General features: G+C 59.8%; 58 protein-coding genes and 2 pseudogenes (1 of these 60 cut by a window edge). 32 read left to right on the top strand and 28 right to left on the bottom strand.

Annotation, left to right across the window (positions count from 1 at the left end; translation table 11 throughout):
* From ATY79_RS15195 to ATY79_RS15185, 3 genes are all read right to left on the bottom strand, one after another.
* Positions 1–254, bottom strand: partial view of an AzlD domain-containing protein gene (locus ATY79_RS15195; protein ID WP_088693508.1) — the 5' portion only. The gene continues 49 nt to the left of window position 1, outside the view; 254 of the gene's 303 nt are visible here — the first part of the coding sequence; its start codon is at positions 252–254; its stop codon lies beyond the left edge, outside the window.
* Positions 251–955 (bottom strand): AzlC family ABC transporter permease, encoded by a 705-nt coding sequence (locus tag ATY79_RS15190; protein ID WP_088704247.1) that lies wholly within the window; start codon positions 953–955, stop codon positions 251–253. The genes ATY79_RS15195 and ATY79_RS15190 overlap by 4 nt, the downstream gene beginning before the upstream one ends.
* 70 nt (positions 956–1025) lie before the next feature.
* Positions 1026–1847 carry an AraC family transcriptional regulator gene (locus ATY79_RS15185; RefSeq protein ID WP_088693544.1) on the bottom strand — a complete coding sequence of 274 codons (822 nt, stop codon included), beginning with the start codon at positions 1845–1847 and terminating at the stop codon, positions 1026–1028.
* A gap of 179 nt (positions 1848–2026) precedes the next feature.
* Between ATY79_RS15185 and alr the strand changes: the two genes are divergently transcribed.
* On the top strand, positions 2027–3193 hold the full coding sequence (gene alr / locus ATY79_RS15180; RefSeq protein ID WP_088693510.1) for an alanine racemase: 1167 nt from the start codon (positions 2027–2029) through the stop codon (positions 3191–3193).
* Between the two features lie 4 nt (positions 3194–3197).
* Here the strand turns inward: alr and ATY79_RS15175 are convergent, their stop codons facing one another.
* On the bottom strand, positions 3198–3833 hold the full coding sequence (locus tag ATY79_RS15175; RefSeq protein WP_088693511.1) for a LysE family translocator: 636 nt from the start codon (positions 3831–3833) through the stop codon (positions 3198–3200).
* A 150-nt stretch (positions 3834–3983) separates the two neighbouring features.
* Here ATY79_RS15175 and radA point away from each other — a divergent pair, with 150 nt between their 5' ends.
* The 4 genes from radA to ATY79_RS15155 all read left to right on the top strand — a co-directional run bounded on the left by radA (position 3984) and on the right by ATY79_RS15155 (position 8591).
* Positions 3984–5387 carry a DNA repair protein RadA gene (gene radA, locus ATY79_RS15170; RefSeq protein WP_088693512.1) on the top strand — a complete coding sequence of 468 codons (1404 nt, stop codon included), beginning with the start codon at positions 3984–3986 and terminating at the stop codon, positions 5385–5387.
* A 93-nt stretch (positions 5388–5480) separates the two neighbouring features.
* A complete protein-coding gene (locus ATY79_RS15165; RefSeq protein WP_088693513.1) occupies positions 5481–6110 on the top strand; it encodes a CvpA family protein in 630 nt (209 codons plus the stop codon).
* 171 nt (positions 6111–6281) lie between these two features.
* A complete protein-coding gene (purF, locus tag ATY79_RS15160) occupies positions 6282–7772 on the top strand; it encodes an amidophosphoribosyltransferase (RefSeq protein WP_088693514.1) in 1491 nt (496 codons plus the stop codon).
* Between the two features lie 78 nt (positions 7773–7850).
* The gene (locus ATY79_RS15155) at positions 7851–8591 is read left to right on the top strand and encodes an SDR family NAD(P)-dependent oxidoreductase (RefSeq protein WP_088693515.1); all 741 of its coding nucleotides are present in this window, start codon (positions 7851–7853) and stop codon (positions 8589–8591) included.
* Positions 8592–8598: 7 nt separating this feature from the next.
* Here ATY79_RS15155 and ATY79_RS15150 read toward each other — a convergent pair whose 3' ends face one another.
* Entirely contained in the window at positions 8599–9348 is a 750-nt protein-coding gene (locus ATY79_RS15150; protein ID WP_245306851.1) for a GH25 family lysozyme, read from the bottom strand.
* A gap of 356 nt (positions 9349–9704) precedes the next feature.
* Between ATY79_RS15150 and cysS the strand changes: the two genes are divergently transcribed.
* Genes cysS through cimA form a run of 6 tightly spaced genes read left to right on the top strand, consistent with a single transcriptional unit; the run spans position 9705 to position 15129 of the window.
* Positions 9705–11096 (top strand): cysteine--tRNA ligase, encoded by a 1392-nt coding sequence (cysS, locus tag ATY79_RS15140; RefSeq protein ID WP_088704246.1) that lies wholly within the window; start codon positions 9705–9707, stop codon positions 11094–11096.
* Positions 11093–11569 (top strand): GFA family protein, encoded by a 477-nt coding sequence (locus ATY79_RS15135; protein WP_088704245.1) that lies wholly within the window; start codon positions 11093–11095, stop codon positions 11567–11569. Before cysS ends, ATY79_RS15135 begins: the two co-directional genes overlap by 4 nt.
* Positions 11566–12054, top strand: a complete 489-nt coding sequence (locus ATY79_RS15130; protein ID WP_088704244.1) for a GFA family protein — start codon at positions 11566–11568, stop codon at positions 12052–12054. The genes ATY79_RS15135 and ATY79_RS15130 overlap by 4 nt, the downstream gene beginning before the upstream one ends.
* The gene (locus ATY79_RS15125) at positions 12051–12527 is read left to right on the top strand and encodes a GFA family protein (RefSeq protein WP_088693519.1); all 477 of its coding nucleotides are present in this window, start codon (positions 12051–12053) and stop codon (positions 12525–12527) included. Before ATY79_RS15130 ends, ATY79_RS15125 begins: the two co-directional genes overlap by 4 nt.
* Positions 12524–13483 (top strand): prolyl aminopeptidase, encoded by a 960-nt coding sequence (gene pip / locus ATY79_RS15120; protein ID WP_088693520.1) that lies wholly within the window; start codon positions 12524–12526, stop codon positions 13481–13483. Before ATY79_RS15125 ends, pip begins: the two co-directional genes overlap by 4 nt.
* A gap of 29 nt (positions 13484–13512) precedes the next feature.
* Positions 13513–15129, top strand: coding sequence for a citramalate synthase (gene cimA / locus ATY79_RS15115; RefSeq protein WP_088693521.1), 1617 nt, complete (start codon positions 13513–13515; stop codon positions 15127–15129).
* Positions 15130–15132: 3 nt separating this feature from the next.
* Here the strand turns inward: cimA and ATY79_RS15110 are convergent, their stop codons facing one another.
* Positions 15133–15996, bottom strand: coding sequence for a methyltransferase domain-containing protein (locus ATY79_RS15110; RefSeq protein ID WP_088704250.1), 864 nt, complete (start codon positions 15994–15996; stop codon positions 15133–15135).
* 108 nt (positions 15997–16104) lie between these two features.
* On the opposite strand from ATY79_RS15110, the gene rarD reads away from it, so the two are divergent.
* Entirely contained in the window at positions 16105–17019 is a 915-nt protein-coding gene (gene rarD / locus ATY79_RS15105; RefSeq protein WP_088693523.1) for an EamA family transporter RarD, read from the top strand.
* Between the two features lie 9 nt (positions 17020–17028).
* On the opposite strand, the gene ATY79_RS15100 is transcribed toward rarD, so the two are convergent.
* Entirely contained in the window at positions 17029–17655 is a 627-nt protein-coding gene (locus tag ATY79_RS15100; RefSeq protein WP_088693524.1) for a TIGR00730 family Rossman fold protein, read from the bottom strand.
* Between the two features lie 155 nt (positions 17656–17810).
* Between ATY79_RS15100 and ATY79_RS15095 the strand changes: the two genes are divergently transcribed.
* The 5 genes from ATY79_RS15095 to ATY79_RS30880 all read left to right on the top strand — a co-directional run bounded on the left by ATY79_RS15095 (position 17811) and on the right by ATY79_RS30880 (position 23976).
* Positions 17811–19790: a LysM peptidoglycan-binding domain-containing protein gene (locus ATY79_RS15095; RefSeq protein WP_088704243.1), complete on the top strand. Its 1980-nt coding sequence runs from the start codon at positions 17811–17813 to the stop codon at positions 19788–19790.
* 203 nt (positions 19791–19993) lie between these two features.
* On the top strand, positions 19994–21871 hold the full coding sequence (locus ATY79_RS15090; RefSeq protein WP_088704242.1) for an ABC transporter ATP-binding protein/permease: 1878 nt from the start codon (positions 19994–19996) through the stop codon (positions 21869–21871).
* A gap of 240 nt (positions 21872–22111) precedes the next feature.
* On the top strand, positions 22112–22810 hold the full coding sequence (locus ATY79_RS15085; protein ID WP_088693527.1) for a phosphatidylserine decarboxylase: 699 nt from the start codon (positions 22112–22114) through the stop codon (positions 22808–22810).
* Between the two features lie 17 nt (positions 22811–22827).
* Positions 22828–23676 (top strand): CDP-diacylglycerol--serine O-phosphatidyltransferase, encoded by an 849-nt coding sequence (pssA, locus tag ATY79_RS15080; protein WP_088693528.1) that lies wholly within the window; start codon positions 22828–22830, stop codon positions 23674–23676.
* Between the two features lie 159 nt (positions 23677–23835).
* Positions 23836–23976, top strand: coding sequence for a hypothetical protein (locus ATY79_RS30880; protein ID WP_189637182.1), 141 nt, complete (start codon positions 23836–23838; stop codon positions 23974–23976).
* Here the strand turns inward: ATY79_RS30880 and ATY79_RS15075 are convergent.
* The 3 genes from ATY79_RS15075 to ATY79_RS15065 are packed head-to-tail and all read right to left on the bottom strand — an operon-like array spanning position 23973 to position 25773.
* Positions 23973–24596, bottom strand: coding sequence for a LysE/ArgO family amino acid transporter (locus tag ATY79_RS15075; protein WP_088693529.1), 624 nt, complete (start codon positions 24594–24596; stop codon positions 23973–23975). The genes ATY79_RS30880 and ATY79_RS15075 overlap by 4 nt on opposite strands.
* Positions 24597–24633: 37 nt before the next feature.
* Entirely contained in the window at positions 24634–25395 is a 762-nt protein-coding gene (locus ATY79_RS15070; protein WP_088693530.1) for an SOS response-associated peptidase, read from the bottom strand.
* Between the two features lie 57 nt (positions 25396–25452).
* The gene (locus ATY79_RS15065; protein ID WP_088693531.1) at positions 25453–25773 is read right to left on the bottom strand and encodes a YnfA family protein; all 321 of its coding nucleotides are present in this window, start codon (positions 25771–25773) and stop codon (positions 25453–25455) included.
* 85 nt (positions 25774–25858) lie between these two features.
* Between ATY79_RS15065 and ATY79_RS15060 the strand changes: the two genes are divergently transcribed.
* From ATY79_RS15060 to ATY79_RS15025, 8 genes are all read left to right on the top strand, one after another.
* Entirely contained in the window at positions 25859–26278 is a 420-nt protein-coding gene (locus tag ATY79_RS15060) for an NUDIX domain-containing protein (RefSeq protein ID WP_088693532.1), read from the top strand.
* 60 nt (positions 26279–26338) lie between these two features.
* A complete protein-coding gene (locus tag ATY79_RS15055; protein ID WP_088693546.1) occupies positions 26339–26767 on the top strand; it encodes a TIGR02301 family protein in 429 nt (142 codons plus the stop codon).
* 100 nt (positions 26768–26867) lie between these two features.
* Entirely contained in the window at positions 26868–27125 is a 258-nt protein-coding gene (locus ATY79_RS15050) for a hypothetical protein (protein ID WP_018857413.1), read from the top strand.
* Between the two features lie 17 nt (positions 27126–27142).
* Positions 27143–27889 (top strand): hypothetical protein, encoded by a 747-nt coding sequence (locus tag ATY79_RS15045; protein ID WP_088704241.1) that lies wholly within the window; start codon positions 27143–27145, stop codon positions 27887–27889.
* Positions 27890–27951: 62 nt separating this feature from the next.
* Complete coding sequence (locus ATY79_RS15040; RefSeq protein ID WP_088704240.1) at positions 27952–28785, top strand: folate-binding protein YgfZ; 834 nt, start codon at positions 27952–27954, stop codon at positions 28783–28785.
* Complete coding sequence (locus ATY79_RS15035; RefSeq protein ID WP_088693535.1) at positions 28782–29387, top strand: HD family hydrolase; 606 nt, start codon at positions 28782–28784, stop codon at positions 29385–29387. The genes ATY79_RS15040 and ATY79_RS15035 overlap by 4 nt, the downstream gene beginning before the upstream one ends.
* On the top strand, positions 29384–29920 hold the full coding sequence (locus ATY79_RS15030; protein ID WP_088693536.1) for a tyrosine phosphatase family protein: 537 nt from the start codon (positions 29384–29386) through the stop codon (positions 29918–29920). Before ATY79_RS15035 ends, ATY79_RS15030 begins: the two co-directional genes overlap by 4 nt.
* Before the next feature lie 36 nt (positions 29921–29956).
* A complete protein-coding gene (locus ATY79_RS15025) occupies positions 29957–30529 on the top strand; it encodes a hypothetical protein (protein ID WP_088704239.1) in 573 nt (190 codons plus the stop codon).
* Positions 30530–30554: 25 nt separating this feature from the next.
* Here ATY79_RS15025 and ATY79_RS15020 read toward each other — a convergent pair whose 3' ends face one another.
* Together ATY79_RS15020 and ATY79_RS15015 are read right to left on the bottom strand one after the other, a co-directional pair.
* Positions 30555–31070: a superoxide dismutase family protein gene (locus ATY79_RS15020; protein WP_088693538.1), complete on the bottom strand. Its 516-nt coding sequence runs from the start codon at positions 31068–31070 to the stop codon at positions 30555–30557.
* Positions 31071–31189: 119 nt separating this feature from the next.
* Positions 31190–31504 carry a hypothetical protein gene (locus ATY79_RS15015; RefSeq protein ID WP_088693539.1) on the bottom strand — a complete coding sequence of 105 codons (315 nt, stop codon included), beginning with the start codon at positions 31502–31504 and terminating at the stop codon, positions 31190–31192.
* 456 nt (positions 31505–31960) lie between these two features.
* Here ATY79_RS15015 and ATY79_RS15010 point away from each other — a divergent pair, with 456 nt between their 5' ends.
* Positions 31961–33841 (top strand): EAL domain-containing protein, encoded by a 1881-nt coding sequence (locus ATY79_RS15010; protein ID WP_088693540.1) that lies wholly within the window; start codon positions 31961–31963, stop codon positions 33839–33841.
* Between the two features lie 12 nt (positions 33842–33853).
* On the opposite strand, the pseudogene ATY79_RS15005 reads toward ATY79_RS15010, so the two are convergent.
* Positions 33854–34796: pseudogene (locus ATY79_RS15005) on the bottom strand (IS630 family transposase).
* 153 nt (positions 34797–34949) lie between these two features.
* On the opposite strand from ATY79_RS15005, the gene ATY79_RS15000 reads away from it, so the two are divergent.
* Together ATY79_RS15000 and ATY79_RS14995 are read left to right on the top strand one after the other, a co-directional pair.
* Complete coding sequence (locus tag ATY79_RS15000; RefSeq protein WP_088694145.1) at positions 34950–35594, top strand: HD domain-containing protein; 645 nt, start codon at positions 34950–34952, stop codon at positions 35592–35594.
* Between the two features lie 9 nt (positions 35595–35603).
* Positions 35604–36458 (top strand): MOSC domain-containing protein, encoded by an 855-nt coding sequence (locus ATY79_RS14995; RefSeq protein ID WP_088694144.1) that lies wholly within the window; start codon positions 35604–35606, stop codon positions 36456–36458.
* On the opposite strand, the gene ATY79_RS14990 is transcribed toward ATY79_RS14995, so the two are convergent.
* The 12 genes from ATY79_RS14990 to rpoZ all read right to left on the bottom strand — a co-directional run bounded on the left by ATY79_RS14990 (position 36455) and on the right by rpoZ (position 46604).
* A complete protein-coding gene (locus ATY79_RS14990; RefSeq protein WP_088694143.1) occupies positions 36455–37453 on the bottom strand; it encodes an aldo/keto reductase in 999 nt (332 codons plus the stop codon). The two genes, ATY79_RS14995 and ATY79_RS14990, sit on opposite strands and share 4 nt — an antisense overlap.
* 109 nt (positions 37454–37562) lie before the next feature.
* Complete coding sequence (gene recO, locus ATY79_RS14985; protein ID WP_088694142.1) at positions 37563–38321, bottom strand: DNA repair protein RecO; 759 nt, start codon at positions 38319–38321, stop codon at positions 37563–37565.
* 68 nt (positions 38322–38389) lie between these two features.
* Positions 38390–38752 carry a response regulator gene (locus tag ATY79_RS14980; protein WP_088694141.1) on the bottom strand — a complete coding sequence of 121 codons (363 nt, stop codon included), beginning with the start codon at positions 38750–38752 and terminating at the stop codon, positions 38390–38392.
* A gap of 231 nt (positions 38753–38983) precedes the next feature.
* A complete protein-coding gene (locus tag ATY79_RS14975) occupies positions 38984–39736 on the bottom strand; it encodes a Crp/Fnr family transcriptional regulator (protein ID WP_088694140.1) in 753 nt (250 codons plus the stop codon).
* A gap of 136 nt (positions 39737–39872) precedes the next feature.
* Positions 39873–40811 carry a GTPase Era gene (era, locus tag ATY79_RS14970; RefSeq protein ID WP_088694139.1) on the bottom strand — a complete coding sequence of 313 codons (939 nt, stop codon included), beginning with the start codon at positions 40809–40811 and terminating at the stop codon, positions 39873–39875.
* Positions 40812–40819: 8 nt separating this feature from the next.
* Positions 40820–41539: a ribonuclease III gene (rnc, locus tag ATY79_RS14965; RefSeq protein WP_088694138.1), complete on the bottom strand. Its 720-nt coding sequence runs from the start codon at positions 41537–41539 to the stop codon at positions 40820–40822.
* Entirely contained in the window at positions 41536–42279 is a 744-nt protein-coding gene (lepB, locus tag ATY79_RS14960; protein ID WP_088694137.1) for a signal peptidase I, read from the bottom strand. Before lepB ends, rnc begins: the two co-directional genes overlap by 4 nt.
* Before the next feature lie 102 nt (positions 42280–42381).
* Positions 42382–42798, bottom strand: coding sequence for a holo-ACP synthase (gene acpS / locus ATY79_RS14955; RefSeq protein WP_088694136.1), 417 nt, complete (start codon positions 42796–42798; stop codon positions 42382–42384).
* On the bottom strand, positions 42795–43379 hold the full coding sequence (locus ATY79_RS14950; RefSeq protein WP_088694146.1) for a DUF2062 domain-containing protein: 585 nt from the start codon (positions 43377–43379) through the stop codon (positions 42795–42797). The genes acpS and ATY79_RS14950 overlap by 4 nt, the downstream gene beginning before the upstream one ends.
* Positions 43380–43521: 142 nt before the next feature.
* On the bottom strand, positions 43522–43671 hold the full coding sequence (locus ATY79_RS14945) for a DUF3563 family protein (protein ID WP_081930954.1): 150 nt from the start codon (positions 43669–43671) through the stop codon (positions 43522–43524).
* A 184-nt stretch (positions 43672–43855) separates the two neighbouring features.
* Complete coding sequence (locus ATY79_RS14940; RefSeq protein WP_088694135.1) at positions 43856–46099, bottom strand: bifunctional (p)ppGpp synthetase/guanosine-3',5'-bis(diphosphate) 3'-pyrophosphohydrolase; 2244 nt, start codon at positions 46097–46099, stop codon at positions 43856–43858.
* Positions 46100–46199: 100 nt separating this feature from the next.
* Entirely contained in the window at positions 46200–46604 is a 405-nt protein-coding gene (gene rpoZ / locus ATY79_RS14935) for a DNA-directed RNA polymerase subunit omega (protein ID WP_088694134.1), read from the bottom strand.
* Between the two features lie 285 nt (positions 46605–46889).
* Between rpoZ and ATY79_RS14930 the strand changes: the two genes are divergently transcribed.
* Positions 46890–47471: an NYN domain-containing protein gene (locus ATY79_RS14930; RefSeq protein WP_088694133.1), complete on the top strand. Its 582-nt coding sequence runs from the start codon at positions 46890–46892 to the stop codon at positions 47469–47471.
* 60 nt (positions 47472–47531) lie between these two features.
* Here ATY79_RS14930 and smpB read toward each other — a convergent pair whose 3' ends face one another.
* Both smpB and dapA read right to left on the bottom strand, forming a co-directional pair.
* The gene (smpB, locus tag ATY79_RS14925; protein ID WP_088694132.1) at positions 47532–48011 is read right to left on the bottom strand and encodes an SsrA-binding protein SmpB; all 480 of its coding nucleotides are present in this window, start codon (positions 48009–48011) and stop codon (positions 47532–47534) included.
* Between the two features lie 104 nt (positions 48012–48115).
* Entirely contained in the window at positions 48116–49000 is an 885-nt protein-coding gene (dapA, locus tag ATY79_RS14920) for a 4-hydroxy-tetrahydrodipicolinate synthase (protein ID WP_088704238.1), read from the bottom strand.
* A gap of 213 nt (positions 49001–49213) precedes the next feature.
* Between dapA and ATY79_RS14915 the strand changes: the two genes are divergently transcribed.
* Together ATY79_RS14915 and ATY79_RS14910 are read left to right on the top strand one after the other, a co-directional pair.
* The gene (locus tag ATY79_RS14915; protein ID WP_088704237.1) at positions 49214–51286 is read left to right on the top strand and encodes a lytic transglycosylase domain-containing protein; all 2073 of its coding nucleotides are present in this window, start codon (positions 49214–49216) and stop codon (positions 51284–51286) included.
* A gap of 59 nt (positions 51287–51345) precedes the next feature.
* Positions 51346–52236 (top strand): alpha/beta fold hydrolase, encoded by an 891-nt coding sequence (locus tag ATY79_RS14910; RefSeq protein WP_088704236.1) that lies wholly within the window; start codon positions 51346–51348, stop codon positions 52234–52236.
* A gap of 101 nt (positions 52237–52337) precedes the next feature.
* Here the strand turns inward: ATY79_RS14910 and ATY79_RS14905 are convergent, their stop codons facing one another.
* Positions 52338–53393 carry a porin gene (locus ATY79_RS14905; RefSeq protein WP_088704235.1) on the bottom strand — a complete coding sequence of 352 codons (1056 nt, stop codon included), beginning with the start codon at positions 53391–53393 and terminating at the stop codon, positions 52338–52340.
* A 601-nt stretch (positions 53394–53994) separates the two neighbouring features.
* Between ATY79_RS14905 and ATY79_RS14900 the strand changes: the two are divergent.
* A pseudogene (locus ATY79_RS14900) lies at positions 53995–54967 on the top strand (integrase core domain-containing protein).
* Positions 54968–55099: the final 132 nt, after the last annotated feature.

The raw sequence follows: 55099 nt of genomic DNA, 5'->3' as shown, positions 1-55099 counted from the left end.
ACACTTGCGAGCATCGGCAGGCGGCGCGCTGCGAGCGCCGTCACGAGGCAAGCAGCCGTTTCGGCCCAGCCCGTCGCAAAGGCCGTGGGCGCGATCACCGCCATCAGGACTGCCGGCGGTATAGCCTCGATGGCCGTTCGGGTCTGTTCGGTCATGGCGACGTGGCGAATGAGGAGCAGGCCGCTCATGCGGGTCAGCACCGTTGCCACCGCCATGGCGAGGATCGCCAGAAGCGTATTTATCTCCAGGGTCATGCCGCAACCGCCTTTGTCTTGACCGTCCACAGCGCCGCAGCAAGTCCGGCGAGCGCACCGGCTGCGATGTACCAGACACCTGGCACGAACTGGTGAACCAGGACGGCCGCTAAAGCGCTCGCAGCCAATACCGAACCCGTCTCGCGGCCCTTCCAGAACCCCATCGCCAACACGACAAAGACCGCGGGAAAGGCGAAGTCGAGCCCGATGGCGGCGGGGTCGCCTAGGAACGCACCGAGAGAGGCGCCGATCAGCGTGGAGGCGACCCAAGCCAGATAGAACGGCATGGCGATGCCTGCGAACCTTGAAGGCGTCAAGCGCGCAACGCCTGCTCGGAATTCCGCGATCGCCCATATCTCATCGGCGAGGAACAGCATGGCCGCATATCTTCGCCAGCCCGAGAAGGCCTGCATCTTCGTCCCGAGGGATGCGCTCATCAGGACGTGGCGGATATTGACGAGCAGTGCGGCAAAGCCGACGCCTGCCCAGCTAGCCGGGTACGTCCATATGTCCATCGCGACGAACTGCGAACCACCAGCGAATACGAGCGCGCTCATCAAAGTCGCCTCCAGCGCCGACAGGCCTTTCGTGACCGAAACCGCGCCGAAGACGAGACCGATCGGAACAACGGCGACGACGAGCGGCAGAATTGCCTTCGCGCCGTCAAGAAAGTCCCCGATGGGTCGTCTTTGAGTGAGCATTGGAACCTCCAGAACTGCCAGAGCCCGGAGCTGTAAGCCGCCACACCGCGACCGTCTTGAACGAAAGTGATCAGCCCGCGCGATATTGCCCCGGGGTAACACCGGTGCGCACCTTGAAATGTCGGGTGAAATGCGCCTGGTCGGCGAATCCGCACTGGATCGCCACATCGGCGGGCGCCTGTCCCGCCTGCAACAATTTGCGCGCCTCGCGCACCCGCTTGTCGGTCAGGAACGCATGCGGGGTGATGTGATATTCGCGACGGAACGCCCGGATGAGATGCGCGCGGCTCAATCCTGCGACATCGGCCAATTCGTCAAGCCCGATGTCACTGTCGAAATTGTCGGTCAGGTAGTCGCGAGCGCGACCAACCGCGGTGCGCTCCTTCGTATCCACCGGCACGACGATCGTGCTGCCGTAACGCTGGAAGATTGCCGCAAGCACGCGAAACATCCCTTCCTCCGATTCCAGGGCTCCGGCGCCGCTCTCCAGCACGCTATGGGCCGCATGGAAGGCCGCGGCCATCTCGGGATCGTTGAGAAGCTCCTTCGGGAAGGACGGCGTGGCGTTGAAGGCCTTGCCGGTCACGTCTTCGAGGATATCGACGAAGAGCGTGGTATCGGGATAGATCATTCGATAGCGATACCCTTCGCCGCCCGGGACGCCGTCATGCACGACGCCTGGGTCGATGAGATACAGGTCGCCTGCGCCCGTCTCCTCCCGGACTCCCTTCATCGTCGCGATCTGCGTGCCGCTTTCGATCGCGCCGATCGAGAAAGTGTCATGGGCATGAGGCGCATATTCATGCGTCAGAAAGCTTGCGCTCAGGCATTCCATGTTGCGGAATCTGCGGTCGCGCCAGAAGCGCGCCCGTTCGAGACCGGCCAGCGGCATCGCGTCGGCCGCCTCTTTCTGCGATACATTCTCCATCGAACCAGCCTACTTCAGGCGCGCCTCTGCGTCTTGAACAAAAGTGATCGCAAGATCGATATCTCCTTGGCTTGCGTTTACTTTGCCTTATTGATCTCTAGACTGCCACGCGACGAGTACCCTCCCTACCTTTGTGAAGCACGATGACTGATTTTGTTGATAGTTTCGAAGATGAAGATCCATTCGACTCCGCCGGCCTGCGGCTGACCGTCGACCTGACGGCACTGACGGAAAACTGGAAAGACATGGCGCGACGCTCCGGCAAGGCCCGGGCCGCCGCGGTCGTGAAGGCGGACGCGTACGGCACCGGCATCGAAGACGCCGGCGAAGCGCTGTTTATGGCGGGCGCGCGCGATTTCTTCGTCGCCACCGTCGATGAAGGCGTGACGCTACGGCCCTATGCCCCCGATGCGCGCATCTTCGTCCTCTCCGGCATCTGGCCGGGCACGGAGCGGCGCTTCTTCGAAAACGATCTCGTGCCGGTGATCTCGTCGGAAGAACAACTCGCTTTCTGGATGGCGGTGCTCGCCGAATACGGCGACTATCCCTGCGCGCTCCACGTCGACACGGGCTTCAACCGGCTGGGCCTTTCCGTGGACGAGGCGATCGCGCTTGCCGACGACGTCTCGCGTCCGGCAAGTTTTGCACCGGTGCTCGTCATGAGTCATCTCGCCTGCAGCGATGACGATTCCTCGGAAATGAACCGGCAACAGCTTGAATCATTCCGGCAGATTAGCGCCGCCTATGAAGGTATCGATTCAAGCCTTGCGGCTTCCGCCGGCATCTTCCTCGGCAGCGATTACCACTTTGACCTGACGCGCCCCGGCATCGCGATCTACGGCGGCGAAGCCGTCAACGGCATGGCGAACCCCATGCGGCCGGTGGTGACCGCCGAGGCCCGGGTCCTTCAGGTTCGCACGGCCAAGGCGGACGAGTCCGTGGGCTACGGCCGCGCCATGCGATTGACCCGCGACAGCAAGCTCGCCATCGTGTCGGCCGGCTATGCCGATGGATATCTGCGAAGTCAGTCGAGCGGTGGTGTCCCCTTGCGCCAGGTCGTACCGCAGGGAGGTTACGGCTTCGTGGCTGGCCGGAAGATTCCCGTTGCCGGCCGCGTCACCATGGACCTGACGATTTTCGATATCACCGACCTTCCGGAAAACGCAGTGCGCGCAGGCGATTACGTGGAACTGTTCGGAAAGAACGTACTCGTCGACGATGTCGCTAGGTCGGCGGGTACGATCGGCTACGAAATCCTGACCAGCATCGGCCTTCGGCACGAACGGCGTTACCTGTACGAGGAAGACTAAGGACCTAGCGCGTCGTTAGCGCCAGCCGCACGCCGAGTGCCACCAGCAGCGCCCCAAGGCCGCGATCGAGCCAGAGGCCGATGCTCTTTCTGCGTTTGATGAGATCGGCGAGGCGCCCTCCCGCCAGGATGAGCGGCGGCTCGATGAAGGCTGCAACGACAATGATGAGTACGCCGTGGACCGCCAGCTGTAGCCAGGTCGGTCCAGCGCCCTCGACCACGAATTGCGGCAGGAAGGCGAGGAAGAAGATCGCGACCTTCGGGTTCAAAAGCGAAACGAGGATGCCCTGCCTGTAGACACGGCTCCAGGGCAGGACGTCTTTCGCCGCATTGACCAGACCGCCCTCGCCCTTCGAGCGCAATGCCTGAATGCCGAGCCAGACGAGGTAGATCGCGCCGACCCACTTGACCACCGAAAAGGCCAGCGCGGAGGCGGCGAGGATCGCGGAAAGGCCGAATGCCGCCATGGCCACATGCAGGCAGGCGCCGGTCCAGATGCCGAAGAGCGCGGCAAAGCCGGTCTTCGTCCCGCTCTTGACGGTGTGGCCGAGAATGAAAGCCATGTCAGGGCCTGGCGACAGGTTCAGCAGAACCGCTGCGGTCAAGAACGCAATCCAGTGCGCGAGCGAATAGTCCAGCATCTCGTGGCCTCCAAGATAGTGGAGAACAAGTGCCACCGCAGCCCCTGATAGGGAAATCATTAGTTTTGATCGGTGCCGCGAATGATTATTTGAGCAGTCCAACTGATTCGATGCGACGCGCTAGCTACCATCCAACCGAAAGCATGATTGATGGCGAAGGCCAGGACACAATTCATCTGCCAGAGCTGCGGCGCGGTTCATAATCGCTGGGCGGGCAAGTGCGATAACTGCGGCGAGTGGAACACCATCGTCGAGGAAGACCCAATGGGCGGCATCGGAGGTGGACCGGCAAAGACGCCGAAAAAGGGCCGCCCGGTCACGCTGACGACGCTGTCAGGAGAAATCGAGGAAGCGCCGCGCATCCACACAGGCATCTCCGAACTGGATCGGGCGCTTGGTGGCGGCTTCGTGCGCGGCTCGGCTGTGCTGATCGGCGGCGATCCCGGCATCGGCAAATCGACGCTGCTGATGCAGGGGGCGGCGGCCCTTTCGCGCCGCGGCCATCGGATCATCTATGTCTCGGGTGAAGAGGCAGTCGCGCAGGTACGGCTGCGGGCGCAGCGTCTGCAGGCCGCCGATACCGATGTGCTGCTCGCCGCGGAAACCAACGTGGAGGACATTCTGGCAACTGTGGCGGAAGGCAAGCGGCCGGATCTTGTGATCATCGACTCCATCCAGACGCTCTGGAGTGAACTTGCCGAATCCGCTCCCGGAACCGTGACCCAGGTGCGCACCGGCGTTCAGTCGATGATCCGCTTCGCCAAGCAGACTGGTGCTGCGATGGTTCTCGTCGGTCACGTCACCAAGGACGGCCAGATCGCAGGCCCGCGTGTCGTCGAGCACATGGTCGATGCCGTCCTCTATTTCGAAGGCGATCGCGGCCATCACTACCGTATCCTGCGCACGGTCAAGAACCGTTTCGGGCCGACCGACGAGATTGGCGTCTTTGAAATGTCGGACAAGGGGCTCCGAGAGGTCGCCAATCCCTCCGAACTGTTCCTTGGTGAACGCAACGAGAAATCGCCGGGCGCTGCCGTCTTTGCCGGAATGGAGGGCACGCGCCCGATCCTGGTCGAAGTGCAGGCGCTCGTCGCGCCGACATCGCTCGGCACCCCTCGCCGCGCCGTCGTCGGCTGGGATTCGGCGCGGCTGTCGATGATCCTTGCCGTACTCGAGGCCCATTGCGGCGTGCGGCTTGGCCAGCACGACGTCTATCTGAACATCGCGGGCGGCTATCGCATCTCGGAGCCGGCCGCCGATCTCGCAGTCGCCTCGGCACTGGTTTCGTCGCTTGCCGGTATTGCCCTGCCGGCCAATTGTGTCTATTTCGGCGAAGTCAGCCTGTCGGGCGCCGTCCGGCCGGTTTCACATACGTCCCAGCGCCTCAAAGAAGCCGAGAAGCTGGGCTTTTCTGCCGCGCTGCTTCCCTCGGCGTCAGCCGACCTGCCGAAGGGTTCCGGCGGTCGCTGGAGCGAGATCGAGAGCCTTCCGGACCTGGTTGCACGTATTGCCGGGTCGAAAGGTGCTCTGCGACGTGTGGAAGAAGAGGTTTGATCCTTTCATCGCCAGCATCGGTGATGTTATAGGATGCACGCAATGAGGCGCGACCAAGCCGTAGATAAACGGCGGTCCTGGAGTTGAATTTATATGCCCATTACGATTTTCGACGGTATTGTCATCGGCGTCGTTCTTTTCTCCGCCGTACTTGCAATGGTACGCGGCTTCTCCCGCGAAGTTCTTTCGATCGCAAGCTGGGGCGGCTCCGCAGCCGCCGCATACTATTTTTATCCCTACCTCGTGCCTTACGCGAAGAAGTACACGGATGACGACCGTATCGCGATCGTCGGCTCGGCCGCGGTGGTGTTCCTGATCGCGCTGATCGTGATCTCCTTCATCACCATGAAGATCGCAGACTTCATCATCGACAGCCGGATCGGCGCTCTGGACCGCACTTTGGGCTTTCTCTTCGGCGCGGCTAGGGGCATACTTCTTCTCGTCGTCGCCGTCGCTTTCTGGAACTGGCTCGTGGACGTGGATCACCGCCCGGCCTGGGTGAACAACGCCAAGTCGAAGCCGTTCCTGGACTCGATGGTGGTCAAGTTGCAGTCCGTACTGCCGGCAGAATTCGCGCAGATGGTGCGCGCGAGCGTGATGGACAAAATTCAGCCGCAGGGCGGCAATACTGAGAGCGGCAGCGCGCCGGCATCCGACCAGGCGGCGCCAGCCGAAGATGCAGCGCCCGCCCCTGCAACCGGTGCACAGCAGCCGTCTAATTGACGCAGTGTTCAACAGCTTGACCCGCCACCTGGCAATTGCCATTTGAGCGGAACGTGAATAAAGGTCCGGCCGGGCATCCGCTCTGCCGGGCCTCAGCCGTTTAAAACGCATGATTACGGCATCATGCTATGGAAAGCCGATCCATTCTTGTGAGAGCAAAGGCCCGCATCGATGAACCAGTCTCATTCCTTGACGCTCAATGATGAATTCGATGGAGACACCCTCCACGAAGAATGCGGCGTCTTCGGCATTCTTGGCCATGATGATGCGTCTACCTTGACGGCGCTCGGCCTGCATGCCCTCCAGCATCGCGGGCAGGAAGCAGCCGGTATCGTCTCCTTCGACGGACTGCGCTTCCACTCCGAACGACATATGGGCCTGGTCGGCGATCACTATACCGACCCGACCACCCTCGCCCGCCTTCCCGGCAACATCTCGATCGGCCACAATCGCTATTCAACGACCGGCGAAGTAGCGCTCCGCAACGTGCAGCCGCTCTTCGCGGAACTTGAAGTCGGTGGCATCGCCATCGCCCACAACGGCAACTTCACGAACGGCCTGACGCTTCGTCGCCAGCTCATCGCCGGTGGCGCTATCTGTCAGTCCACCTCCGATACGGAAGTCGTTCTCCACCTCATTGCGCGCTCGCGCTACACCTCTACCGCCGACCGCTTCATCGACGCCATCCGCCAGATGGAGGGCGGTTATTCGATGCTCGCCATAACGCGCACGAAGCTCATCGCGGCGCGTGATCCCACCGGCATTCGTCCCCTCGTCATGGGTGAACTCGACGGCAAGCCGATCTTCTGCTCGGAGACCTGCGCGCTCGACATCATCGGCGCGAAGTTCGTTCGCGACGTCGAGAACGGCGAAGTCATTATCTGCGAAATCCAGCCTGATGGTTCGATCTCGATCGACGCTCGCAAGGCTGGCAACGGCCAGCCGGAGCGTCTCTGCCTGTTTGAGTATGTCTACTTCGCCCGTCCGGATTCCGTCGTCGGCGGCCGCAGCGTCTATGTCGCCCGCAAAAACATGGGCATCAACCTAGCCAAGGAATCTCCTGTCGAGGCTGATGTCGTCGTTCCCGTTCCGGATGGCGGCACGCCTGCTGCGCTTGGCTATGCACAGGAGAGCGGCATCCCGTTCGAATACGGCATTATCCGTAACCACTATGTCGGCCGTACCTTCATCGAACCGACGCAGCAGATCCGCGCCTTTGGCGTGAAGCTTAAGCATTCCGCCAACCGGGCGATGATCGAAGGCAAGCGCGTCGTGCTCGTCGACGATTCGATCGTGCGCGGCACTACCTCCCTGAAGATCGTGCAGATGATCCGCGACGCCGGCGCTAAGGAAGTGCATATCCGCGTCGCCAGCCCGATGATCTACTATCCCGATTTCTACGGCATCGACACGCCGGACCGCGAGAAACTGTTGGCGAACCAGTACGACAGCCTCGAAGCCATGTGCAAATATATCGGCGCCGACTCCCTGCAGTTCCTGTCGATCAACGGCCTTTATCGCGCCGTCGGCGGGGAGGACCGTAACGACGCCCGCCCGCAGTTCACCGACCACTACTTCACCGGCGATTATCCGACCCGCCTTCTCGACAAGGACGGCGAAACGATGGGCCGCAAGGTTTCCTTGTTGGCGACCAACGGCTGACAGCCATTCGCTTTGACATTTGACCAAGGGGCGCTTATTGCGCCCCTTACTTTTTCCGCTACGGGGGAACCGGGGACCATGACTATCAACCTTGAAGGCAAGATCGCGCTCGTCACCGGCGCATCCCGCGGCATCGGGTATTTCACGGCGCTGGAACTGGCCAAGGCCGGGGCACATGTGATTGCCTGCGCCCGTACCGTCGGCGGCCTCGAGGATCTCGATGATGCTATCAAGGCAGCCGGCGGCTCAGCCACCCTCGTACCGTTCGACCTCGCCGACATGAACGCGCTCGACGCGCTCGGCGCCTCGATCTTCGAGCGCTGGGGCAAGCTCGACATTCTCGTGGCCAATGCCGGCATACTCGGCGTGATTTCGCCGATCGGGCATATCGAGGCAAAGACCTTCGAGAAGGTGATGACCATCAATGTTACCGCGACGTGGCGGCTGATCCGCTCCGTCGATCCGCTGCTGTCGCGCTCCGAGGCCGGCCGCGCCGTCATTCTTTCGTCCGGTGCTGCGCACAAGTGTCGCCCATTCTGGGGCCCCTACTCCGCCTCCAAGGCTGCCGTCGAGGCGCTGGCCCGCACCTGGGCCGGCGAAACGCAACGCACGCCGCTTCGCATCACCAGTGTCGATCCGGGTGCGACGCGCACGGCCATGCGCGCCCAGGCCGTTCCGGGCGAAGATCCCGAGACGCTGCCGCATCCCTCCGAAGTCGCCAAGGCAATCCTGCCGCTGGTCGGTCCCGACGTAACCGAGACCGGCAAGCTCTTCCTCGTCCGCGAAAACAAACTGGTCGATTACCGGCTGCCGGAGTAAGCGCGCTTTACTTCGCCGCCACGGCCGGGAACAGATGCGCGAAACCTGTTTCCGATGGGCAAAGCGCGTTGAGGTCGACAGGACCTTGAATGCCGTCCAGCGTGCCGTTGTCGGCGAACTGCCAGATTGACCAATCGCCGCAATCGGTCCGGCGAGGCTCTTTGAACACGCTTCGAAGCCACAGGTAGTGTTCGGGGAATCGGGATTCGTTGCCCCTGAGATATTGATCAAAGAACTCCTGGGTGACGTAGAATATCGGTTTCTCCGGAAAGGTGCTTTTCAGTTCAGCAAAGAACGCGTTCACCTCCGCTGCCATCTCCTCCAGCGTCGGGACCTTGTTGCAATTTCCGACAAACTCCAGATCGACGGCGATTGGCAGAGTTCCCTGTTCTCTAGGTACGGTTGCCAAAACATTCCGTGCCTGATCCTTGCCTGGGCGGCAGAAGGTGAAGAAATGGTATGCGCCACGTACCAAGCCCGCATCTTTCGCGAATTGCCAGTTCACGGCGAACTGGGAATCTTGGTGGTCCCCGCCTTCGGTCGCCTTCATGATCGCAAAACGGACGTTCGACTGCGCCGCGACCCTGTTCCAATCGATGTCGCCTTGGTGATGACTGACGTCGATACCCTGGATTGGATATTTACTAAGGGATGGATTGTTGAAGCGAACCATGCCGAAATCGTATGCGAAGTATGTAGCAGATACGACAAGGAAAATTGCTGCCGCACCGATTATTCCGTATGTCAACCTGTGCACTATTTCCCCCGTTCTTCAGCGGCGTCGCAATTTTCTAAATGAGATTTGCGCTCCGAAAATGGCGCAGGAATCTCGATTCATCCTCGGAGACGGGCCAGAGGTTCGGCGCTGCAATCGATTCACTGGATCGATTGCTCCGGCTCGCGCCGGGTCGCTTCTCACCCCCTTGACCAAACCCGGTTCCCGCGCCATAAAACCCGCCATGAAAACGGTTATCTGCATTATCTGCCGGAAGATTATTCGCTAGCGCGCTCGCTGGCCTGGCCGTTTTCGTCTCCTGAAAAGTCCAAGATGAGAAACGCCCCGGCCCGCCGGTGGCAGATTTTTTTCGGATCATTGCATTTGGGAGAGTAGATATGGCCGGCGCGCCAGACACTAAGAAGCCGGAACTGAAGCTTTACAACACGCTGACACGCGAAAAGATGGCCTTTGCGCCGATCGATCCGCAGAACGTCCGCATGTATGTCTGCGGCCCGACCGTCTATGATTTCGCTCACATCGGCAATGCGCGCCCGGTCATCGTCTTCGACGTGCTCTTCCGATTGTTGAACCATGTCTATGGGGCTGAGCACGTCACCTATGCGCGCAACATCACCGATGTTGACGACAAGATCAACGCGCGTGCTTTGCGCGACTATCCCGGCCTGCCGCTCAATGATGCCATCCGCGCCGTGACGCAGAAGACCGAGACCCAGTTCCTCGATGACGCCAAGGCGCTCGGCTGCCTTGAGCCGTCGGTCCAGCCGCGCGCCACCGACAATATTGCCAAAATGATCGAGATCATCGAAAAGCTGATCGCCAACGGCCATGCCTACCAGGCATCAGGTGAAGTGCTGTTCGACACGAAGTCGATGGTGGATTACGGCCAGCTCTCGAAGCGCAATCTCGACGAACAGCAGGCCGGTGCCCGTATCGCCGTCGACGCGCACAAGAAGAATCCCGGCGACTTCGTCCTGTGGAAGCTCTCGAGCGACAGCGAGCCCGGCTGGGAGAGCCCCTGGGGCCGCGGCCGCCCGGGCTGGCATATCGAATGCTCGGCCATGAGCGAGCGCTACCTCGGTGAGGTCTTCGACATCCACGGCGGCGGCCTCGACCTGATCTTCCCGCACCACGAGAACGAGATCGCGCAGTCGCGTTGCGCCCATGGCACCAAGGTCATGGCCAACGTCTGGATGCACAACGGCTTCCTGCAGGTCGAAGGCCGCAAGATGTCGAAGTCCGAAGGCAACTTCGTCACCATCTACGAACTGCTGCACACCGAAAAGTTCGGTGGCCGGCAATGGCCGGGCGACGTGCTGCGCCTTGCGATGTTGATGACCCATTATCGCGAGCCGATCGATTTTTCGGTCAAGCGTCTGGAGGAGGCCGAGCGCCTGCTCGCAAAGTGGCCGGCAGCGGATGCTGCGGGTGTGCAGCCCGACGCGGCAGTCGTCAATGCCCTGGCCGACGACCTCAACACGGTAGCGGCAATCCAGGCACTGCATGCGCTTGCCCAGTCCGGCGATCACGCGACGTTCGCCGCGAGTGCCGCCCTGCTCGGTGTCCTGCCCGAGAAGACTGAGATCGACGAAGCGGTCGCCATCGAAATCGACCGGCGGGTCAAGGTGCGGCTGGAACTGCTCAAGGCGAAGAACTTCGCCGAGGCCGACAAGATCCGTGAGACGCTGCTTGCCGAGGGCATCCAGCTCAAGGACGGCAAGGATCCGGCCACGGGCGAACGAGTGACCAAGTGGGAGCTGAAGAGATGAACACCTACACAGGCGGATGCCAGTGCGGCGCGGTCCGCTTCCGGGTTCGCGGAACGTTGAAGGATTCTTCCATCTGTCATTGCCGCATGTGCCAGAAGGCATTCGGCGCCTACTACGCACCTCTGGTTTCCGTGCGCGGCGCCGAATTCGAATGGACGCGCGGCGAGCGCAAGCGCTTCCGTTCGTCCAACCTGGTCGAGCGTGGCTTCTGTGCCGATTGCGGCACGCCGCTGACCTACGAGGCGCCGGATGGAATGGCGGTCGCAGCCGGCGCCTTCGATGATCCATCTGCCCTGCCGCCGGTCATCCAATATGGCACCGAACGCAAGATCGGTTTCGTCGATCACCTGCATGAGTTGCCGGTTCGCCAGACCGAAGAGGACGCCGAAGCAGCACCGTTCGTGCTCGACATCGTCTCCTACCAGCACCCGGATCACGACACGAGCACATGGCCTGAGGAGAAAAATCCGTGACAACGGCTGTGGCTCTGTGCGGAGGTTGCCAGTGCGGCGCGGTTCGTTACCGTGCCGTAGGCGAACTCGGCTATCCGCACCTTTGCCACTGCCGCATGTGCCAGAAAGCAGCCGGGAACTATTTCATGCCGCTGGCGGCCGCAAAGCGAAGGGATTTTGCCGTGACGCGCGGTGAGCCCAAATGGTTTCACTCGTCCGATATCGTGCGCCGCGGCTTTTGCGCCGACTGCGGGACACCGCTTTTCTATGATGTTCCGGATGCGGACTTCATCAACATCGTGCTCGGTTCATTGGACGATCCCGATAGCGTCAAGCCGGTGATGCAATCGAACACCGGACGCAAGATGAGCTGGTTTCACGAGCTCGACACCCTGCCTGTCGAGCCGGAACCAGAAACGCCCGAGCGTGAAAACGCGATTGCCGCGAGCAATCATCAGCACCCTGATCACGACACAACCCATTGGCCAAGCGGAGCCTTAGCATGAGCGAACCCATTCGAACCGGCGGCTGCCAGTGCGGCGCAGTCAGATTCCGCATCAGCGGCAAGCTAGGCCGCCCTTCGATCTGCCACTGCCGCATGTGCCAGAAGCAATTCGGCGGCTTCTTCTCCGCGCTTGTGACCGCACCTGACGAAGGCATGGAGTGGACGCGTGGCGAGCCCAGCTATTTCCAGTCTTCCATCAACATCGAGCGCGGCTTCTGCAAGAATTGCGGCACACCGATGACCTACCGCCACCCGGGCGGCCTCGAGCTCGCGATTGGCACGTTCGACGACCGCAGTGATCTGGCGCCGCAGATCCAGGTCAACCACGACGCACGCATTCCCTGGGTCGAGACGATCTTCGACCAACCCGTTCACAAGGACCCGGACTTCTATGCACGGCAGGAGGCAATCATCTCCTTCCAGCACCCCGATCACGATACTGCAATCTGGCCAGCCGAAGGCGTCAAAATATGACTGAAGTGCTCCGTACCCTCTATCCCAAAATCGAACCCTATGCTTCCGGCCACCTCGACGTCGGCGATGGCCACAGGATTTATTGGGAGCGTTCGGGCACACCGGGAGCAAAGCCGGCGGTGTTCCTGCACGGCGGACCTGGTGGCGGTTTCTCGCCGAGCCACCGCCGCCTCTTCGATCCCGCGCTCTACGACGTGCTGCTGTTCGACCAGCGCGGCTGTGGCAAGTCCACGCCGCACGCCAATCTCAACGCCAACACGACCTGGCATCTGGTCGCGGACATCGAGCGGCTGCGCGAGATGGCAGGCGTGGAAAAGTGGCAGGTCTTCGGTGGCTCGTGGGGCTCGACGTTGGCGCTTGCCTATGCCGAGACGCATCCGCAGCGCGTTTCCGAGCTGGTCGTGCGTGGCATCTATACGCTCACCAAGGCCGAGCTCGACTGGTATTATCAGTTCGGCGTGTCAGCAATGTTCCCCGACAAGTGGGAGCGCTTCATTGCGCCGATCCCGCCGGAAGAACGCCATGAAATGATGCTGGCCTACAATCGCCGGCTCACCGGGGCGGACCGGGCTGTCGCCCTTGAGGCCGCCCAAGCCTGGAGCATATGGGAGGGCGAAACCATCACGCTGCTGCCGGAGAAGTCGACCAGCGGCAAGTTCGAGGACGCCGACTTCGCCTATGCCTTTGCCCGGATCGAGAACCACTTCTTCGTCCATGCCGGCTGGATGGACGAAGGCCAACTGCTGCGGGATGCTTACAAGTTGAAGGACATTCCCGGTGTCATCGTGCACGGCCGCTACGATATGCCATGCCCGGCGAAATATGCCTGGCTGCTGCACAAGGCATGGCCGACGGCGGAGTTTCATCTGATCGAGGGCGCCGGACACGCCTATTCGGAGCCAGGCATTCTCGACAAGCTGATCCGCGCCACGGACAAATTCGCCGGAAAGCAATAACGAGCCACAAGGCCGACAGGACGACCATCATGACACGCGAAAAGATCTACCTCTTCGACACGACGCTCCGCGACGGGCAGCAGACCCCCGGCATCGACTTCTCCGTCGAGGACAAGATTGCGATCGCAAGCATGCTCGACGAGTTCGGTCTTGATTACGTCGAAGGCGGCTATCCCGGCGCAAATCCGACGGACACCGCCTTCTTCAGCGAGAAGCGCACGACGCAGGCCCGTTTCGTTGCCTTCGGGATGACGAAGCGCGCCGGCATTTCAGCCTCGAACGATCCCGGCTTGGCAAGCCTGCTGCAGGCTAAGAGCGACGCGATCTGTTTTGTCGCCAAGAGCTGGGACTACCACGTGAAGGTCGCGCTCGGCTGTACCAACGAGGAAAATCTCGAGAGCATTGCCGAAAGCGTCAAGGCCGCCGTCGCCGCCGGCAAGGAGGCGATGGTCGATTGCGAGCATTTCTTCGACGGCTACAAGGCAAATCCAGCCTATGCCATCGCCTGTGCAAAGACAGCCTACGATGCCGGCGCCCGCTGGGTCGTGCTCTGCGACACCAATGGCGGCACGCAGCCGCCGGAAATCCGCGCCATCGTCGAGGCCCTAATTGCTGCGGGCGTTCCGGGGAACTGTCTTGGGATCCATGCCCACAACGATACCGGCCAAGCAGTCGCCAACTCGCTGGCAGCCGTCGAGGCAGGGGTTCGTCAGATCCAGGGCACGCTGAACGGCATCGGTGAGCGCTGCGGGAATGCCAATCTCGTGACGTTGATCCCGACTCTGGCGCTGAAGGAGACCTATGCACAACGCTTCGAGACGACCATCGACAACGAGCGGCTGACCAACCTGACACGCCTGTCGCATGCGTTCGACGAGCTTCTGAACCGCTCACCCGATCACCAGATGCCTTACGTTGGCGCCTCGGCCTTCGCGACCAAGGCGGGCATCCATGCCTCCGCACTACTCAAAGATCCCCGCACCTACGAGCACGTGACGCCTGATAGCGTCGGCAATTTCCGCAAGGTCATGGTCTCAGATCAGGGTGGAAAGGCGAACTTCATCAACGCGCTGAAGCGGCGCGGCATAAAAGTCGGCAAGGATGACCCCAAGCTCGACCGCCTGATCGCACTGGTCAAGGAGCGAGAGGCTTCCGGCTACGCCTATGAGGGCGCCGATGCGAGCTTCGAACTGTTGGCGCGCCGCACCCTCGGAACCATCCCGGAATTCTTCTCGATCGAGGGCTTCCGCATCATGGTCGAGCGCCGTTTCGATTCCCATGGCCGCGTGAAGATCGTCTCGGAAGCCGTCGTGAAAATCGTCATCGACGGGCAGACGATCATGTCGGTCGCGGAAGGCGACGGTCCGGTCAATGCTCTCGACCTCGCACTGCGCAAGGATTTCGGCAAATACCAGCACGAGATAGACGATCTGGTTCTGGCCGACTTCAAGGTGCGTATCCTCAACGGCGGCACCGAGGCCATCACCCGCGTCCTCATCGAATCCACGGATAGCGACGGCGTTCGCTGGTGGACGGTCGGCGTATCTGAGAACATCATCGACGCCTCATTCCAGGCGCTGATGGACTCGGTGATCTACAAGCTGATGAAGAATCGGCAGCTAGCCGGCAAGATCGCTGCCGAATAGGTTTCACCCACCGAGGACGAGGCCCCAATCCGCCTCCGAATACCATTCCTTGCCCTGCCGCGCGGTCTTCCAGCGCAGGGCGCGGACCTGCTCCATGCTGCCCTTGTAGAAGGCGGCCTCCAGCCGCCTGTAGCTATCGAACCCACCCTTTACGGCATCCGCCCAGACAAACGCGACAGGTCCCAGATATTCGGCCGCGTAACCATGGTCTTCGCGGCGGAACAGGAAGAAGCCAGCGTAGGAAGCAAGCCCGGTCGGCCCCGCCGCGTCGACGTCAGGGACACCCAGCGGCAGAATCAGCCGACCGCCGACGCTCAACCGCTCCACCCAGGCTTCAGCTGGAAAGTGAATGGCAAAATTCACATAGACGGCATCTGTCGGCTCACGCGGCCACTCGATCCCATTGCCGTGGACGACATGAACGTTCGGGTAGTCGCGGAGATTCTCTTCTGCCCGTCTCGCCAGTTCGCCGTCGAATTCAACGGCGGTAACGTGGCCGCTGCTGCCAACAAGCAGGGAGATGATCGCCGTGTAGTAGCCGCTGCCGGCGCCCACATGACAGACGGTGCCCCCCCGGCGGAGCGCCAGCTTGTGGATCCCCCGGGCGTGGAGGCTCGGGCTGCCATTGTTGATATGCCGTTCGTGCTGAAGCGCAAACAGTACGTCCTGATAGACGACGGAGGGATCTCCCGAGGCATCGACATAGCCGCCCCACCCCGCCATCTTCCACGGCGGCGGCCCGAGGAACCGCTCGCGCGGCACCGTCGCGAAGGCCCGCAGCAGAGCGTCGTCGCCCTGCACGCCCTCCTTAGCCAGCACGCGGAAGGCAAACTCTCTGCGGCAATTCGCAAGAGCCTCTTCGTCCATGGTCTTCACCGTCGCGATCGGCCAGCATCCGTTCACCGAAATGAATTGGCCTATTCACGTCCGTTAGGTTAAGCGGGTCGATAACAAGACCAAATATGGAAACACTCGATGTCCGCCAATGCAAGCGTTCCTGTTATCAAGAACGAAGACAGTCCGCGTGGTTTCGCCTTTGCGCTGACGGCCTATCTCCTTTGGGGTTTCCTGCCGATCTACATGAAGGCCGTCGCTCATATTTCGCCGGCAGAAGTCATTGCCCACCGTATCGTCTGGTCCCTGCCGCTGGCAGGGCTTGTGCTGATCGTCCTCGGTCGCACGCAGGATATCCGCACGGCCTTGCGCTCACCACGCATGATGGCGATGGCGGCTCTCACCGCATCGCTGATCACCGTCAACTGGGGCACCTATGTCTGGGCGATTGGCAGCGGTCATTCGCTTGACGCGGCACTCGGCTATTTCATCAATCCGCTGTTCAGCATCTTCCTCGGCGCCGTGGTCTTGAAGGAACGGCTGCACCGCATTCAGATCGCGGCGATTGCGCTGGCCGGCCTTGCCGTCGTGGTGCTGGCGTTCGACGGCGGCGGCGTTCCTTGGGTATCGCTGACGCTGACGATTTCCTGGGGTCTCTATGCGCTGTTCCGCAAGACGTTGCCACTCGGCCCAAACCAGGGCTTCTTTCTCGAAGTGCTGATCCTTAGCATCCCGGCGTTCTTCTACATTCTCTATCTCGAACTCGGCAGCGGCGAAGGGCACTTCTATCGCACCGGCTGGGCCGATACGGGCCTGCTGCTCGGTTGCGGTGTCGTCACCGCCGTCCCGCTGATGATCTATGCCAATGGTGCCAAGCTGCTACGGCTTTCGACCATCGGCATCATGCAGTACATCGCGCCGACGATGATCTTCCTGATAGCGATCTTCGTGTTCCACGAACCTCTTGGCACAGCACGCATGATCGCCTTCCCGCTGATCTGGGCAGGCCTGTTCCTCTACAGCTGGGCGATGCTCAAAGGGAGCCGGGAGGGCTAAGTCCGGCTTTTACATCTTCGAGATCACGGCATCTTCACCGTCACGGTCGGCCGATGCAATTTCGGCCGCCTGCGCCATGATACCAGGGATGATTTCGGAGATGTCGTCGATGACGAGCGGCTGGACGCGATGGGCCGTGTGGACGAAGCCCTCGTCCGTCATATGCCGCATGAGCTCCATCATCGGATCCCAGAAACCATTGACGTTGGCAAACACCATCGGCTTTTCGTGACGGCCGAGTTGCGCCCAGGTCATGATCTCGACGATCTCCTCCAGCGTACCGATGCCACCAGGAAGAGCTACGAACGCATCGGAGCGCTCGAACATCGCGTGTTTGCGCGTATGCATGTCAGGCGTTACAATTAATTCATTGAGCTGGCCGAGGGAATGGCGCGTAGCCTCCATGTCGATCAGGAACTCGGGGATGATGCCGGTTACCTGACCACCGTTCGAAAGCACGCCGCTCGCCACAGCCCCCATGATGCCCTTGGTGCCTCCACCATAGATGAGGCGCAGGCCGTACTCGGCGATTTCCTTACCCAGCGCGCGGCCGGCTGCCATATGGCGGGGATCGCTGCCCGGTCGCGAACCGCAGTAAACACAAATGGAGCGGATGGAATGAGATTGATCTGTCATAGGGGCAAACAACTATTCTCTCTGCCCTCAGTCAAGAAAAATGACGGAAAACCTGCGTCTTACATTTGCTCGGCTACTTTGACTGCTTGTGCAAAGCGGCGGGAATCGCTAGCAATTTTAGGAAGTCCGGCAAGATTGCCGCCTGGGGAGACGTGATGATGAGAAACCGTGCCGGCTTGCTGGCTCTTGCAGTGCTTGTAGTCGCAATTCTTTTGATGGTCTTTTTCGTCATGCCCCGCATCGGCGGAGACGCTGCCAAAGTTGGTGACGCGATAAACCAAGCCAGCTCCGAAGTGAAGAAGACTGTCACCGAATCCGCAAAGACTTCACGCCCGTCGGCCCCAGATGACGCCGAAACAACCCAGAAAGTTGGTCGCCTTGCTTCAGAGGCAGGCCAAGCCATATCGGAACTTAAGGCGCTCTTTGCAGACGGCAAGGGCCCGACCCAGGAGGTTTTCGAAGCGGCCAAGTTGAAGGCCACGACCTCGCTTCAGGCGCTCGCGGACTTTGCGATCCCGGATGGCACGAACCCGGTTACAGCGGCCGCCGCCACGAAGGCCAAGGATGGCGCAGCGAATGCACTGACGACCATCAAGGCCCTGCCCGAAAACATTGCAGATGCTGCAGCGGCAATTGCGAAGGCTGAAGCGGCGCTGACCGGCTCCCCTGATTCGACATCGCCGGCCGGCCAAGCGTCAGCGGCCGCCTCCCCCGCGGAAGGCGCCAACAACCTCCCAACCTTCGACGTGCTGCGCGTAGAGCCGGATGGCTCGACGGTTATCGCCGGTTCGGCCGAACCGAACAGCAAGCTTGAAATCATGGATGGGGACAAAGTCGTGACCACGACGGACGTCGGTCCGACCGGTGATTTTGTCGCGGTGCTCGACAATCCGCTTGTCCCTGGCGATCACCAGCTCGTCCTGCGAGCCACCGGCAAGGATGGCAAAGCCACGACATCGGAAGAAGTCGCAACCGTATCCGTCCCCAAGAATGGCAAGGGTTCCGAGTTGCTGGCGATGGTCTCCAAGCCCGGTACGGCAAGCCGGATCATCACCGCACCCAAGCCGAATGCCGAAGTTGCCTCCACTGCGCCTTCGGGCCAACCTGCAACCAATACCAACCAAGCGCCGAGCTCGACGGATGTGGCGAGCGCGCCCGCAGCCGCTGGAGCGCAGCCTGGTACTGCCGCCGACGTCGCGGTCAGCGCCGTTGAGATCGAAGGCGACAAGATCTTTGTCGCGGGCACGGCGAAGCCCTTGGCGAATGTCGTCGCCTATGCAGATGACACGTTGATCGGGAAAGCGAAAGCTGGTCCCGATGGTCATTTCGTTGTCGACGGCGTGATGCCGCTTGCAGTTGGCGACCACAAGATCCGCGTCGACGTTCTCGACGACGCCGACAAGGTCGCCGTTCGTGCCTCGGTGAACTTCAACCGTCCGGCAGGAAATCAGGTGACGGTTGCCGCACAGGGCGCGACCCCGCAGACCGGAAGCCCGGCGGCGATGGTGCCACTTGATGAGGGTGCGCTCGGAAAGCTGAAAAATGATGCCGCGAAGGCCTTTGCTCTGCTCAGCGGGCTCTTTGCCGACGGCAAGGTGCCGGGAGCAGAACAGCTCGCCGCAGCCCGCTCCGCCAACGAATTTGCCCTCAGGGCCATCGTGGACTTCCGCACCGCGGTCGACGCCACAGCCGACGTCAAGCATCAGGCTTCGACGGTAGCAGAAGCCGCAGCGGGTGCACTGAAGACGCTGCAGGCGTTGCCTACGGATGCGAAGTCCGTCGGCGAGGCGCTGGGCAAACTCGGCGGCGAGATAGCCCAGCTGACGGGTCCTGCGCCGAGTGCACCGGCGACAAACGAAATCGCAGGAACTCAAAGCGGGCCGACGACGATCGAGCAGGCACCGCTTGCCCCGAGCAACGAGACGGTCATCATTCGCCGCGGCGATACGCTCTGGCAGATTTCGCGACGCATTTACGGCGCCGGCGTCCGCTACACCACGATCTATGTCGCCAACGAGGACAAGATCACGAACCCGGACCGCATCTTGCCAGGCCAGATTTTCGGTCTTCCCAAGGATGCCCTGCCGAACGCTGAAGAGCTTCACCGCAAGCGGCTTTCGGGTGGGCACCTCTAAGGCGATCATGCCCTAATCGAGCGGCTGGACAGAGATCATGTCCGGCCGCTCTTTTCCTGCAGCGTCCATTTGTTGTATTGCTCCCGCCAACCCCTATATGGCGGTGACGACGATCATGTTCGGCGAGGCCGTTTCGGCATTTCCGCCGCTCCCAAATCTGTCGGCAACGCAGCGCCATCAGCGCCTTTCGGCGGGAGATTCGCATGGCAAACAACAAGACAGTCTCTGATTCCAGCCTCCTGCAGACACTGTTCAATCTCTGGCCCTACATGTGGCCGGCCGGTCGAACGGATCTCAAGATGCGAGTGGTCTGGGCTTCGGTGTATCTGCTTGTCTCCAAGTTCGTGCTGCTGCTCGTCCCCTATTTCTTCAAGTGGTCGACCGACGCGCTGAACGGGAAGATGGACCTGGCCGGCAAAGTGCCGGACCTGCTTGCAGGCGCGATCGCCTTGGTGATCGCCTACAACCTCACCCGTCTCATCCAACTCGGCTTGAACCAGTTGCGCGACGCACTGTTCGCCAGCGTCGGGCAGCACGCAGTTCGGCAGCTGGCCTACAAGACCTTCGTGCATATGCATGAACTGTCGCTGCGTTTTCATCTGGAGAGAAAGACCGGAGGTCTATCCCGTATCATCGAGCGCGGTACCAAAGGCATCGAGACCATAGTGCGGTTTACGATCCTCAACTCGGTTCCGACGCTGATCGAGTTTCTGCTGACCGCCATCATCTTCTGGTGGGGTTACGGCTTTTCCTATCTTGCCGTCACCGCCTTCACCGTCTGGGCCTATATCTGGTTCACGATCCGCGCCAGCGACTGGCGCATCGCCATCCGCCGCGCGATGAACGACAGCGATACCGACGCCAATACCAAGGCGATTGACTCGCTCCTCAACTTCGAAACGGTCAAATATTTCGGCAACGAGGAGATGGAGGCCCGGCGCTTTGACAGGTCGATGGAACGCTACGAAAAAGCGGCCACGGATGTCTGGACCTCGCTCGGCTGGCTCAACTTCGGCCAGGGCGTGATTTTCGGACTGGGCACGACGGTGATGCTCATCCTGTCGGCGCTTGCTGTCCAACGCGGCGAGCAGACGGTTGGCGACTTCGTCTTCGTCAACGCTATGCTTCTGCAGCTTTCCGTCCCGTTGAACTTCATCGGCTTCGTCTATCGCGAAATCCGCCAGGGGCTGACGGATATCGAACAGATGTTCGATCTCCTTGAGGTCAAGGCGGAAGTGAGGGATGCCCCCGATGCAACGCCTCTCGATATCAAGCAAGGCGCCATCTCCTTCAAGGACGTGCATTTTTCCTATGACCCTGCCCGTCCGATTCTGAAGGGCATTTCCTTCGAAGTGCCTGCCGGCAAGACCGTCGCAGTGGTTGGCCCTTCAGGTGCCGGTAAATCGACCTTGTCGCGTCTCCTCTACCGCTTCTACGACATTCAGAGCGGCTCGGTCTCGGTCGACGGCCAGGATATCCGGACAGTGACTCAGAAGAGCTTGCGGTCGGCCATCGGCATGGTTCCGCAAGACACCGTCCTTTTCAACGATACGGTTGCCTACAACATCCGTTACGGGCGTCCATCGGCCACCGATGCAGAGGTCAAAACTGCGGCCGAGATCGCCCACATCGCGCATTTCATCGATCTGCTGCCCGAGGGCTTTGATACCAAGGTTGGCGAGCGTGGCCTGAAGCTCTCCGGTGGCGAGAAGCAGCGCGTTGCGATCGCCCGGACGGTCCTGAAGGCGCCGCCGATTCTGATCCTCGACGAAGCAACCTCGGCCCTCGACACCACCACCGAGCGCGACATCCAGACCGCACTCGATGTCGTATCCAAGAATCGCACGACGCTTGTTATTGCCCACCGCCTGTCCACCGTCATTGGCGCAGACGAGATCATTGTTCTGAAAAGCGGCGAGATCGCTGAACGCGGGACACATACCGCGCTTCTCCAGAAGAATGGTCTATATGCCTCGATGTGGAACCGCCAGCGCGAAGCCACGCAGGCTGAGGAGCACCTTAAGCAGGTCCGCGAGAGCGACGACATGGGCGTCGTGAACAGGCTTGCGCCGGCGAGCTAACCTCAATGCAGGGCACGTGGGCTGCTTTGCTGTTCAGAAGCCCGTCATAGATGTGAGGTCAGGGAGGCGCAGCATTGCCCCGGCGGCGGTTTCCCTGTAACCAGCGGTGAGAAAAGAACGCCGAAGCGCGGCGCGATCTTTCAGATTCGCCTGTCGCGCTTTAGTTCTTTGTTTTCACGCATGTCTTTGGCCGAAACCGGTTCCCGCTTTCGGGAGACATGCTTTAGGAGAGCGGTATAAATGAGCTTGTTCAATACGGTGCGCAACACGATCGTTCCGGTGCACAAGGAAGGTTACCCCTTCATCGCCGCCTTCTTCGTCGCATCACTGATCCTGGGCTGGATCTTCAAGCCGTTGTTCTGGATCGGGCTGATCCTGACGCTGTGGTGCGCCTACTTCTTCCGTGACCCCGAGAGAATGACGCCCCAGGATGACGATCTCGTCATCTCACCCGCCGATGGCAAGGTGTCCTCCGTTCAGTTGGTCGTGCCACCTGCCGAACTGAACCTCGGCAGCGAGCCGATGCTGCGCATCTCGGTGTTCATGAATGTCTTCAACTGCCACGTGAACCGCTCCCCGGTGCGCGGACGCATTGTCAGCGTCAACTACCGGTCGGGCAGCTTCGTGAACGCCGAACTCGACAAAGCAAGCGAGGACAACGAGCGCAACGGCCTGGTGATCGAAACCAAGCATGGCCAGATTGGCGTCGTTCAGATCGCCGGCCTCGTTGCACGGCGCATCCTGTGCTGGGCCAATACGGGCGAACCTCTGGACGCCGGCGAGCGCTTCGGCCTCATTCGCTTCGGGTCACGTCTTGACGTATTTCTCCCGGCAGGCGCGGCGCCCCGCGTGACGCTCGGCCAGACGGCGATCGCCGGTGAAACCGTGCTGGCCGAGTTCGGCTCAGCCAAGGGCCCGATCGTCAGCCGCCGAAGCTAATAGCACTGGAGAGCGACATGGAAACGCCCTTCCCGCCCTTCGAACCCAACGGCCCTCCTGATGATTCGGGGCGTGGACCGCGGCTTCGCGAGATTCCGCTTCGCCTCATCATTCCTAATCTCATCACGATTTTGGCGATCTGCGCGGGTCTCACCGGCATTCGCCTGGCTTTCGAGAACCGGTACGAACTTGCAGTCGGCATGGTTCTTCTCGCCGCATTCCTTGACGGGATCGACGGCCGCGTTGCGCGGCTGATGAAGGCGACGTCGAAGTTCGGCGCACAAATGGATTCGCTGGCGGATATCGTGAACTTCGGCGTCGCGCCCGCTCTTGTCGTCTACGTCTTTGCGCTGGATCAGGCCCGCTCGATCGGCTGGATCGCCGCCCTGATCTATTCCATTGCGGCGGGCCTTCGCCTGGCGCGCTTCAATGTCATGGCCGAGCGCGAGAACAAGGCAACGTGGCAGTCGGAATATTTCGTCGGCGTGCCCGCACCGGCCGGCGCGATGCTGGTTCTGCTGCCCGTCTATCTCGGCTTCCTCGGCCTGACGACGGATCGCACCTTCGCCTATTTCTCCTCTGCCTACACGGTTCTGATTGCATTTCTGCTCATCAGCCGCCTGCCCGTCTGGTCCGGCAAATCCGAGGGCAGCAGGCTGCGGCGTGATCTGGTCCTGCCGGTGATGCTCGGCGTTGTCCTCTATGTCGCGCTGCTGTCGAGTTTCACCTGGGAAGTCATGGTCGTGACCGCCGTGATATACCTCCTCACGCTGCCCTTTGGCGCCCGTAAATGGAAGCGCAAATACGGCACCCTGACGATCGAGGAACCCGGTGTCGGCGAAGACGATATCGGCCGCCACATCTGATATTTCTCGACCTTCCTTGCCGAAGAATGCCTGACTCAAGCCTCGCGAATTATGCATCGGATACATAATTCCTGATATGCGGTGCCTCGATTTTGTCGCTATTGCAGGCAAAAGAGCAATAAATATAAGAGTCTAGGGACAGCACGTGAGGAGAGTATTGTGACCCCGAAGAAGACAGGCGTCGAACAGCCGGCAAAGTCCGACCTCAGCGCTAACTACCGCCCGCTCGGCCTGAAGGCCGTCCTTGCGGCGGCACTGATGCTCAAGAGCAAGCCCCCGCTGATCAAGAAGCCGGCCTAAGCCCCTCCGAAAAAGCGGACGATCAGGCTGATTGCCAGCAGTGCCATCACAATGCCGATGATGACGTCGAGAACCCGCCAAGCGGCGTGTTTTTCAAAGACCGGCTGCAGCAGCCGAGCGCCGTACCCCAAACCAAAAAACCAAACGAACGACGCGGTAGCCGCACCGAGGCCGTAGGCCACACGGTCCGCGCCGCTATAAGCGGCGGACAGGCTGCCGAGCAGAACGACCGTGTCCAGATAGACATGCGGGTTCAGGAAGGTGAAGGCCAGACAGGTTGCCACAGCGGCTTTCAGGCCCACTGCCTGTGGAGAGCCGGCCTGCATCGCGCCTGGATGAAGGGCGCGGCGAAATGCCATCACCGCATATGAGCCAAGGAAGATAGCGCCCCCCAGCGTCACGACCGAAATGAGCGTCGGCGACTGGGCGACGAGCGTTCCGAGCCCAGCAACGCCGGCAGCAATAAGCACGGCATCCGATAACGCACATATCAGGCACAGGATGAAGACGTGCGACCGCAGCAGACCCTGACGTAGAATGAACGCGTTCTGTGCGCCAATTGCGATAATGAGCGAGGCGCCAAGGAAGAAGCCCGCAAGCGCGGCCGAGATGGAGATCATGGGATTTTCCAGAGAATGAAGCGGTGGGATTATCGAATTAGAAGAAGCTCAGCTGGCCGTCGTCCGGCTTTTTCTTAGGCAACGATGGGGGCTTCTCGACAGTCACCCTGTCCTGCAGATCGGCCCCCATATTGGTCACTTTGTTGACCTTGTCGGAAACGGGGATCGCCTCGAAAAAATCCTCTTCGATCGGCTTCATCAGGTCGGTCACGTCGCGTGGTTCCTGTGTTTTGCAATCCAGCCAGCGCGAAAAGTCTTCCGGTTTGATGACGACGGGCATGCGGTCATGGATCGGAGCGATGGCGGCGTTTGCCGCAGTCGTCAGAATCGCGCCGGTGTCGACTTCCGAACCATCGGCGGAGGACCACGTTTCCATCAGGCCTGCGAAGGCGACAACGCCGCCGCCGCGCGGCTTGATCCAATAGGCCTGGGACTTCTCGCCGCTCTCCTTGCTCGGACGATGCCATTCATAGAAGCCCGAGGCGGGCACAAGAACGCGCCGATGGCGCATCGCGGCGCGAAACGACGCCTTGCCGATCGCAGTTTCTGCGCGGGCATTGATCAACAGCGGGAATTGCTTGGGATCCTTCACCCATCCCGGCGTGAAGCCCCAGCGCACGAGCACGGCTCTGCGCTCCGGAAGGTTGCTGCCCTTTTCCCGCGTTTCGTCCGAAACGACAACCAGAATAGGCTGGGTCGGGGCAATGTTGTAGCGCGCGGGAAAGTCCTCGAGATCCATAATTCCGAGGATTTCCTTGAGTTCTTCAGGGGATATCGTCAACGCATAACGTCCACACATGAGGTTGTCTTTGCACTCCGACAGGCAGCGGTCAAGCTAGGGCCTTTCGGTTCCAGCTCAGCCACGCGGCGCGAAGAGAATCATCGCCGTGCCGCAAAGGCAGACGAACGCACCGCCGATGTCCCAGCGGTCGGGCACACGGCTCTCGACGATCCACAGCCACATCAGGGAAGCCACGATATAGATACCGCCATAGGCGGCGAAGGTGCGGCCTGCCGCCTCACTTGGTACAAAGGTCAGGAGCCATGCAAATAGCGCCAAGGACACTATGCCGGGCGCCAACCACCATACGGGCTTTGCCATTCTCAGCCAGGCCCAGAAGGCAAAGCAACCGGCAATCTCGAAAACAGCGGCAGCGGCATAGATGATATAAGTCACGAGAGCTCCTTCGAATCGCCGAGCTCAATATCCGGCGGAACTAAGGCGGCGCCAAGCACAACCAATAGAGATCAATGCGGCATCCATGAGTTCCATTCCGAAGGCGGCCTCCTCCGCCATCCTCCAGCGTGGCAACCGGTTCCTCCTCGTGCTCCGGCGCAATCCGCCGTCAGCCGATATGTATGCCTTCCCGGGAGGACGGGCCGAGCCTGACGAAACGCCCGAGGAAACCGCGCTGCGTGAATTTGAGGAGGAAACAGGCATAAAAGCTCGTAGCCCTCAACTCTTCGCAACGTATGACCTCAAGACACATGCCGCCGACGGCAGCGTCGTCAGCCACTTCTTCCTTTCCGTGTTTCGCGTCGAGGCAGACGACACGGCCGCCGCCCATGCAGCCGACGATGCTGCCGACCTCGGCTGGTTCACCGTAGAAGAGATCCGCCGGCTGCCCGTCCCTCAAAGCGTGCTTGAATGTGCCGAACGCTTGGCGTCCAGCAACGAATAAGCAGGTGGAAATTCCAGCAAGCGCCTTGCTCCCGTCACCGTCAGGGTATCAACTATGTGCATGATTCCCGTTCGATGCGTGTTCCTGTCTCTTGCATTGTGCGCAAGCGCCGCCCTACCTGCCCCCGCATGGGCACAGGGCCCAACGCCGACACTGCCGGAGGAGAATGCGCCAAAAACGGTCACCGTACCCTATGACGACAAGCTCTCCCGGCTTGCCGAAGTGTTGGGGTCGGTTCACTATCTAAGGACACTGTGCAAGGCGGAAAACAGCGGCGAATGGCGAGGACGCATGCAGCAATTGCTTGATTCAGAGGCCAAAGACGAGCCGCAGCGGAAGGAACAACTGACCGCGGCCTTCAATCGTGGCTATCGCGCCTTTGCGTCTGTTTATACGGATTGCACGCAGGCAGCCATCGTGGCAGAAGAGCGATACCGTGCCGAAGGTGCAACACTTGCCACAGAAATTACGTCACGGTTCGGAAATTAACGGTTAATTAACCTCTTTTCGCACCCGGCCGTGTCGTTTTGGGAAAAGGCTGATAAGGTTGTTAACTAGGCAGTAAGGCATGCAGTTTGAGGAAATGACAATGGAACCAAGCCTCAATGACATCGACGACATGATCGTTCATGAGAAGACTCAGGCGGCCTTGGAGTACCATAACGAAGCCTGGGCTGACGGCATGGCAGACGGAATCGAACCTGAGATCATCGCCGATACAGCAATCATCCACGCGCTACGTGAGACCATTCGCCTTCATGGCGAAAACAGTGCCGAGGCGCTGCTGGATTCCTTGCGCGAGCGTATGCTTGCCGGCGAGTTTTCTCCGAACCGCACCTTGCAATAACGATCACAGAGAGTTTCATGCATACCGCTAGGGACAATGCTTCGCGGCCCGCCATCGCGCCGCTTTTGCTTGCAATCGGCCTTAGCGCCAGCAGCTTTTTGACCGGGACCTCGGCCCTGGCGCTTTCCGAGTTGCAGAAGACCCCAGGACAGGCTGAGAAGAGCGCTCCAGCGCAAGGCAGCGACAAGCCGGCGCCGTCCCCAACCGCGCCCGGCGTTCCGATGCCAGACCCGTTGGTCAATTCGCAGGCCGGCCAGGGCAACGACAAGACGCCCGGCGCCCTGGACAACTCGAAGCCTGTCGAGGTCATCTACGATATCAGCAAGGTTCCCGAACCGGTTCGGAAGATGCGCGAGCAGATTGTCGAAGCTGCCGCTTCCGGCGACCTCGAGCGCCTGCGCCCCCTACTCGGCACGGGCTCCGGCCAGACCCAGGTGACGGTCGGAGAGCCGACGGACGACCCGATCAGTGCGCTGAAAGACCTTTCGGGCGATCCCGAAGGCGATGAGATCCTGGCGATTATGCTCGACGTTATTTCCACGGGCTTTGTCCACGTTGGCCAAGGCACGGCTGACGAGATGTATGTCTGGCCTTATTTCGCCGAGAAGGATCTGAAGGCACTAACGCCCCCCGAACGAGTGGAATTGCTGCGCATCGTCACAGCGGGCGACCTAGCCGACATGCAGGAATTCGGTGGCTATAATTTCTATCGGTTGGGGATCACCCCTGACGGCAAGTGGAAGTATTTCACCGCCGGCGACTGAGGCTTGCGATCCCATTAGCGAAGACATACTTCTGAGCGATAACGAACGCGACAGGTGCCGCCATGCCAGCCGTATTTCTGAAGAACCGCTCGCTCATAAGGGTCAGCGGCTCGGAGGCACAATCATTTCTACAGAACCTGATCACGACGGATCTTGCCGCGCTCGCGGCGGATGAAGCACGACCGGGTGCGCTGTTGACCCCGCAGGGCAAAATCCTGTTCGACTTCATGATCTGGCGGGACGCAGACGGGTTCGTCATCGAAACGGACGACGATCAGCGGGATGCGCTGCTCAAGCGACTGACGATGTATAAGCTCCGGGCAGCCGTCGACCTGTCGCCTGCGGGCGAAGGCGTGACGGTTTCCTGGGAGAGCACGAATACCGGACCAGCCGACAGCCGTTTTGCCAAGGCAGGCGTTACGCTTGTCCGCCAAGCAGGGCAGCACGGCACTGATGATCCCGACACTTACGATGCGTTGCGCATAACAAACGGCGTTGCCGTGTCCGGGCGGGACTATGCGCTCCAGGACGCCTTCCCGCACGATGTCCTGATGGATTTCAACGGCGGGCTCTCCTTCAAGAAGGGCTGCTATGTCGGTCAGGAGGTCGTCTCGCGCATGCAGCATCGCGGAACCGCGCGCCGCCGCGTCGTCACTGTGACGACCCCGACGGCGCTGCCGCCCTCCGGGACGGAGATCACTGCCGCGGGCAAGCCGGTCGGCGCGCTCGGCTCGGTCGCCGGAAGAAGGGGCCTTGCGATCGTTCGCATCGACCGTGCCGGCGAGGCCATCGCGACAGGTGCGCCTCTGTTGGCGGGCGAGACGCCCGTCACCCTCGAACTGCCGGCTTGGACAGGGTTGACGTTCCCGTCGGCGACGGATGAGGCCAGCGCGTGACCACAAAGGCGCCGCGCGCGTGGCAACGCATGCTTTCTGGCCGCCGTCTCGACCTGCTCGATCCGTCTCCGCTTGACGTCGAGGTCAGCGATATCGCGTACGGGTTGGCGCGGGTCGCCCGCTGGAATGGGCAGACCTTTGGTGATCACGCTTTTTCGGTCGCCCAGCACTGCCTCCTTGTCGAGGATATTTTCCGCCGCCTGAATGAAGCAACTGCCGATCAATGTCTCATGGCACTGCTGCACGATGCGCCGGAATATGTCATCGGCGACATGATTTCGCCGTTCAAGTCGGTCGTCGGCGGTGGATACAAAGCCGTCGAAAAGCGGCTGGAAGCAGCCGTCCACCTTCGCTTTGGCCTGCCGCCTCACCCGACGCGAGAACTCAAGGACAAGATCAAGAAGGCCGACACCATCGCCGCCTACTTCGAGGCAACACAGCTTGCCGGCTTCACCTCGGCGGAGGCGCAGAAATTCTTCGGTCAGCCACGCGGGATCACCAAAGACATGCTGCTGATGACGCCCTTGCCGGCTGTCGAGGCGCAGCGCCTTTTTTGCGAGCGCTTCGAGGCAATCGAGGCGATGCGGAGCGGCAGGGCATGACTATCATCATTGTCGCGCCTCTTGCCCGGATCGCCGAGATGGCGGTCAGGCATGGTGCGCGTGAGATGATCAGCCTGATGGCGAATGAGCACGCCTTCCACCGGCCTGGGGTGATCCAGGCACATCGGCATCTTCTCCTCAATATGAACGACATCGCCTTCAAGGGAACCGGCAATCTCATCGCGCCTGATGAAACCCATGTTCGAGCGATCATCGATTTCGCGCGCGATTGGGATCAACGTGCACCTCTTCTCATCCACTGCTGGATGGGCGTATCCCGCTCGCCCGCGGCCGCTTTGATCGCCGCTCTCGCGCTGTTCCCCGAACAAGACGACAGCGCGCTGGTTCGCCGGCTGCGCGCCGCCTCACCTTATGCGACACCCAATGCCCGGCTCGTTCAAATCGGTGACGACATGCTCGGTCGCGGCGGGCGATTGGTGGCCTCGGTTCGCGCCATTGGCAGGGGTGTCGATGCGGACGGAAATGCGCCGTTTACGCTGAACCCGGAAGAGCCGACCGCCGGAACGTTTTGAGTCGGTGCCGGTTAACCTCCTAGAGGAGGTTGATCGATGTCGCTACAGAACTATCGCGATACGTTTGTAAGCTGTCTGGCAACGCTCAAGGGCCTAACCAGCGCATCGGACGCGTATATGCGGTTTCGATGGCAGGCGATTTATCTGACGCGTGATCGATTTTCCTATTTCTTTCGCGGCGACCTGAATGTCGGGAAAGCCAGCTTCTTCGGCCAGCAGATGGACATGACCACCGGCGCCACAACTCCAGTTCCTGCAAGCTCGATCGCGCTCTACGGAGCGACATTTGGGCTCAACGAGACGATCGCCGTCTATAGTGGACCGCACAAGTCGGTGATCGACGTTGCTGATGCTTTCAGGGAGGGCATGGAGGAATATCAGGCCGAGTTCTTCTATGTCAGGATGAGCCTGATGCATATGGGAAACGAAGGCCGCATGGGCTTTGCCACCGATCCTCGCCTGCGCGAGAACACAAACATCATATTCGTTGGACTGGAAGACCACACAACAGCCGACCTCCTCGAAACGAGCAGAGTCGGGCAATGGATCGCGACGGATAAGCCAATGGCGTCAATCGAATGGTACGCCGAACGATACTACTATCACTGACTGAACGACATCAGACAGAAACAGCTTATTTAATGATACCGCATGCGAGACGTTCGCCTGCGTCGCCTGCGGGCTGGCTGCGATAATCATCGGAATTGGAATGAACGATCAGTGCTCTGCCACGGATGCCGTCGGTCTTGCCGTCCAGAGTGACCATGCTGTCAAACACCTGTGCCCGCAGAACGCCATCCTGGTCAACATACTGATTGGGCATGTCGCCGGCGTGAGGTCCCTTTGCGGACAGCAGCCCGTGCTCGGCTTTCGTCGGGTTGAAGTGCTTTCCAGCGGACTCATGGTGCCCGGCGGCGTCACATTTACCGGTCTCGTGAATATGAAATGCAACCCATTTGTTTGCTGGCAATCCAGTCACCTCGACTTCGATCAGGACGCCACCACTAGCTGCAGCCGTCAGAGTAGCCCGACCGCTTGCCTTTCCATCGGCACCCACGAAATCCGCGGTCGCCGTCTGCTTGTCCTGAGCCAGCGCGGCTAAAGAGACCGCAATGAACGTCAGAGCGGCAATCGAGAGAATTGCTTTCATTGGAGCTTCCTTCCTTTGCATCGCTGCTTCCAACGTCCGAGGCGTGAAGCTGTTCCTGAATTGGCAACAAAGAAAAGCCGGCCGCGAGGGGCCGGCTTTCACAATTCACACAGGATACATCAGGCGACGACGTCGAGATCGTATTGGCCGTACGTGCTCTTATACAGATCGTAAGAAGTGTTCTGCTGGGACTGCTGGTAGAAATTGACGCTTCCGCTCTCACGCGTCGCCATCATGAACTGAAGCACGCTGCCCGAGAGTTTTCGTGCAAATTCCTGCGTGCCATCTTCTTCGCTCAGTTGCTTCAAAATGCCCGGCTTATCATCAGCCGCCCGCTCGCCACGGCTCAGCACGCCGTCGCCATTTGTGTCCAGCCGCGACAACGTCGCGAGATACGCATAGGATGTATCACTAATCGACGAAACTTGGCTCATACAAACCTCCATTCACCGTCTTTTCGGTGATGTTTGTACGCAATACGAAACGGGGAAAATCAAAGACTAATCCGTCGTTAAACTGATTTGCGCACTGCGTCAATAAGCTGTTAATACCCCATTAACCATGATTGACAAAGTGTGATCAAGGCGCATCGGCGACATGCAGCGCAGACTCAGATTGCCTGCATTTGCGGGCATTGCGGGCGAAAAAGCTCAAACACAGTGCCAGCGATACATTTGTTTGCGTTGCAATAGAATTTTAATGCGACCAGCGGATTATCTTGCCACGTTGGCACATCGCCGACCGAGTTTTAAGAGTGCATAGACGATATTTTTTGATTGTTTCAGAAGGTCTTTTCATGTCTGACGCGCCGCGTCGAAACTGCAAATTAGGAGCAGGTTCCCTCGCCTCCGCTCATGCTCCCCCCTCTGCCGACGTGGAGATTGCCGCAAATGGACGCTGAGGCCCTTTTTCGGCAACAGTGCACGACAGCAGTCAATGAGGACGGGTCTGCCAACGCGCAACGTCTAATGGCTCTTGTCGTCGAGACGTATCGGCTGCAGGCTGGAAAGAAACGCGCCGCTGAAGATCGCTCTCAACGCCTCGCCAAGGAAAACGGTGAACTGAAGGGGAGCCTCATCGCCACAAAGGAAGATCTCGCGGAGCAGAAGCGCCTTTTCGGGATCGTCCTCGACAACCTGCCGCAAGGCCTGAGTGTCTTCGACACAGAGCAGCGGTTGATCATCTGCAACATCCGCTTCAGGCAACTCTTCGGAATCAGCCCGGAGGAGGCCTCTCCCGGCGCTTCGATGGGATTTTTGATCGCAAGGATCCGCGGCACCGAGCGCGTTGAGAAGAAGATGTCCCGTTTGCGGGGCGCCACCGCGGAGGGAGGACACATCCGTCACCGCGAATGGGTGATGGAAGACGGCCGCACCATCCAGAGCGTTATCACCGTGCTGCCCGATGGGAGCAATATTTCCATCCACGCCGACGTCACCGAAGATCGAAAGGCGGCTGAGCGCATCGCTTATCTGGCCCATCACGATCAGCTGACAGGCCTGCCAAACCGCATCAACCTGAGGGAACGCATCGATGCAGCGCTGGCAAGCCGCAAACCCGACGAACCGATTGCTCTTGTGCATCTCAATCTTGACCGCTTCAAATCGATCAACAACACGCTCGGTGTTTCGACCGGCGACAATATCCTGAGGCAGGTAGCCGAACGTATCCGCATGTCGGCAGGCCGCGGCAATGTGCTGGCACGCCTCGGCTCCGACGAATTCGCCATTCTCCAGTCCGGCCGGCAGCAGCCGTGGAATGTGATGGCGCTTGTCGATCAGATCCGGCGTGAACTGTCAGAACCTTTCTTTCGCGGAGACAAGGCCGTCGAACTCAGCGTGTCGATGGGTATCGCGATCAGCCCACAGGACGGAACCGAGACGGACACCCTGCTGAAACATGCCGGGGTCGCTCTCTCGCACGTCAAGAGCAACGGCGGCAAAGGAGAGCGCTTCTTCACCGCCGAGATGGAAGCACAAATCGATGCGCGGCATGCGCTGGAATCGGATCTGCGCACGGCCGTTGAGCGGGATGAGTTCGAACTTCACTATCAACCGCTTTATGATCTGGGCCAGCGCCGCGTCTGCGGTTTCGAGGCACTCGTCCGATGGAACCACCCAACACGGGGTCGCGTACCGCCGATGGAATTTATCCCTTTGGCCGAAGAGGTGGGCTTGGTGGTCGACATCGGACGCTGGGTGCTGCACCGCGCCTGCCACGATGCAATCCACTGGCCTGACAACATCAAGGTCGCGGTTAACGTATCAGCCATCCAGTTCACCGATAGCGACCTGCCGGCCGACGTGGCCGCAGCTCTCGCTGCAGCACGACTTCCCGCCAACCGCTTGGAGGTGGAGATCACCGAAAGCGTGCTGATGGAAAATCTGGATGAGGCGCTGCCTGTCCTGCACGCGCTAAAGCAAAGCGGAGTTCGCATCGCCATGGACGATTTCGGCACCGGCTATTCGTCGTTGAGCTACCTCCGGCGTTTCCCGTTTGACAAGATCAAGATCGACAAGTCGTTCGTCAACGGTATCGCCGAAGACGAGGAAGCCTTTGCGATCATGCGCGCCATCATCCTTCTCGGTGACGCGCTCGGCATGCGCGTCACCGTAGAGGGTGTGGAGACCGCCGAGCAATTGGCCCTGCTCCAACGCGAAGCCTGCGACGAGATCCAGGGCTATCACATCAGTCCGCCGCGGCCCGCCGCCGACGTGGAGAACCTGCTGGACCTGTCGCTACAAGAGCAATCCAGCCCCCGCGCGACCTAGAGCGCGTCCGCTTTAATCCGGGTCATATCCTGCAGCGGCGAAGTAGTTTGCACATTCCTGCGGTTTGATGAGGGGAACGATTTTACCGACGGTATCCCACAAGGCATCGACGGAGCGCTCAGCCTTGGCCCGCAGAAGCGCTTTCAGTTTGGAAAAGGCATCTCGATTGGGTTAAAATCGGGGCTGTAGGGCGGGAGATAGAGCAGCCTGCAATCAGCAACTTCGATGGCGTGCCGAACACCTTCGGCTTTGTGTGCAGGCAAATTGTCCATGATAACGGTGTCGCCGGGCCTGAGTGTCGGCACGAGAACCTGCTCGATATAGGCCAAAAATGCCACGCCGTTCATCGGGCCGTCGAGTACCATCGGTGCGGTCATTCCGGAAAGCCTGAGCGCCCCTGTAAAGGTCATGGTTTTCCAGTGGCCATGGGGAACCGCCGACCGGCAGCGTTCGCCGCATTGGGATCGCCCGCGTAATCGAGACATCTTCGTGGAGAGACCAGTCTCATCGATAAAAATAAGCTTGGCGGGATCGAGATCGAGCTGACCATCAAACCAGGCCTGCCGCCGTTTCAAAAGGTCGTCTCGCTCCTGCTCCAATGCATGTGCGGTCTTTTTTTAAAGGTCCAGCCCCGCTTGCGAAGCCACACGTCAAGAGCACTGCGGCCGATCACGACAGACCGCTCCTCACTCAAGCGCAGGACCATTTCGTTGAGCGTGATGTCTTTCTCGTCATCGATCAGGCCGATGATAAAGGCCTCATGCGCATCTAGTCTGGAGCCTGAGCGTCGACCCTGTTTGCCCGCGGTCAGTTGACCCTGTCGCGCGTTGGCGATCCAGGCAATGGCCGTCGAAATCCCGATCCCAAACCGCGCAGCCGCCGAACGCGCAGACATCCCGTCCGAAGACGCCGCCAGAACTCGAATGCGAAGATCATCACTGAACGCTCGTGACATTCATACCTCCTGATTCGAAGGCAGGGAATCACGGCAAACAAAGCATGTCAGCAAAATTCCGATTCCGCGTTCAATGGACGTGCTCTAGTGTGCTCGTTGCGACTCGTGGTTCCCGCGTTTATGGAAGAGGCATCTTTCCAACGGGGTGATCCGATGTTCCAGGCGAGAGCTTTCGCTCCTTATGAAAACCTAGCCATTCAGCTCGGGCCGCATTCGTCGGAGAGCGACGACGGCTCGCATGACATCGCGCATATCTTGCGTGTCTTCAAGAACGCGATGCGAATCCAGGCACTTGAGGGTGGTGATGCAAGGATCCTGGCTGCTGCCGTCCTGCTGCACGACTGCGTTGCCGTGGAGAAGAACTCCCCCATGCGGTCGCAAGCGTCAGCGCTGGCGGCAGAGAAGGCATCGGCCATACTCGCCGAGCTTGGCTGGGATCATGAGGATATCGCAGCGGTCGCACATGCCATTATCGCGCATAGCTTCTCCGCAAACATCACGCCGGAGAGCCTGGAAGCCAAGATATTGCAGGATGCCGACCGGTTGGATGCAATAGGCATGGTCGGCGCGGGCCGGTGCTTCTATATCGGCGGTCGAATGTCTTCAGCGCTCTATGATCCGTTCGATCCGGCCGGCAGCGACCGCGAGCTTGACGACAAGCGATATGTGATCGACCACTTCCAGACCAAGCTTTTCAAACTTGCTGATGGCTTTCAGACAAAAGCCGGGCGCGCGCTTGCGGCGACACGCGACCAACGACTACGCGAATTCCTCGCGGCGTTCATGGACGAAATCTAGGAGCACTTAATGCGCATTACCGACCTTTTCATCTATCCGCTCAAGAGCGCTCGGGGTATCGCGCTGCAATCGTCGGAGATCGACGCATTTGGGTTGCTCGGCGACCGGCGGGCGATGATCACAGATCGCGACGGACACTTCATCACGCAGCGCGAATTGCCCGACCTCGCTCGTATCGCCGTGCAAGTCGGATCGTCGGCCTTCCATTTCACCATGGGCGATTGGCAAATGACGGCACACATTCCAGCGGCTACAACCCGGATGGACGTCTCGATCTGGAAATCCCTCGTCAATGCCGCGGTCGCTGACGATACGACCAACGATGCGCTCTCAACTTGGCTAGGGCGCGACTTAAAGCTGGTTTTGTTCGATCAGCAGGCAGAGCGCTCCGCCAGCACGGAATGGGCCGGCGAAGGCGCGCCCGTTACATTTACCGACGGTTATCAAATACTGGTCACGACGACGGGCTCGTTACAAGCATTGAACGCCGATCTCGAGGCGCACGGCGAAGGTCGCGTTGGCATGGAGCGGTTCAGGCCGAACATCGTCGTCGACACCGAGGAAAGCTGGGCGGAGGACCGCTGGGCCGCCATCGAGATCGGCGGAATTCGTTTCGATCTCGTCAAGCCCTGCTCACGCTGCATCATGACGACGCAGGACCAATCAAGCGGATCCCGGGACGTTCCCAATCCGATGCCGGCCATGGGGCGCATTCGGATGTCTGCGGACCGGCGGGTACCCGGTCCGCTCTTCGGCTGGAATGTCACCCCTCGCGGGACCGGTCGGATTGCTGTCGGGGATCCGGTCAAGGTCATCGAGGAGAGGCCCGAAGGCTGGGCTTTCAAGATCCGAAACGACGCCTAGGCGGGGAGCGTAAGCGCCTCATCGATCTCACCCATCACCGTCGGCGATAGCGGGCCCTTGGCCATCGCGCCGGCGTTTTCTTCAACCTGGGCAACGGTGCGGAAACCCGGGATCGGCAGGGTTCGAGGAGCGCGCGCCCAGAGCCATGCCAGGGCACCTTGCGTGAGAGTTCGACCGTCAGACTTCAGCAGCTCGCGAACCGCCTCCAATCGCGCCGCAAATTCGGGTGCGATCCGGCCGTCCTTGAAATAGACCATCCAGTCGAGGCTCGCACCGCGAACATCCTTGTCACCGACTTTGGTGTCGGCACGGAACTTTCCGCTGAGCAATCCCATCGCGAGCGGCCCACGGTTGATCGAGATCAGTCCATGCCGTTCGATCACCGAGATCATGTCCGGCACAGGCTCGAAGACATTCATCGTGTGCTGGACGGAAACGAAACCGGCGCGGTCGGCATGTCGCGCCGCACGATCGGGATAATCCGTGCTCCACCCGAAGGCGTCGACCTTGCCCTCGCTGCGCAAATTCTCCAGGATTTCGAAGACCTCGTCCGACTGCGCGAGCGGAAAGTCGTTCAAATGGAATTGGAGCAGATCTAGGCGATCCCGCTTCAGCCTACGTAGCGACGTCTCAGCCGAGCGGCGAATAAAGGCCGGATCAGCGAAGGCGCCGGTTGCCTGTTTTGTCTCGGGATCGGTGGCAAAGCCGAACTTGGTCGCGACGACAATTTCGCTCCGGTTGCCGATCGCGCGGCCGAGCACTTCCTCTGAATGTCCGGCCCCATAATTCGAGGCCGTATCAAAGAAACAGATACCGAGTTCGATTGCACGATGAATAGCTGCGATGGACTCGTCGTCATCGACCTCGCCCCACCCGAGCGGTGTATCGCCGGCATAGAAGGGGCCACCGATTGCCCAGCAGCCCATGCCCAACCGGGGTATTTCATAATCATTCCAAAGCTTTATCGTCGTCATCACATCAGGCTTCGTCAGCATCGTCTACTCCTCCGATCGCTGGGGCTGCATGCGATCGAAATAGGCAGACGAGCGAGGCGCGTAAAGCGCCTGCGCTGCATGATATTTTTCACCAATGATAAACGGTCGGTCAGACCGACAGCTCGTCCTGCGCGGCCGCTGCCTTCAGTGCTTTCAGCGCCGCCTGAACAAAGCCCTCGCGCGCGGCCGCTGCTTCCACTCCACGCGGCTCATAGACATGGCGATGAAGGAAGAATGCTGTCAGTCGGAACGCGGCATTGAGGCTTTCGATATCCGCTGCGCGGTTTGCCTCACTGTTCAGAAATGGTGGTAGGAGCAGCATCTTGTCCGCCCAGGGAGCACCTGCAGTCCGGCTGACGGCCCTCCCCGACTTTGGTGACACATAAGCAAGATCGGAACGAACGCCCGTCGCCACACACTCGGTCAAATCGAGGCCAAAACCGAGGTCGTTCAGAACCGCGAGCTCGAAGCGGACAAAAAGCTCGCCCGCATCCGCCGGGTTGTGGAGATTGTCTAGAATGACCTCAAGCGCCTCGAAGAGATGCGGATGCGGATCGCGTTCTGGCAGCAACCGCAGCAACGCACCCATGGCCTGTACGCCATAGACGGCAGTCGCGGTTTCCATCAGGCGAGCGGCGCGTAGCGTCAGTGGCTCGATACGAAATTCGCCAAGATGCTCGTCGAGACGCGCTCGCCATGTGACCTCGACCTCATTGCCGGGCTGAAGGACAGGCTGCATGGTTCGGGACCGGCCGGAGCGGACCATGCCGAGATGGCGGCCACGCTCCTGCGTCATCACCTCGGCGATGACGCTGGTCTCGCCATGGCGCTTGACGCCCAAGATGATTGCCCGGTCGTGCCACTGCATCGGAAGCGAACTCTTTACTCTACGATTCGATCCTACCGCAACGCCGACGCTCTGTCATGAAAAGGCGTTCAGGCGCGCGCCGGGAATAGCTTCTCTAGGAAGTCGCGCATTGCCGATTCGCCAAACGGTTTGACGAGCAGTGGCACATTCTGAAGGTCTTCGGGAAAGTCCCTGGTGTCGGAATAGCCGCTGACAAACCCGAATGGCATGCGGATGCTCGCCAAATGACGGGCGAAATCGAAGCTCATGACTTCGCCGAGATTGACGTCCAGCAGGGCGAAATCGAAGATTTCGCTCTTGGTCGCCTCCATCGCCTGCTCGAGGCTACTGGCGATGCCGATCGTTTCCACGCCCACCTGGCGAAGAATATCCTCGGCCTCCATCGCGATGATCAAACTGTCCTCAAGGACCAGAACACGGTTTGCCTTCATACCCAACACGCCCCTCGCTGAGTGTCAACCAAGACGCTCGGCTCCTGTATTTCCCGGATTTCCACCTCTGACGCCCCATGCCTCATTGGCCGACGGCTTTTTAGCGCTCAGCTTGCATAGCCGCTTTTTCGTTTCGGGTCGATAAAAAGCACAGCAGGAAAAAGATAGCAGGATGACCTTAGGGCCACGTCGCCTCGGATGCATTTAAATAAGACATGGCGCTCGCGCGTCTCATATGAACGGACGGACCTTCTCTCCGAGGCCCTCCCAGCCGGCAGCGGCCTTGAGGCCGTCGCCATCAAGCACCTCGCAGGTCCGCTCTTGCCAGCGGAGGAGATTGCGGTTCGCAAGCTTTTTCAATGTTTTGTTGGTGTGCACGATCGAAAGCCCCAATGTGTCTGCAACGTGTTGCTGCGTGATCGGGATAGATGCATGGCTAGTGAAGAGTTTGAGTTGCCGACCACGTTCGAACAGAAAGGCGATGAGATACGCGGCACGCTCGAGCGCGGTCCGGCGGCCAATGCTCAACAGGTGTTCGTCAAGGATGCGCTCCTCCTGGGCAGCAATCCAGGTTATGTCGAAGGCTAAGGACGAATGCTTGTTGTAAAGGGTCATGAGCTTATTGCGCTCGAAGACGCAAAGCGACACAGGCGACAACGCTTCGACGGAATGCTGCATTTCCCCCATGATCGTTCCCTGCAGACCGATCAGATCGCCCGGCATCACGTAGTTCAGAATTTGCCGGCGGCCGTCCTCCAATGTCTTGTAGCGAAAGCCCCAGCCGGAGAGGACGGTGAACAAGTGCGCACTGTGTGCGCCCTCGACGAGGATCGTGGCGCCTGCGTCCGCGGCCAGTTCGCCACTTTTGAACTTCGCAACGAACTCAAGTTCATCGCCGCTGAACTCTCTGAACGCGGCGATGGCACGCAACGGACAGCGCTCGCATGGCGTTTTGAACGAGTGAGTGGGTCGCGGGGTCGCCATACAAGCCCTTGTGCTCAAAGAAAGCGCGCCGCCGGAATTGGCCCGCGCTTCCCGTAAGAACTCCCGAACCCCGTGCGTTGTTCCCGCGCGGTGGCTATTTTTTGCTATAGAAACAATGCTGTAGCCGCCTTCGGCTTTACTTTGGGAAATCCAGCCCCATTTCGCGGAAGCGCTCGGGGTCATCGCCCCAGTTTTCGCGAACCTTCACGAACAGGAAAAGATGGACGGGCTGTTCAAGGATTTCGACAAGCTCCCGTCGGGACGCCGAGGAAATCGCCTTGATCGTTTCGCCACCCTTGCCGAGCGCGATCTTCTTCTGGCTGTCGCGCTCGACGTAGATCACCTGCTCGATCCGGACCGAGCCGTCCTTGCGTTCTTCCCACTTCTCCGTCTCGACATGCGACGAATAGGGAAGCTCTTGATGCAGGCGCAGAAACAGCTTCTCGCGGGTAATCTCCGCCGCAAGCTGGCGCATCGGAAGATCAGAAATCTGGTCTTCGGGATAGTACCAGGGTCCCTCGGGCAGCGTCTTTGCCAGAAAATCCATGACGTCCCCACAGCCGGAACCATTCTCGGCCGAGATCATGAAGGTATGCGTGAAGGCAATCTTCTCGTTGGCAGCCGCAGCGAGTGCCAGGAGGTCTTCGCGCTTGACCCGGTCGATCTTATTCAAGACGAGAATCTTTGGCTGATGCACCTCCTTGAGACCCTCAAGAATAGCTTCCGCATCCCCCCGAAGGCCGCGTTCACTGTCGATCAGCAACATGATCAGGTCCGCATCCTTTGCGCCGCCCCAGGCGGATGTGACCATTGCGCGGTCGAGCCGCCGACGCGGCTTGAAGATCCCAGGTGTATCCATGAACACAACCTGCGCATTGTTATGGATCGCAATGCCGCGCACGATGGCGCGCGTTGTCTGCACCTTGTGGCTGACAATCGAGACCTTGGCGCCGACCAGGCGATTGACCAGCGTCGACTTTCCCGCGTTGGTCGGCCCGATCAGCGCGACGAAGCCCGATCGAGTCGCACCCGCAGTTTCAGCGGCGTCATCCGCCATATCGTGTTCTTCCGTCATTTATCCCGTCAGTTTCCGGCAGACGATTTCTGCCAAATGCCTTCGCGTTCCAGCATCCGAGTGGCTGCGACCTGCTCTGCAGCCCGCTTTGAGCGTTCAATGCCCGTTTCAGGCTTAACACCGGCGACCTCAACCGTTACCGTGAAGCGCGGATCATGATCCGGTCCAGTGCGTTCTTCAACCCGATAGATCGGCGTGATGCCGAATTTGGCGTGCGACCATTCCTGCAACTCGGTCTTCGCGTCCCGCCGCGCCCCGTCGGCGCGTGCTGCCCGCTTCTCCCAGAATTTCAGAATGAAACGTCGAGCAACCTCAAGGCCTCCATCGAGGTAGATCGCAGCGATAAGGCTTTCGACCACGTCGGCTCGCACGTTCATCATGCGCTTGCCAGTCAGCTTCTTGACGTCGGCACCCGTGCGAATGAAGAGATGCAAACCGAGTTCATCGGCGACTTCCGCGCAAGTATCGGCACTAACAAGCTGGTTGAGCCGCACCGAAAGTTCACCCTCGGTCGCCGCGCCGAACGTGCGGAAGAGCAGTTCGGCGACGCAGAGGCCAAGTACCCTGTCGCCAAGAAATTCCAGCCGCTCGTAGTTGCCGCCTTTTTGCGTGCGAGCACTCGCATGCGTCAAGGCCCGGTCCAGCCGCTCTTTCTCGGCGAACGCATGACCGATCAGGGCTTCAAGCCGTGTCCGATCCGCCGCCGAGAGCGTCTGCGCCTTGCTCATTCAACGCCCTTGAAAAGACGATCCCAACGCATGTTCGTCGGCCACTTCCAGACCTCGCGGAACGAGGTGTCGTTGCCGAGCGAGAAGAAGATAACGCTGGCGCGACCGACCAGGTTCTCAGCCGGCACGAATCCGACATCGAAGCGGCTGTCGAGCGAATTGTCGCGATTATCGCCCATCATGAAGTAGTGACCTTCGGGAACGATGAATTCGCGGGTGTTGTCGCCACGCGAAACCGGGGACTGATCCAGCGTATCGTAGCTGACACCGTTATCCAGCGTCTCGCGGAACACTGGTACGTCCTGGCCCGGGTCCTGCGCGTAGTCGGAATTGAACGTGCCATCCGGCACCTTCGGAACCGGCTTGCCGTTCACATAAAGAACGCCTTCCTTGACCTGAATGTGATCGCCGGGAAGCCCGACCAGACGCTTGATGTAGTCAACGTCCGGGTTCGGCGGGAACCGGAAAACAACAATGTCGCCGCGCTTCGGCTCGCTCGCAAAGATGCGACCGCTGAAAAGGTTCGGCGAGAAAGGCAGCGAATATTTGGAATAGCCGTAGGCGAACTTGTTGACGAATATGTAGTCGCCAACAAGAAGTGTCGGCATCATGGAGCCGGACGGAATGGTGAACGGCTGAAAAAACACCGTTCGGATAACCATCGCCAAGATCAGCGCCTGGGCGATGACCTTGATGTTTTCCCAGAGGGCGTTCGGCTTGGTTTCGACTTTTTCGGACACGCAGTCTTATTCCTTCAATGCACCCCAAGGGCGCAACTCTTGTTTGCTTCTCTCTAGCGGCTTCGGCCGATTGCGGCAATGGCGCCAACATTAAAAGCGACTCTACGTCGCTGATCGGGCATTTTCCGGCAGCGCTTCAATAATGACGAAAGCCTGCGCCAAGGGATAATCATCCGTTATCGTCAAATGAATGGCAGCCTTGTGGCCAGCTGGCAGCAGCCACTGCAGCATCTCGGCCGCCCCGCCTGTCAGCTTCATCGTCGGCTTGCCACTCGGCAGGTTCACGACGCCCAGATCTTTCCAGAACACCCCTTGCGCCATGCCTGTTCCAAGAGCCTTGGAACAGGCTTCCTTGGCGGCAAAGCGCTTGGCATAGGACGCGGCGCGATTGGCACGCCGATCGGATTTTGCCCGCTCGATCTCGGTGAAGCAGCGATTGGTAAAACGCTCGCCGAAGCGTTCGAGGGATTTTTCCACCCGCCTGATATCGATGAGATCGCTGCCGATGCCGATAATCATACGGTTTCCTGCGCTGGATGTGACAGCCGCACTCGGGCACGCGCCATCAGGCGTTCGCGGCGGCGCGCCTGGAAACCTCTCACCGTGTAGAAGGTCGCGAAATAGACAATGACGGAGGTCAAAAGTGCGGGTGGGATGGAGCCGACAAGCATCGGCTCAAGCACGGGTCGCCAGAGCTCGCTGAAATGCAGCTCATGAAACAGAGCGCCAAGATCGATCGATTGCCCCTGCATCGTATCCTGACGCGCAAGAAGCAGGTGGCCGATCTCCCAAGTCGCGCCCCAGATGAACGGATAGGTCAACGGATTACCGAAAGCCGCGCAGCCAAGCGCGGCGGCGACCATATTGCCAGAGAAGAGATAGCTGAGCACGAAGGCCATGATGAAATGAACGCCGATAAAAGGCGTCCACGACACGAAAATCCCGGCGGCAACACCCATGGCGACGGCATGCGGAGACGCCGTCAGGCGTAGAACACGCATCGTGAGGTAGCGGAGCGGCCGCAAGAATCCCTTGCGAGGCCACAACAACTCACGCAGCTTTTCACGAAATCCAGCAGGTTTTCGACGTCGGAACAACATGCCGCGTATGTAGTGCAACCCGCACTAGCGTGACAAGAGCGTCAAACCATCTCAGTCATTATTTGATCACTGCAGACTGAGCATTCACCAGGGGCCGCGATATGCAATACGCCCCTCTCATCCTTCAAGTATAGTCCCGATGTTAACGGGCGCGGAAAAGGCCGCGATCAACCTGACGCTGACGATATTCAAGATCGATACGGTCAAACGAGCCGTTCAGGTAAGCGATTTCGCGTTCTTCGGCAGTCGGAGCGCGCAGTGCGCGAGCGATCTTCTTGATAGGTGTAAACATTTCTTTACCTCATCTTCTGTTCATTTCCTGATGACTGGAAGATAGGCGCTCGCAGGAACAATTACCAACGCTCTAAGGTAGGCGCAGCCATGCGCCGTGCGCATATCTAGCCTCATATCAGTGCGATTTAGGTCTCGAAGCGATCACAAAATGTGCAGATAGCCCGCCGATCGGCTTCGCCGGCTTACTCGTAAAGCCGGCGAACCGTCGCAACGCACTCCAGATCCTTCAGCTGGGCAAGCAGCTGATTCAGCTGCCGGAGATCCCAAACCTCGACATCGAGCGTCATTTCGGTGAAGTCGGTTGCAACGCGCACCGTGTTGAACACGCGAATATTGACGTCAACGCCGGCAACAGTCTGGGCGAGCTTCGCCAATGTACCTGGCTCGTTCAAAGCATTGACCATGATCCGCGCCAGGAAGCGCGACTTGTTGGCCTCATCGAGATCCCAGCGAACATCGATCCAGCGGTCAGGCTGATCATCGAAACGCTGCAGCGTCGGCGACTGGATCGGATAGATCGTAATCGCGTTACCCTTCTCCGTAGAGTTCATTATCCCGACGATACGGTCGCCCGGTACGGCGCCTGTCGGCGCAAACTGCACATCGACATTGCTCGAAATGCCACGGATCGGCATCGTATCCATGTCGAGATCGGTCTTGAGGTCTGTGCCATCAATGCCCGACTTCGGCTTACCGGGAATCTTGAAGATCATGCCGGACGCACTGCGAACGTTAAACCAACCATCGTCGCCGCTGGGCTTGGCCGTCACGCGTTCTTCCAGATGATCCGGATAGACGGCGCGCAATACGTCGAGCGACGACATTTCACCACGACCGACAGCAGCGATGGCATCTTCGACATCCTTCTGGCCAAGGCGATGGAGCGCGGGCTTCATGGCTTCGCGTGAGAAAATCTTGCCGGCTCGCTCGAAGGTGCGCTCCAGAATGCGATGACCGAGGCCAGCATACTGCTTCCGGATCGCCAATCGCGTGGCGCGTCGGATCGCTGCCCTCGCCTTGCCTGTCACGACGATCTCTTCCCAGGCTGCGGGTGGCACCTGCACGCCCGAGCGAATGATCTCCACCTCGTCGCCATTTGCCAGGCGGGTCACGAGAGGCATGATACGGCCGTTGATCTTGGCACCGACGGTCGTGTCGCCGATGTTGGTGTGAACGGCATAGGCGAAGTCGATCGGCGTTGCGCCACGCGGAAGCGCAATCAGTTTGCCCTTCGGCGTGAAGCAGAAGACCTGGTCCTGGAAGAGCTCAAGCTTCGTGTGCTCAAGGAATTCCTCGGGACTATCCCCTTCTGCAAGCGCCTCAATCGTGTGCCTCAGCCAGGAATAGGCATTGGATTCACGCGAAAGGATATCGTTGTCTGACGTCGAAGCGCCATCCTTGTAGAGCGTGTGCGCGGCGATACCGAATTCCGCGATCTCGTGCATGCGCTTGGTGCGGATCTGCAGCTCGATACGCTGGCGGGAGGGGCCGACGATCGTGGTGTGCAGCGAACGGTAGTCGTTCTGCTTCGGCGTCGAGATATAGTCCTTGAAGCGTCCGGGGACCACGCGCCAGCGGGTGTGGACGATACCAAGCGCCCAATAACAGGCCGGAATATCATCGACGAGAATGCGGAAGCCGTAGACGTCCGAAAGCTGCTCGAACGACAGCGACTTCGACTGCATCTTGCGGAACACGGAATAGGGCTTCTTCTGGCGCCCCTTGACGATGGCGCCGGTCAGCCCGTTCGCAACGAGCAGATCACCCAACTCAGTCTCGATCTTCTTGACGAGCCCTTCGTTGCGCTTCGACAGTTCCTCGAGCCGCCCGGTTACCGTTTCGTAGGCTTCGGGATTGATGTGGCGGAACGAGAGGTCTTCCAGCTCCTCGCGCATATCCTGCATACCCATGCGGCCAGCCAGCGGCGCATAGATATCCATGGTCTCCTCGGAAATACGCGCCCGCTTTTCCGGCGACATGTGATCCAGCGTGCGCATGTTGTGCAGGCGGTCAGCGAGCTTGACCAGCAGCACGCGCACATCGTCGGAAATGGCGAGCAGCAGCTTGCGCAGGTTTTCGGCCTGTTTGGCTTTCTTGGTGACGAGGTCGAGCTTCTTGATCTTAGTCAGCCCTTCGACCAGCCGACCGATATCCTCGCCGAAGAGCTCATCGATTTCGGCGCGGGTGGCAGTCGTATCCTCAATGGTATCGTGAAGCAGCGCGACCGCGATCGTCGACTCGTCGAGATGCATGTCGGTGAGGATGGCGGCGACTTCCAACGGATGCGAGATGTAGGGATCGCCGCTGGCACGCTTCTGTTGTCCATGCTTTTGCATTGCATAGACGTAGGCTTTGTTCAGCAGGGCTTCGTTGGCGTCGGGCTTATATTTCTGAACCCGCTCCACGAGCTCGTACTGCCGCATCATCCCGAAACCACTCCATTACAAACGAAAAGCGCGCCAATCACGGATTGGCGCACATGATATGCGATAATATGCCGAAGCTATAATGGTGCAAGGTTGACGATTAGTAATCGTCGCTCTTTTCCGGCGGTACGAGGCCTTCGATCCCGGCCAGAAGCTCTTCTTCCGACATCTGGTCGAAGGTGATCGTTTCCGGCAGATCGTCCTGCTCTTCGCTGTCGGCTGCAGCGACGCCGCCGGCTGCGATGAGGCTCGCCGCATCGGGCTCGGGCTCGTCGACTTCGACGTGCTTCTGCAGCGAGTGGATCAGGTCTTCCTTTAGATCGTCCGGAGACAGCATCTCATCGGCAATCTCGCGAAGCGCCACAACCGGGTTCTTATCGTTGTCACGATCGATGGTGATCGACGCGCCCTGGGAAATCAGCCGAGCACGGTGGCTGGCAAGCAGAACCAGCTCGAAGCGGTTCTCAACTTTATCAATGCAGTCTTCTACGGTGACACGGGCCATTGCCTGTCCTTTGCGGTCGTGATCTCGGGATTAACACGCCCGATACAATTAAAACCGGACAAATTCAAGTTTTCATTGCGCGAAGCCCCAACGGGCAACGCGGTGAATTTTGAAACCGAAAACGGGTTTCCACCAAAAGTTGCTTGGAATATCCCGAATCGTGCCCTAAATCTCTCTTATATGAATAGTTCATAAAGTAAGAATTGTTCCAAGCGGCCGCATAACCCATTGTTTCCTTGGATTTTGACGGAAGCACCAAGATTGCTCACATTGGATTGGTACGCGATGTTTGATCCACGCGAAAAAATTGCTCTTTTTATCGATGGCGCCAATCTCTACGCTGCGTCCAAAAGCCTTGGTTTCGATATCGACTACCGCAAGCTGTTGAAGGCATTCCAGAAACGCGGCTATCTCTTGCGCGCCTACTACTACACGGCGCTGATCGAGGATCAGGAGTACTCCTCCATTCGCCCCCTGATCGATTGGCTGGACTACAACGGCTACAAGGTCGTCACAAAGCCGGCGAAGGAATTCACGGATTCGATGGGCCGCCGAAAGATCAAGGGCAACATGGACATCGAGCTTGCGATCGATGCCATGGAGCAATCGGAAACCGTCGATCATCTCGTCATCTTCTCCGGCGACGGAGATTTCACGACACTCGTCGAGGCACTGCAGCGCAAGGGCCGAAAGGTTTCGGTCATCTCAACGATGGCAACACAACCGCCGATGATTGCCGACGACCTGCGTCGCCAGGCCGATCATTTCATAGACCTTCTCTCCTTGAAGAGCGAGATCGGGCGCGATCCCTCAGAGCGGCCACCGCGGCCGACCGAAACCGCGACGCCAACCGATCTGGACGCTTAAGCGAAATAATCCAGCACCGTCATATACGGGTGGAAATACCGGTCCGGACTCTAGCTATAGCTAGCCATTATCCTTGAGAAGACGGCTCTTCTGCCTGTTCCAATCGCGTTCCTTCTCGGACTCGCGCTTGTCGTGCAGCTTCTTACCCTTGGCGAGTGCCAACTCCATCTTTGCGCGGCCGCGATCGTTGAAATAGATCTTCAACGGGACCAAAGTCATGCCTTCGCGATTGATCCCCGCCCTCAGGCGATTGATCTCGCGGCCGGAAAGGAGGAGCTTCCGGCGCCGGCGCGGCTCGTGGTTGAAGCGGTTTGCCTGCAGATATTCGGGCAAGTAGGAATTGATAAGCCAGATCTCGCCGTCCTCATCCGAGGCATAGGATTCCGCGATATTGGCCTTCCCCTCGCGCAGCGACTTGACCTCGGTGCCCTTGAGCACGAGGCCGGCTTCGTAAGTATCGATGATTTCATAGTTGAAGCGCGCCTTGCGGTTCTCCGCAACGATCTTCTTGACGACGCGCTCGCTGCCTTTGGGGGCCATGACACATTCCAAATGCTTGAGGGCGCGACTGTCGCGCCCTTATCTCTTACCCTGTAATGTAAGGGAACATCGGCCGCCTGTGAAGGCAGGTCGAGCGGCTTGCCTTAGTTCAGCAAGCCGGCATGGCGCATGGCGGCATCGATCGCCGCTTCCGTCGTAGGCTCCAGCGTCGATACGAGCGGCGAACGGACATTGCGGCTCATCCGCCCCAGCTTTGCCAAGCCGTACTTTGCTCCGCAAAGGCCGGGCTCCAGGAAGATTGCCTTGTGTAGCGGCATCAGGCGATCCTGATATTCCAGCGCCTTCGCGTAGTCACCGGCAAGCGACGCTGCCTGGAACTCCGCGCAAAGGCGCGGCGCCACATTGGCCGTCACCGAGATGCAGCCGACGCCGCCATGGGCATTGAAGCCGAGCGCGGTCGCATCCTCGCCGGACAACTGCTTGAACTCCTTGCCGCAGGTCAGACGCTGCTCGGACACGCGTTCGATCTTGCCGGTCGCATCCTTGACGCCAACGATGTTGGAGTGTGCCTTGGCAAGCACGCCCATCGTCTCGGGTGTCATATCGATCACCGAGCGGCCGGGGATATTGTAAATATAAATCGGCAGCTTCACAGCCTCGGCGATCGCCGAAAAATGCGCGATCAAACCCTTCTGGGTCGGCTTGTTATAGTAGGGCGTGACAACCAGGACCGCATCCGCCCCTGCCTTCTCGGCATGCTGAGCAAGCTCGATTGCTTCGCGCGTATTGTTCGAACCGGCGCCGGCCATAACCGGGACCCGCTTGGCTGCCGCTTCGATGCAGAGCTCCACCACCCGCTTGTGCTCGGCATGTGACAACGTCGGAGATTCGCCGGTCGTGCCGACCGGAACGAGACCGCTACTGCCTTCCTTGATCTGCCAGTCGACATGGCTCGCGAACGAAGCTTCATCCACTTGTCCGGCATCAGTAAAGGGAGTGACGAGAGCGGGAATGGATCCCTGGAACATGCAAAACTCCTCATGGCCAAATTCACGCTTCGGCCGCATTCCTTGAATATTGGTGGGGCACCATAGTGCGGTGAAATCGCCGCGACAAGCGCGCATGGATCGGTTTAGGGCAAATTCCGATAGCAAATTTGAACGAAGTTTACTGGCGTTAGTAAGCTTTCGTTAAGATGGCTCCCGCCAAATGGTTGGGCGTGTTTTCGTTGTGAGTGTCCCATGAAGAGAGCAGTCCTGATCGTGTCGGCCCTCGGCTTTACCGCCGCCGCGTGGAGCAGCGTCGCGTCGTCGCTTCCCAATGAGAACGCCCCTGTTCCCGACGTAAAGCCGATCGGTTTCGTCCCGCAAACGTCGGTGCCGGAATCGATCGTCACCGGTTCGATTCCGCGCAGCCAGGCCATCACACCCGTCAACAGCGATTTGAAGTCAGGGCTTGATGCGCTTTCGGACAATGATCCACTGCAGGCGCTTTCCATTCGCGACCGCATGGGGCGCGGGACGCTTGACCGCCATATTCTGACCTGGGCGATAGCGGTCTCCGGACAGAAGGGCATTCCCTCCACGGAGATCGCAGCAGCGTCCCAGGAATTGCAGGGATGGCCAGGGCTCGCGAAATTGCGTGCCTATTCCGAACGCGCCCTCTACGACGAAAACCCTGGTCCAAGCTCCGTCCTGACCGCCTTCGGACAGACCGCGCCCGAGACGACGTCCGGCGCGATGATCCTGTCGCGCGCACTCGTTGCAACAGGCAAGCAGAGCCAGGCCGCTAAGTACATTCGCAAGGTCTGGCGCGGTGAGACGCTGGACAAGCCGACCGAAGATAAGATCCTGGCGGAGTTTTCCGGCTTGCTGACGCCGGCCGATCATAAGGCGCGAATGGATTACCTGATGTATCGCAATCGCGCGGCGCAGGCCAAGCGCTTTGGCGACATGGGTCAGGCTCAATCGCTCTACAAGGCCTGGGCGGCCGTCATAGGCAAGGCGGCCAACGCTGGCGCGCTTCTTGCCGCGGTCGACGGCCAATGGAAAGGTGATGCCGGTTACCTCTTCGCACGGATCGAATACCTGCGAAAACAGGATAAGTATGCGGAAGCCGCCAAGCTGCTGCAAAAGGCGCCTCGCAATCGGGAGGAATTGGTCAATGCCGGCGAGTGGTGGAACGAGCAACGGATCGTCAGTCGCGGCCTCGTCGACCAAGGGGAATTCAAGGCCGCCTATGGGATCGTTGCCAACTATGCCGCAACGACACCGACCGACATCGTCGAGGCCGAGTTCCATGCGGGCTGGTACGCGCTGCGCGGTCTGCAGGATCCCGCTGCGGCGCAGACGCATTTCCGCAAGATTCTCGATTTCTCCAATGGACCGATTTCCGTGTCGCGCGCCTGGTACTGGATGGGGCGGTCCGCCGAGGCCGGCGGACCTGGAAATGCTTCCGAGCTCTACGCCAAGGCCGCGAGCTATCCGACGACCTTCTACGGCCAGCTCGCCAGCGACAAGCTTGGCCGCAAGACATTGAATGTGAGTTACCCGTCGCCGACGACGGCCGACCGCGAGCGCTACCTGTCGCGGGAAGCGGTACAGGCCATTGCCCGTCTCGATGCGGCCGGCCACGGCTGGCGGGCCAAGAGCCTGTATCTCGCCCTCGCCGAGCAACTGCAAAGCCCGGGAGAACTTGCAGTCCTGAGTGCGCAGGCGGAGCGCTCGGGCGACCACCATCTGTCGCTGCAGGTTGGCAAGATCGCTTACTCGCGAGGCGTCGATGTTGCCGCGTTGGCATTCCCGCTTGGCGTGATTCCGACGAATGCCAATATCTCGGGCTCCGGAAAGGCCCTCGCCTACGCGATTGCCCGCCAGGAAAGCGCCTTCGATCCCGCCGCGGTTTCGGCGGCTGATGCGCGAGGGCTGCTGCAAATCTTGCCGGGAACCGCAAAGGCCGTCGCCAAGCGCCACAATATCGCCTATTCCAAGGACCGGCTGACGGCGGACGCCGGCTACAATGCAACCCTTGGGGCGCATTATCTCGGCGAACAGATCGACGCCTTTGGCGGCTCCTACATCATGACCTTCATCGCCTACAATGCAGGTCCCAAGCGCGTGCCCGAATGGATCGGCCGCTATGGCGACCCACGCGGCCAGTCGATCGACACGATCGTCGACTGGATCGAGCGGATCCCCTTCCCCGAAACGCGCAACTATGTACAGCGGGTGATGGAGAACTACGAAGTCTACAAGGCACGTCTCGGCCAGCCGAGCGACATCGTCCGTGACCTGACAGGCGGTCGCCCCTCCTAATCGCGATTTGCGATTACTGCCCGCCTCGCTAATCTGTATCCGCGAAAAGCGGAAGGACGATGAGCGTGGATACGGCAAGAGACGATGGCTTCCGGACAGCAACCTACCGGAGCGATGATGGACTGACGCTTTATGCGCGAGACTACTGCCCCGAGATCATGCACCTGCTGCCGATCATCTGCCTCCCGGGATTGACACGGAATTCGCGCGACTTTCACCAACTGGCACTGCTCTTGTCGACCGACCCGGCGACACCAAGACGCGTCATCACGCTCGACTATCGTGGGCGAGGCCGCTCCGATAGGGATGCCAACAAAACAAACTACAATCTCGGTGTCGAAACGCGGGATGTCATCTCGGCATGCCAGCATTTCGGCATCGATTGCGGTATCTTCATCGGCACCTCGCGCGGCGGGCTGATCCTCCATCTTCTGGCTGAGATGCGGCCGGATCTGATTGCCGCGGCCATCCTCAACGACATCGGGCCGAAGATCGAGGCCAGCGGCCTCAAGCGCATTCGCAACTATCTTGATGTCGGCGCCACCCCAAGCGACTGGCCGGAGGCGGTCGCGTTCCTCAAGGCCTGTCATGGCCGGTATTTCCCTGCCCTTAACGAGCATGACTGGCAGGAGATGGCGGCGGCGGTCTATCGCGACGTCGACGACAGGCCGGTGGCCGATTTCGATCCCGCCATCGCCGCCCAGTTGCAGATGATTGATTTCGACAAGCCGCTGCCGGATCTCTGGCAGTATTATATCCAATTGGCTGGAAAGCCGCTGATGGTGATCAAAGGAGAATACTCGGATATTCTCTCGGACGATACGCTTGCCGGGATGAAGGCTCGACATCCACGAGCAGCCGTACTGGAGGCGCCTGGCCAGGGGCACGCGCCGCTGCTTCATCTGGAGCCGATCTTCAGACATATCCGGCGCTTCATTGCAGAGGCATAGAGGCTACGCAGCCGAGGAGCTCGCTCCTGCATGCCTCCTCACAAACGAAAAGAGCCCGGCTCGAAAGCCGGGCTCTCCTGATTGACCGAGGTCAGATCAGATTAGAATGCACGCTGCAGACGGAAGTAACCGGTCGTGACGTCGTCGATGTTGTCGCCGTCGAGATACTGGACCGAAGCCTTGGCGTAGAAGTTTTCTACGATCTGGTAGTCAACCGTCAGGCCAACCTTCCAAGCGTCGTCGCTCGAGAAGTCGTTGGAAGCTTCGTTTTCCATGTAGTTACCGAACCACTGAGCACCGGGGGTGATCTTCAGCTTGTCGGTGGCTTGGATTGCGTACTCAGCTGCGACGGTCCATTCAGACTGGTCATAGTAGGAGTTCGTGCCAGATGCCCAGACAGCTGCGAGGCCGAGGGTGCCGGGACCGATTGCAACCGTACCCATAGCACGGATCGCGCCTTCTTCGTTGTCGGTGTCATAGCCACCGGTAACCTGATAGGTGAAGGCGCCAGCCTTGCCGCCGAGGCCGAGAGCAACGCCGACGTTGTTCGGGTTTTCGCCGTCCTTGTAGGCGCCGTCTTCCAGCTCATCAACCGAGATACCGGCGTAGAAGTCGCCAGATTCGTACTGATAACGGATGGAGTTATGCAGCGTCTCGTGGCTTGCGAGAACGTCGGTTTCACCCGAGAGACCATCGTCCCACCAGCTGTAGAACAGACCAGCGCGGAAGCCGGCGATGTCGAGGTAAGCCGAGTCGAGCTTGGTGTTCTGGAAAGAAGAGTTAGCAGCATCGGCGTTCGCCTGCAGGACGATCACGCCGGTGAGCGGACCATACTCGGTGTCGCTCTTAGCCGTGAACTGAACCTGACCGCGGGTAAATGCGTCCCAGTCAGACGTGCCTTCCGGAAAGCCACCAGGGCCAGGGTCGCCGTGGTTAGACTGGTCTGGACCAACGTCAACCTGGAAGCGGATGTAACCTTCGATCTTCAGGCAGGTTTCCGTGCCCGGGATGTAGAAGTAGCCGGTGCCGTAAGCGTCGCAGACGCGTACATATTCAACCGGTTCCGGCTCAGCAGCAACGATAGCGTCGGCAGCCTGAGCACCGGAAACTACTGCGAGAGCAGCAGCGGAGCCGAGAAGAAGGCTCTTGATGTTCATATTGACCTCCAATTCAAAGTTTCGATCGGGTCTGGGTTTTTCGCCGTTAGAGCAGCGTTCCCTGCCCCATCCCCATGTTTCAAGAAGTCGGACGATCAACCGCCCTCGCTTCCGAAGTTGAAAATACAAGACCGGGACTGTCACGCAATCACCAACTTGCCGGTTTGGGGTATTTGCGACAGCCTTCCGCATGCTCTGTTGCCGAAAGGTCACAAATGCGGCACGCGCCCCTGCCGTTTCTTTATACTTTGTTAAGAAACCCCTGATTCTGCGGGAGTTTACCGGCGTCTGGCGACGGCTTGGGGCTGTGGATTGTGCCACATTGGAACCAGTTTCTCGCCGGATTCGGTCTTTCGTCGGAGATATGGGGCATAGCTAGTAGGCGCCCCCGCCAGGGCGGCAGGCGCAATCGCTACAGAATCAGTTTCGTTGACTGACGATGATTCTCACTTCGATTCTGTTGACGCGAAATTCGGCGCGCCGAGCGCGGAGGTGGTAGCCATCGCGCAAAAAGGCAGCGCCCCGTCAGGCGATCATGTCAAAACGATGCCCGACCTGAGAGATAGGTGGGTAACACTTTCCGTTTTGGCGGAAGGTGTTGATGTCGTGGAGAGAGACTTCGGTGATGGAGGAACGTCTACGATTTGTCGCCCGGCTGCTTGAGGGCGACAGCATGAGCAAGGACAAGCCGCACCGGGGTGCGCGCAAGATCCGCGAACTGCTGGTCAGGAAGCTTGCCGGCGACGTGCGTGTGCCAGCCCAAAGCACGGTGCATGCGGTTCTAGACCGGCATGGGCTGGTCGCCGATGCCCGCAGACGACAGCGCTTCCGGGCCGGGGGACCGCCCTGTCTGAGGCCCTGCTACCCAACGAGCTACGATGTGCCGACTTCAAGGGCGAGTTCAAACTCGGCAACGGTCAATACTGTGACCCGCTGACGGTCACCGACCAGGCTTCACGCTACCTGCTCGCCTGCGAAGCCTTTGAAAGGACGCGCGAACAGGGCGTCTTCGACGTCTTTCGCCGGCTGTTTGCCGAGCGCGGCCTGCCGGTTGTGATAAGAAGCGACAACGGCTTGCCATTTGCCTCGCCAACGAGCTCTACAATCTGTCGAAGCGGTCGGTGTGGTGATTGAGGCTCGGCATCACACGGGAGCGCATCAGGCCGGGCCGTCCCCAACAAAACGGCCGGCATGAGCGCATGCACCTGACGCTGAAGAAAGGGGCGACCAGACTACCCGGGCAAAAACATCCTGCAGCAGCAGGCCCGCTTCGATGCTTTCGTCAGCGAATTCAATCAGGAGCGGCCGCACGAAGCGCTCAGCATGAAGGTGATCGACTACCCCTTCCATGATCGGGATGCGCTGGTGACCAATTGCGGCCGCATCTGCATCTATCGCAAAAAGTTCAATATCTCCACCGTGCTGGCCGGACAGAAACTCGGCATCAAGGAAGTCGACGACGGTATTTGGCTCGTCAGCTTCATGCACTATGATCTCGGATATATCGACCTGGAGCAGAGGACTTGCAAACCATCGACAACCCGTTCGGCACGAGGTTGTCACCCATGTCTTAGACCGCATGTTCGCGGGGTGAGCATGGCCCGCCCCCGCGGTAAGCTAAATTCGGGGGTTGCTCTGGATTGGCCGGAGCCTTGCCCCATGCTTAGCGAGGGCGAACCATGAAAGAGGATAGCGCAATTTTCATT

Source organism: Rhizobium sp. R693 (genome assembly GCF_002211315.1).
In the GTDB taxonomy this organism is placed as follows: Bacteria; Pseudomonadota; Alphaproteobacteria; order Rhizobiales; family Rhizobiaceae; genus Rhizobium.
This window is presented reverse-complemented; position numbering and strand designations above follow the sequence as displayed.

Bases quoted from the DNA above. Each gene is read 5' to 3' on its own strand.
- ATY79_RS15090 (WP_088704242.1), top strand. From the start codon at position 19,994: ATGGCAAACAACAAGACAGTCTCTGATTCCAGCCTCCTGCAGACACTG.
- cimA (WP_088693521.1), top strand. From the start codon at position 13,513: ATGACACGCGAAAAGATCTACCTCTTCGACACGACGCTCCGCGACGGG.
- ATY79_RS15110 (WP_088704250.1), bottom strand. From the start codon at position 15,996: ATGGACGAAGAGGCTCTTGCGAATTGCCGCAGAGAGTTTGCCTTCCGC.
- rnc (WP_088694138.1), bottom strand. From the start codon at position 41,539: ATGAGCAAGGCGCAGACGCTCTCGGCGGCGGATCGGACACGGCTTGAA.
- dapA (WP_088704238.1), bottom strand. From the start codon at position 49,000: ATGTTCCAGGGATCCATTCCCGCTCTCGTCACTCCCTTTACTGATGCC.
- ATY79_RS14910 (WP_088704236.1), top strand. From the start codon at position 51,346: ATGAGCGTGGATACGGCAAGAGACGATGGCTTCCGGACAGCAACCTAC.
- ATY79_RS14945 (WP_081930954.1), bottom strand. From the start codon at position 43,671: ATGTTTACACCTATCAAGAAGATCGCTCGCGCACTGCGCGCTCCGACT.
- ATY79_RS14990 (WP_088694143.1), bottom strand. From the start codon at position 37,453: ATGCTGACGAAGCCTGATGTGATGACGACGATAAAGCTTTGGAATGAT.
- ATY79_RS15155 (WP_088693515.1), top strand. From the start codon at position 7,851: ATGACTATCAACCTTGAAGGCAAGATCGCGCTCGTCACCGGCGCATCC.
- ATY79_RS15190 (WP_088704247.1), bottom strand. From the start codon at position 955: ATGCTCACTCAAAGACGACCCATCGGGGACTTTCTTGACGGCGCGAAG.
- ATY79_RS15040 (WP_088704240.1), top strand. From the start codon at position 27,952: ATGCCAGCCGTATTTCTGAAGAACCGCTCGCTCATAAGGGTCAGCGGC.
- ATY79_RS15015 (WP_088693539.1), bottom strand. From the start codon at position 31,504: ATGAGCCAAGTTTCGTCGATTAGTGATACATCCTATGCGTATCTCGCG.
- ATY79_RS15045 (WP_088704241.1), top strand. From the start codon at position 27,143: ATGCATACCGCTAGGGACAATGCTTCGCGGCCCGCCATCGCGCCGCTT.
- ATY79_RS15100 (WP_088693524.1), bottom strand. From the start codon at position 17,655: ATGACAGATCAATCTCATTCCATCCGCTCCATTTGTGTTTACTGCGGT.
- ATY79_RS14975 (WP_088694140.1), bottom strand. From the start codon at position 39,736: ATGGCGACCCCGCGACCCACTCACTCGTTCAAAACGCCATGCGAGCGC.
- rpoZ (WP_088694134.1), bottom strand. From the start codon at position 46,604: ATGGCCCGTGTCACCGTAGAAGACTGCATTGATAAAGTTGAGAACCGC.
- purF (WP_088693514.1), top strand. From the start codon at position 6,282: ATGAACCAGTCTCATTCCTTGACGCTCAATGATGAATTCGATGGAGAC.
- ATY79_RS14940 (WP_088694135.1), bottom strand. From the start codon at position 46,099: ATGATGCGGCAGTACGAGCTCGTGGAGCGGGTTCAGAAATATAAGCCC.
- ATY79_RS14905 (WP_088704235.1), bottom strand. From the start codon at position 53,393: ATGAACATCAAGAGCCTTCTTCTCGGCTCCGCTGCTGCTCTCGCAGTA.
- ATY79_RS15135 (WP_088704245.1), top strand. From the start codon at position 11,093: ATGAACACCTACACAGGCGGATGCCAGTGCGGCGCGGTCCGCTTCCGG.
- ATY79_RS15085 (WP_088693527.1), top strand. From the start codon at position 22,112: ATGAGCTTGTTCAATACGGTGCGCAACACGATCGTTCCGGTGCACAAG.
- rarD (WP_088693523.1), top strand. From the start codon at position 16,105: ATGTCCGCCAATGCAAGCGTTCCTGTTATCAAGAACGAAGACAGTCCG.
- pip (WP_088693520.1), top strand. From the start codon at position 12,524: ATGACTGAAGTGCTCCGTACCCTCTATCCCAAAATCGAACCCTATGCT.
- ATY79_RS15095 (WP_088704243.1), top strand. From the start codon at position 17,811: ATGATGAGAAACCGTGCCGGCTTGCTGGCTCTTGCAGTGCTTGTAGTC.
- recO (WP_088694142.1), bottom strand. From the start codon at position 38,321: ATGCAGTGGCACGACCGGGCAATCATCTTGGGCGTCAAGCGCCATGGC.
- ATY79_RS14915 (WP_088704237.1), top strand. From the start codon at position 49,214: ATGAAGAGAGCAGTCCTGATCGTGTCGGCCCTCGGCTTTACCGCCGCC.
- ATY79_RS14995 (WP_088694144.1), top strand. From the start codon at position 35,604: ATGCGCATTACCGACCTTTTCATCTATCCGCTCAAGAGCGCTCGGGGT.
- ATY79_RS15125 (WP_088693519.1), top strand. From the start codon at position 12,051: ATGAGCGAACCCATTCGAACCGGCGGCTGCCAGTGCGGCGCAGTCAGA.
- ATY79_RS15185 (WP_088693544.1), bottom strand. From the start codon at position 1,847: ATGCCGCTGGCCGGTCTCGAACGGGCGCGCTTCTGGCGCGACCGCAGA.
- ATY79_RS15025 (WP_088704239.1), top strand. From the start codon at position 29,957: ATGTCGCTACAGAACTATCGCGATACGTTTGTAAGCTGTCTGGCAACG.
- ATY79_RS15175 (WP_088693511.1), bottom strand. From the start codon at position 3,833: ATGCTGGACTATTCGCTCGCGCACTGGATTGCGTTCTTGACCGCAGCG.
- ATY79_RS15165 (WP_088693513.1), top strand. From the start codon at position 5,481: ATGCCCATTACGATTTTCGACGGTATTGTCATCGGCGTCGTTCTTTTC.
- ATY79_RS15070 (WP_088693530.1), bottom strand. From the start codon at position 25,395: ATGTGTGGACGTTATGCGTTGACGATATCCCCTGAAGAACTCAAGGAA.
- radA (WP_088693512.1), top strand. From the start codon at position 3,984: ATGGCGAAGGCCAGGACACAATTCATCTGCCAGAGCTGCGGCGCGGTT.
- cysS (WP_088704246.1), top strand. From the start codon at position 9,705: ATGGCCGGCGCGCCAGACACTAAGAAGCCGGAACTGAAGCTTTACAAC.
- ATY79_RS15010 (WP_088693540.1), top strand. From the start codon at position 31,961: ATGGACGCTGAGGCCCTTTTTCGGCAACAGTGCACGACAGCAGTCAAT.
- ATY79_RS15060 (WP_088693532.1), top strand. From the start codon at position 25,859: ATGAGTTCCATTCCGAAGGCGGCCTCCTCCGCCATCCTCCAGCGTGGC.
- era (WP_088694139.1), bottom strand. From the start codon at position 40,811: ATGACGGAAGAACACGATATGGCGGATGACGCCGCTGAAACTGCGGGT.
- ATY79_RS15075 (WP_088693529.1), bottom strand. From the start codon at position 24,596: ATGATCTCCATCTCGGCCGCGCTTGCGGGCTTCTTCCTTGGCGCCTCG.
- ATY79_RS15055 (WP_088693546.1), top strand. From the start codon at position 26,339: ATGATTCCCGTTCGATGCGTGTTCCTGTCTCTTGCATTGTGCGCAAGC.
- ATY79_RS14950 (WP_088694146.1), bottom strand. From the start codon at position 43,379: ATGTTGTTCCGACGTCGAAAACCTGCTGGATTTCGTGAAAAGCTGCGT.
- acpS (WP_088694136.1), bottom strand. From the start codon at position 42,798: ATGATTATCGGCATCGGCAGCGATCTCATCGATATCAGGCGGGTGGAA.
- ATY79_RS14930 (WP_088694133.1), top strand. From the start codon at position 46,890: ATGTTTGATCCACGCGAAAAAATTGCTCTTTTTATCGATGGCGCCAAT.
- ATY79_RS15050 (WP_018857413.1), top strand. From the start codon at position 26,868: ATGGAACCAAGCCTCAATGACATCGACGACATGATCGTTCATGAGAAG.
- alr (WP_088693510.1), top strand. From the start codon at position 2,027: ATGACTGATTTTGTTGATAGTTTCGAAGATGAAGATCCATTCGACTCC.
- smpB (WP_088694132.1), bottom strand. From the start codon at position 48,011: ATGGCCCCCAAAGGCAGCGAGCGCGTCGTCAAGAAGATCGTTGCGGAG.
- pssA (WP_088693528.1), top strand. From the start codon at position 22,828: ATGGAAACGCCCTTCCCGCCCTTCGAACCCAACGGCCCTCCTGATGAT.
- ATY79_RS15020 (WP_088693538.1), bottom strand. From the start codon at position 31,070: ATGAAAGCAATTCTCTCGATTGCCGCTCTGACGTTCATTGCGGTCTCT.
- ATY79_RS15000 (WP_088694145.1), top strand. From the start codon at position 34,950: ATGTTCCAGGCGAGAGCTTTCGCTCCTTATGAAAACCTAGCCATTCAG.
- ATY79_RS15030 (WP_088693536.1), top strand. From the start codon at position 29,384: ATGACTATCATCATTGTCGCGCCTCTTGCCCGGATCGCCGAGATGGCG.
- ATY79_RS14980 (WP_088694141.1), bottom strand. From the start codon at position 38,752: ATGAAGGCAAACCGTGTTCTGGTCCTTGAGGACAGTTTGATCATCGCG.